This is a genomic window from Butyrivibrio sp. MC2021 (genome assembly GCF_000621605.1).
Lineage (GTDB): Bacteria > Bacillota > Clostridia > Lachnospirales > Lachnospiraceae > Butyrivibrio.
On sequence record NZ_JHXX01000001.1, the window covers coordinates 1,038,087 to 1,095,757 of the forward strand.

The window sequence follows — 57,671 nt, forward strand, 5'->3', positions numbered from 1 at the left end:
GCTTCCACATTGTCATAGAAGGTTCCTGCATCCGTATGCACCAGGAAAGAGATAACATCAAGCTGCATCTCCCTGATAAGACTGTGAGGCAGGTCGCAAAGACTGCTGGTGGTGATGAGCACAGGAACTTTTCTCCTGTAACCCTTGGAAGTATTAAGCACTTCGTGAGACAGATCCAGACCGGTTTTTCTCCTGATCTTATACTCAGGAAGAATATTCAGCATGGTCTCCTCAAGCTGTTTTCCGGAAACCGGCTTTAACAGATATCCGTCGAAGCCGCTTCTTGCATAAAGCTCTTTATTCTCTCCACCGGCGTTGGCGGTGAGCACAACTACCGGTGTATTATTGTTAACCTCTTCCTTCTGTTTACGAAGTCTGATAAGGCAGTCGATTCCATCCATGCCCGGCATGAGATGATCCATAAAGATCAGGTCGTAGCGGGTATTGGCAGTCATATAAAGAGCCAGATCTCCGCTGCTGGCCAGATCTATCTGAACCTCGGTGCTGGCGATGAGTTTTCTCTCAACCTCAAGGTTCATCTCATTGTCATCCACAATAAGAATCCTTGCATCCGGTGCAGTAAAGCTGCTCTCAAACTGCTTGGCTGCTGTTGTGCTTCCGAAGTTGGCGATGCTGAGATCCCCAATAGGTGTAGGATTGGTAACTCCCTGCCACAGGGACACTGTAAAGGTTGTACCCTGGGAATACACACTGTTTACACTGATGGTTCCTTCCATCAGATCCACCAGCTGCTTAACAATTGAAAGTCCAAGGCCTGTACCTTCAATGTGCCTGTTCTTTTCCTCATCCACTCTCTGGAAAGCATCAAAAAGATAGGGCAGGGACTCCTGTTTGATTCCCATTCCCGTATCAGTTACGGAAAAGATCAGATGTGCCTTGTCCTCGCTGATCAGTTCTTTTTCCACATGGAGAGTAATTGTACCCTCGCTGGTATATTTAACCGCATTGTTAAGAAGGTTGATAAGGATCTGTTTTATCCTGACCTCATCACCGTAAAGTTCCGAAGGTATAGTAGGATCGATGTCCACCTCAAATTTAAGGCCTTTTTGCTCTGCTCTCAGCCAGATCATGTTGACGATCTCGGAGGCCATGGAAGACATGCTGTAGTTCACCGGAACAATGTCCATTTTACCGGCTTCGATCTTACTGAGATCCAGAATATCATTGACCAGCGCCAGGAGCATTCTTCCTGCACCCTGAATATTTGCCGCATCCTTCCTGATCTCATCGGAGGCGTCATCCTGCCTTAGTATGATCTCATTCAGACCCAGGATGGAATTTATAGGTGTCCTGATCTCATGGCTCATACTTGAGAAAAACTGATTCTGACTTCTGTTAAGTTCCTCTGCCCTTTCAGCCTGCTTCTTTGCTCTTTCACTCTCAATGGAGAAGATCAGCTTCTGATATCTGAGCACGGCAAAAGTGGAAAGACCTACCAGCACAACGGAAACCATTGCGTCTATGCAGAACATTGCATTGGTATGGACGATAACAGTATCCGGATAATGGAACCAGATAGCGTATTCTCCTATGGTTATGGCCGTAAGGATTATCATCATAGCTATTCTTATGGAGCCCGACAATAACATACCGATAAACATATAGCTGAAGATAACCCAGAATACACCACCGCCTCTTGGGCCGCCGCCGTAGAAAAAGAGAATTGGGAGTACCACAAAGACAAGGGCTATGCATTGGGTGATAATGCCCTTAAAAAACCTTCGGGTATATACGCTGTATCCTGTGGCAATAGGCACTGCAGCGATCATGATGGCCAGTGTCACAATCTCAACAATATGTTCGCCCCCAAGGATATCAAATATCAAAGCTACGATCAGGGCAGTCTCTCCAAGAAATGCCAGCATGACCATAGTTCTCTCTTCATAACTAATGCTTGGGTCTCTTAATTTCTCGCGGAATAATTCGAAAGCTTTCCTCATGATGCGCTCCTTTCCACGTACCTGACGTATTTGGCGGGAAGGAGTCTCTTCATGACTCTTTCAAATTCCATAATATCAATGGGCTTGGCAATAAATCCGTCAAAGCCCTCCTTAAGGAACATCTCTCTTGCTCCACTGATGGCATTGGCAGTAAGAGCAACAATAGTAATATTGACGCCCTTATCAAGTCCCAGCTGTTTTAATCTCTTCATGGCCTCAACGCCGTCCATCTCCGGCATCATGTGATCCATGAAGATAATGTCATAGTTCTTAGCCCTGAATTTATCAATGGACTCCTGGCCGCTGGCCGCTGTTTCGGTTATCATGCCGTAGTCCCTGAACATTCCCTGGGCAACCACAAGATTCATAGGCTCATCATCCACGATAAGAGCCCTTACGCCGTCAAACATAGGGCGCTTTTGCCTGTCATCGAGCATGAGATCCCGCTCGGTGGTCATACCGTTAAGAACCTTGGTAACAGGAAGTCCATATATCGGCTTCGGAATAAGAACCAGATTGCTGTTCTTTCTGGCATGAAAGCTTTCAGTTACAGCGACGCTTACCACTGTTCCACTGGCAGCAAGATTGTCAAAAAACGCACTGTTTTTCAAGTATTCCACATCTCCCATGAAAATGTGGGATACTTCAATTCTTCCCATAAGGTTCTTGATCTCGTCTATGCTATAGGCAGAATACAGATTTACCTTGATGCCTGTAGCCAGATTTACGCCCATCTGACGATAAAAATCTCGAACTGCAGTAACCTTATATTTTTCAGGCAGCATATGGAAAATGACGTTCTTAACATTATCCGGATTGACACTGAGACAGTTAGCAGCATTATCCACTTCCTGAGGAACGCAGAGCCTTACTGTGGTTCCTCTTCCCACCTCGCTGTTAATGGTGACAAAACCATTCATGGCGTGGGCAAAACCATAAACAACGCTGAGACCAAGGCCTATTCCGCCACTGCTTCTGTTTCTCTCCTTATTGGCCTGATAAAGTCCCTGGGACACATAGGAAACTTCCTCTCGGCTCATACCCTTTCCGGTATCGGTAACCTCCACCGTAAGGTTCACACCGTATTCTCTTCTTATAGCGGATATCCTGATGTAGATACCGCCGCGGGCAGTGAATTTCACAGCATTATCAATAAGGTGCCTCAGCATCTTATGAAGCTTTTTGATATCTCCCTTCATGGAAACAGGGACCTTGGGATCAAGGTCCACCACGATCTCCAACTTTTCCTTGTCATCCCTTAGCCTGAAGTTTGAAATTACATCATTAACAAGAGAGGTGATCATATACTTGTCCCTCTCTATATATACATGGCCATTTTTAATCTCGGTATAATCCTGGATATCCTCGATCTGTCTGGAGAGACGAAGTCCCGCATCTCTGATGGCGGTCACATCCTCGGTCTCCTCCTCCTTAAGGATAAGGTTGGAAATACCGTTTACAACATTAACAGGGGTTCGAAGTTCATGGGAAATATTAACAAGAAAGTCATCCATATCCGCCAAAGAAGCCTGCATCAGCTTGTCATTGGTTTCAATGAATTCCATAAGCTTTTTCCTTTCAAGCATGATCCATCTGCAGACATAATGGACTGAAACCACAATTACTGCGTGAAGAACAACTTTGGAAATGTTCAGGACATCCAGTTCAATAGTGTGATAGTATAGGGCAAATACCAGCTGTACAAACAGAACCAGAAAATACTCGATCAGGGTAAAATTAAGGACAGCCACACTTCCCAGAAGGGAAAGCGCAACAGTAAGAAGCACATTGGCTATAGCTATATCAAAAAAGCAGGACTCATGAACACCGTGAAAGATAGCAGACGCAAAGCTGAGCAAAAGAATGACATTCTCTCTCATTTTCTCCTGTCCATACTGAGAAAGATGCATTACCCACAAAGTTATAACACCAAAAATAAGAAGAGGCGGAACCCAGAATTCCCATTTTTGGATTACACTTTCAATAGTAATGCCAACGATGCATATAGTGAGGATCAGAATGATCTTGGTATGCACACTCGTGCGGTTCTTCATATTTTTTTCACCCTAAAAAACGAGACAAATGCAAACAACTATGCATAATAAATTATACGTTTTTGAGTAAACAAAATCACGATTAGACCACTTTTTTCATGATTTTTATGATAATTTAATAGTCTGTCCGATCTCAGGCAGGATAATCTTTCCGGCATGGTCGGAAACCAGCTGCTCAGGTCTGAAGCTGTGAAGCGGAACCAGGATCTTGGGCTCTATCACATCCACTGTATGTCGCAGATAATAGGGCTCCGCATGGCCTCCAAGGCCGCATCTTTCAAAGTTAATGCCCAGGTTCTCAAGAAGGCTGTAGAATTTCGCATAGGAGGGGTCATAATCTCCCAGGGGCGCCCCGTCCATATGAAGATAAAGTGAGATCACACTCTCCAGCTCAAAGAGCTCATATATATGCTTGTAATCCTGCTGGAGCACGTACTTCTCAGGATTATCAAGAAGCATTTTTCTGATGGCCACAGGTCTTCCCTTAAGCAGAGGAGCCTTGAGCTCTCCACCCTCAGGAAGGTAAACCGCAAACTCATCCTCAGGGTAAAAAGCGGCCACATAGTCCGCCTGCTCAGGCTCAAGGACCATGGTTCTTCCGGCCCGGGCAAGAACCTCAATAAATCTGTGGATTCTTTCCACATTGCGGTTATAGTTGTTGATAACTATAAGCTGCTCTTCCTCTTTGGCATGATTCTTCATATCCTCCAAAAGAGTTAATTCAGTACGGTCTCTTACAGGGCCCTCGAGAGAAAGCATGTCCACATCCACAGAGCTTATGGTGACACCCTCACTTATCATGAGATCTGCGCCTTTACACTTTTCCGCAAAGGCAGCGCTTATCTCAGGGTGATAGCCGTGATATCTGTAGTCACCGGTGTAGCAGATCATTTTGCCATCAGCTTCGATAAGGAAGCCGCAGGCACCGATAACATCGTGATCCACCTGGACACAGGTCACCTTAATATCACCAAAGGTTACAGAGGCGTCGTAATCAATGGGAAGAACATTCTTATGCTCTCTTATCTCCAGTTCTCCCATCACTCCCAGCTCGTGATACAGCTTTGCAGAATCAGCACTCATATACACAGGAACATCCTGATGAAGGGCTCCGAGACCACCCATGTGGTCGATATGCATATGAGAAATGATTATGAATATCTTTTTATCAGTCTCGCCATAGGCCTTAAGGCCAAGCTTATATGCTATCTCAGGCTCATAAATGCCGTCAATGGCATTAAGAACACCAAGCTTAACATAGTCAAAGGCTTCCATGCCCTTCCTTAAGTTAACCTTGTTGTCGATCCTGTCTGCATAAGCAAAACCAAAGTCAAAATAGCAAATGGTGGTATCGGTTTCAACCGCCACTACTGTACCGCCGATTTCTCTAAGTCCACTGAGGAAAATCACATTAGACATACTCACACCTCTATACAATAGACAAAATGAGTAGGGAAGATGAGTCTCCCCTACTCATTTGAATGATATACATTTTGGATGATATACGAATTGCTCCGCTGCTTTGCAGCTCTCGCAATTCTTTATCATTAATACTGATCGTTAATAGCCTTTACGATTGTATCAAGCCATGTCTGAGCATCAGCCTTGTCATAAACGAGCTGCTCAACAGTTGAAGGAACTGTTGATCTGATGTCGTTAGAAGCATCGAATGTAGGTGAGAAGAAGAAGTCCTTAGCCTGCTCATAGCATGCTGCAGCGCAAACGTTCTCATCCATGTATGCCTTGTACTCAGCTGTCTCATAAGAAGACTGTCTTACAGGAAGGTAACCTGTGTTTACAGCCCACTTTGTCATAGCCTCTGTGCTAAGGATGTACTTGAGGTACTCCCAAGCTGCAAGCTGCTTGTTAGAATCCTGAGCGAACATAACGATGTTTGTTCCGGCCATGTTAGCTGCCTTCTTAACGTTTCCTGGAAGGGGAGCTACACCGAGATCCCATCCCTCAGCCTTGATGTAAGAAACACCGGCTGAAGAACCAACGTAAGAAGCGATGTTCTGGTTAGAAATTACGTTTGAGAAATATCCATCCTCACCAACAAGACGAGCATAGCCGTTGTTGTAAAGGTTTGAAAGGTATGTGCATGTCTCAAGACCCTTCTCATCGTTGAAAAGAGCACCTGTAGCGTCTACATAATCAGCGCCATCCTGGTGAAGAGAAGCCTCAACAACACCAGCAAGATCATCGTAACCGATGAAAGCGATGTTCTTAGCATCCATAACAGTCTTAGCAGCAGCCTCTACATCAGCCCATGTCTGAGGAACTTCGATACCGAGCTCTTCGAACATTGTCTTGTTGTAGAAAAGAACATAAGTTGACTTGTTGTAAGGAACAGCGTGGATAAATCCAAACTCTGAGCACTCATCACGATATGCAGGAATGATGTCCTCCCAGTTATCGAAATCAGTTGCTACGAAATCATCAAGCTTAACAGCCTTGTCGATGTAAGGTGTAAGCCAGTTGTTGTAAGCCTGAGCAAGATCAGGAAGAGCATCAGCAGCAGCTGAAGCCTGAAGCTTGGTCTGAAGGTCGCCGTAAGCGCCCTGGTTTACAAGAGTAACCTTGATGCCATACTCGTTAGAAGCGTTGAACTCATCTGTGATCTCTGTAAGAACAGACTCAAGATTTCCGTTCATTGCGTGCCAGAAAGTGATCTCTGTTGCTTCGATGTTCTTAGCCTCAGCAGCAGGAGCCTCTTCTGTTGCAGGTGTCTCAGCAGCAGGAGCCTCTGTAGCAGGTGTCTCTGTAGCAGGTGTCTCTGTTGCAGGAGCCTCTGTTGTGTCAGCTGCTGTCTCGCCGCAGCCAACCATCATAGAAGCGGCCATAGTCATAGCGAGTACGCTTGCACCAAATTTTTTCAGTTTCATAATACTATTCTCCTTCCTTTTCCGCGTTGCGGATGTAAAAAATATCTCAAAGGCACTATTGCCTCAAAGAACAAAGAAATACCCCGTGGGTCATCAGCCCTTAAGTCCGCTCCTTGTAACACCTTCGATGATGTACTTACGAAGGAACAGATAGATGATGATGATAGGCATAACCAGCATACAGGATGCGGCCATGATAAGCTCTGTGGAAGAGCCTGCCTCAGTCTGGAAACGAACAAGTCCGTTGGAAAGAACTCTCATCTCCTGTGAGTTGGTAACAAGTAATGGCCAGAGGAATGCGTTCCAACTGCTGATGATGTTAAGGATCGCAATTGAGAAAATGGCCTGTTTGTTCATAGGAACCATGATCTTGATCATGTATTTAAAATCTGAACACTTATCTACCTTGGCTGCCAGATAAAGTGACTCCGGAACCTGCATAAAGAAACGTGTCAGCAGGTAAATATAGAAGGCACTTGAGATCCATGGCACGATCATAGCCTTGTAGGAATCGATCCACTTCAGGTTGATGATGGTCTCGTAGTTGGTGATGATAAGCATCTCACCGGGAATCATCAGTGTTGCCAGGAAAAGAGAAAACACTGTCTTCTTTCCCGGGAAGTTAAGTCTTGAAAAAGCAAAGGCTGAAAGCACTGTTGTTACCAAAACGCCGCAGGTTGTGCAGGTTGTAACAATAAGAGTGTTTACGAAATACCTTGCAAAGGGAGCTGCTGCCCAGGCATCCTTGTAGTTCTGCCACTGGGGAACCTCAGGGAAAAGTGCCGGAGGAACTGCGATCAGCTCTGATGGTGTCTTAAGGGATGATGAGATCATCCAGATAAATGGCAATACAGTAAATACAGAACCAAGGATAAGAAGTCCATACTTAAGTATCGCAGCTATAACATTTACGATTTTTCTTTTTGTTGTCATGGCTTCTTTCCTCCTTATTTCTTCTTTTTCTCACCGGTTACACGAAGCTGGATCTGTGTAAGGGCCAGGATAATAAGGAACAGTACAACTGATCCTGCTGCTGCAACGCCGTACTTGTAGCTGTTGTAGAACTTATCGTAAATATAGTAAACGATAGTGATGGCGCTGTTGGCAGGGCCTGCTTTTCCCTGGAACAGTGAGAATACTTCGTTGTAAACCTTGAAGGCGCCGATCATTCCGATAACGCTGGAATAAACGATCATAGGGGCCAGCTGAGGAACAGTGATTCTTGTGAATACTCGAAGCCTTGGTGTTGAGTCGATTCTTGCTGCGCGGTAAATATCCTCAGGAATAGTCTGAAGACCCGCAAGGAAGATCAGGATGTTGAAAGCCATGCTCTTCCAGATAGCAAAGATAATAAGCGCAGGCATTGCGTACTGTGGAAGGTTAAGCCACTGTACAGGATCAATTCCGAAAAGGCCAAGGAAATAGTTGATAAGACCGTAGTTGGAATTGAACATCCATCTCCATACGATACCGATGGCGATAACGCTGGTAACGTAAGGAAGGAAGTAAATTGTCTGGAACAAAGCCTTAAAGCGCTTGCAGCTGTTGATAAGAACAGCGATTACCAGTGATAAGAATATTGAAGCGGGAACTACGCAGATAACGTAGATGCTTGTATTCTTAAGGGACTTGGCAAAATCAGGATCAGCGAAGAGATTCTTGTAGTTCTCGAATCCGATGGAGCTGTATCCGTGGTTGATGATGCTGTAGTCACCCAAAAAGCTCATAATGATGGCCCTTATCAGAGGATAAACGGTAAAGGCAAGCATAATGATTATTGACGGAAGGAGATAGAGATATCCTTTAAAACTCTTTTTATCCATTTCATACTCCCTTCATTCATCAGAATCTGCCGATGAGCTTTTCCTGACCATCAAATATCAGGATATGGCCTTCACGAACAGATACGCCAAATTTGTCGCCCTCTGCGACCTGAATATATGAATGAACAAGTACGCGAACAGGAGTAGACCCAAGCTTTGAGAAAATAAGAAGGTCACGACCTGTCATTCTGATGCTGTCTACGCTGAGAGAAACGCCGTTCTCATCAAGGTAGAAGGACTCAGGACGAATTCCTGCCTTGTAATGACCGTCAGCGAGCTTAACGCCCTTTCTGAGAACAAGACCGTTAGCTGAGATCTCGCCGTCCTTAACATCAACTTCAATACTATTAATTTCAGGGGTTCCAAGGAACCTGGATACGAAAACATTAGCAGGATTGAGGTACATTGTCTGAGGAACCTCGTACTGCTGTAGAACACCTTCCTTCATAACAGCGATACGATCGGAGATACTCATAGCCTCCTCCTGGTCGTGTGTTACGAAGATGGTTGTGATCTTAACTTCCTGCTGAATACGTCTGATCTCTTCTCTGGTTTCAACACGAAGCTTAGCGTCAAGATTTGATAAAGGCTCGTCAAGAAGAAGAACCTGTGGTTTTTTAACAAGTGCTCTTGCGATTGCCACACGCTGCTGCTGTCCGCCTGAAAGCTCGCCGGGCTTTCTCTTCATAAGCTGGTCAATCTTAACTACCTTGGCCATCTCGAGAGCCATTTCCCTGGCCTGAGCCTTGTTTACACGTCTGTTGATAAGAGGAAATGTGATATTATCCTCTACTGTCATATGAGGATAAAGAGCATAGTTCTGGAAAACAAGACCTATCTCACGATCCTCGGGAGAGATGTTAGTTACATCCTTATCTCCGAAATAAATGCGCCCCTCTGTAGGTGTAGTAAGACCTGAAAGCATAAAAAGTGTAGTGGACTTACCACAGCCTGATGGTCCTAAAAGACCTACCAGCTCCCCGTCCTTAATGGTGAGATTCATGTGATCTACAGCATTAAGAGTGCCATAAGTTTTTGTTAGATTTTCAATTCTGATATCCATTTTTTACCTACCCAATCTAATAAAAAAAATTACCGTTTCTAAACAGACAGCTTTTTATTATACTATAACAGAATGAAATATCAAATGTTTTTTTTAATAAAAATTTAATAAAAAAATAAGAGGTAGACCGCAAGGGTTCTACCTCTAAAAAAATTAATAGTTTCCGCTTATATCAAGCTGTTTCGCTTTTTAGACCTGTGTAAAGCTGATAATATCTCTGACCCTTGGCGATGAGTTCGTCGTGGGTTCCCTGCTCAACTATCCTTCCCTGCTCCAAAACGATAATGCAATCACTGTTTCGAACAGTTGAAAGTCTGTGGGCGATAACAAAGGTGGTTCTTCCCTTCATGAGCTTGTCCATACCGTCCTGAACAATCTTCTCTGTTCTGGTATCGATGGAGGATGTAGCCTCGTCCAGGATAAGAACCGGAGGATCTGCGATGGCCGCTCTTGCGATGGCAAGAAGCTGTCTCTGACCCTGGGAAAGATTGGCTCCGTCGCCGGTGAGCATTGTGTCATAGCCCTCCGGAAGTCTCTTGATAAAGCTGTGGGCGTTGGCCAGCTTGGCTGCTGCCTTAACCTCTTCATCTGTAGCTCCCAGCTTGCCGTATCTGATGTTCTCCTTTACCGTTCCGGTAAAGAGGTGTGTGTCCTGAAGAACTATGCCCAGGGAGCGGCGAAGATCCTTTTTCTTGATCTTGTTGATATTGATGTTGTCGTATCTGATCTTACCGTCCTGAATGTCATAGAAGCGGTTGATAAGGTTGGTGATGGTGGTCTTGCCGGCACCGGTGGAGCCTACGAAGGCGATCTTCTGACCGGGCTGTGCGTGGAGCACGATGTCGTGAAGAACCATCTTTTCATCTGTATAACCGAAATCTACGCCGTTGAAGGTAACATCACCCTCCATGGGCTGATAGGTTGTGGTATCAGTAGCCTTGTGGTAATGCTTCCATGCCCAGTGTCCTGTGTGGTGATCGGCTTCAACGATCTCACCGTTCTTCTCCTCGCAGTCAACCAGCATAACGTAGCCTTCATCGGTCTCAGGCTGCTCATCCAGGAGCTTGAAGATACGCTCTGCTCCCGCAAGGGCCATGATGATGGAGTTAAACTGCATGCTGACCTGGTTGATGGGCATTGAAAAGCTCTTGTTAAAGGTCAGGAAGCTGGCAAGAGCTCCTACCGTAAGTCCGAAGGTCACATTTCCTGAAAGGGCAATGGCTCCGCCAAAGATAGCGCAGATAACATAGCTGGTATTTCCGAGCTGAGCATTGATGGGCCCCAGGGCTCCGGAATATGCGTTAGCCTTGAAGGCACTCTTGTAAAGTTCCTCATTGAGCTCATCAAACTTCTTGATGGACTCAGCCTCGTGATTAAATACCTTTACTACCTTCTGTCCGGTCATCATCTCTTCAATGTAGCCGTTCAGGGCACCGATATTCTTCTGCTGTGCCACGAAGTTTTTACCTGAAGCCTTGGTGGCCTTGGCTGAACAGAACAGCATGATGGCAACCATCACAAGGGTAACAATGGTAAGGGGTATGCTCAGCACCAGCATTGAAGCCAGCACGCTGACGATAGTAATGGCGGAGTTCAGCATCTGAGGGATACTCTGGCTGATCATCTGCCTAAGGGTATCAATATCATTGGTGTAGATTGACATGATGTCGCCGTGGGCATGGGTGTCAAAATACTTGATGGGAAGGCCCTCCATGTGCTCAAAGAGCTCCTCACGAAGCCTCTTTAAGGTTCCCTGGTTGATAAAGATCATGGTGTAGGACTGGATAAATGCAGCAAGTACACCAATTCCGTAAAATACCGCAACCCTGGCCATGGCCCCAAGCAGCGGCCCGTAATCAGAGCTGTGGGTATCCAGCATGGGCTTGATATAGCCGTCGATGAGGGTCTTGGTAAAAAGAGTTCCCTGAACGCTGGAAAATACTGTTACAAATATACAGATAACAATGATAAACATCTGAATGGGATAGAATTTAAAGACATATCCCATTATTCTCTTAAAAAGTTTGCCGGGATTCTCCACCTTGGGACGGGGCATTCCACGTCCCGGTCTTCCGCCGGGGCCCGGTTTAACCTGTTTTTCTTCTGCCATGTTTTTCTCTCCTTTTATACCTTAAGAAACTTGATCAAAATCCGCATCGCCGGCTGCACCGGTCTGGGACTCGTAAACTTCTCTGTAAATCTCATTGGTCTTAAGAAGCTCTTCATGGCTTCCGAAGCCGTTGACACATCCGTCATCCATTACGATGATCCTGTCACAATTCTGAACAGAGCTGATACGCTGGGCAATGATCAGCTTGGTGGTACCGGGGATCTCCTCAGCAAAGGCTTTTCTGATCTTGGCATCGGTGGCGGTATCAACAGCGCTGGTGGAATCATCAAGGATCAGTATCTTGGGTTTCTTCAAAAGAGCTCTTGCGATACAAAGCCTCTGTCTCTGGCCTCCTGATACATTGGTTCCGCCCTGCTCTATCTCTGTGTTGTAGCCCTGGGGCATCTTCTCTATGAATTCATCGGCACAGGCCATACGGCAGGCTCTCCTGCAATCCTCCTCGGTGGCATTTTGGTCGCCCCAGCGAAGGTTATCCAGAACGGTTCCGGAGAAAAGAACATTTTTCTGAAGAACCACTGATACCTGGTCTCTTAAAACTTCCATGTCATAATCTCTTACGTCCACACCGCCGACCTTGATGCTTCCCTTGGTGACGTCGTAAAGTCTGCTGATAAGATTGACCAGAGAGGACTTGGCTGAACCGGTTCCACCGATGATTCCGATAGTCTCACCGGACTTTATGTTAAGGTTGATATCCTTGAGCACAGGCTCCTCGGAATTCTCATTATATGCAAAATCAACATGGTCAAAAATGATACTTCCGTCATTTACATTCTTAATGGCGTTATCCTTGTTGGTAATTGTGGTCTTCTCATCGATTACCTCTGCGATACGCTTGCCGCTGGCGGAGGCCATTGTCAGCATTACGAAGATCATGCCGAGCATCATGAGGTTCATGAGGATGGCCATACAGTAGGTAAGAAGACTCATGAGGTTACCGGTTGAAAGCTCCTCTGCCACGATCATGTGGGCACCGAACCAGCTCACAAGAAGAATGCAGGCATAAACAGTGGCTGACATAACAGGGCTGATGAGAACCAGGTTCTTCTCAGCTCTTACGAACATATTGTAGATGTTGAAGGCTGCCTTTTTGAACTTGTCATTCTCGAAATCCTCACGGACATAGGCCTTAACCACACGAATAGCGGATACGTTCTCCTGAACGCTCTCGTTGAGTTCGTCGTATTTCTCAAATACCTGCTTGAAGTACTTGGTGGCTCTGTTCATAAGAAGCAGTAAAAAGCCCCCCAGGAAAAGAACAGCCACAAGATAGATGCTGGCCAGTCTGGCATTGATGGTAAAAGCTGCAACCATGGCAATTATAAGGGATGCCGGTGCTCTCATGGCCATACGAAGAGTCATCATATAGGCATTCTGGATGTTGGTAACATCTGTTGTAAGTCTTGTTACAAGACCTGAAGTTGAGAACTTGTCGATGTTGGCAAAGGAAAAGGTCTGAATGTTGTCAAACATTGCCTTCCTTAAGTTCTTGGCAAAGCCTGTGGAAGCCTGTGAGCCGTAATAGGCTCCTCCAAGTCCGGCAAAAAGACCCAAAAGCGCGATAACAAGCATCATTCCACCTACAGTGAAAATAACGGTCATGCTGCCGCCGTTTGGATTGTTGAATCCAATACCTTCATCCACGATCTTTGCCATAAGGATGGGGATTATCATTTCGCAGATAACCTCCAGCACCATACAAAGAGGTGTCAGGAATGAAGGAAGCTTGTATTCCTTTACCTGTGATAAAAGTGTTTTAAGCATAGATTTTCTCCTGTTAATTGTTCTTTTTGAAAAAGATCACAGCTGCTGTTGCATGTTGTCGATGACCTTGTCCAAAAGCTTCCGAAGAGTCTGTATCTCCTCTTCTGTCATGCCCTCGGTCAGAGTTAGATCCGTGTATCTTTTTCTCTCCTTATTTCTCTCCACAAATTGCTCGCCCTTCGGAGTAAGAACGATATTCCTGTATTTTTTGTTGTCAGGATCAACTGTTACCGTAAGCATCTCCTTCTCCTCAAGTCTCTTAAGAAGGCCTATGGTAGTGGGATGCTTAATATGAAGTGCCTTGGATATGTCCTTCTGGGTGACCTTATTATTCCTGTTTTCCCATACATAGGTAATAAGGATCAGCTGTGAAAAGGTCATATCTTCAACCTTAAGCTGCCGGTTGATGATAGCGGCAAAGGTCTCGTGGATAAGCCTGAACTTAAAGCTTGTTGGCTCATTCTCCCTGTCTCTGAAGATTTTCCTTGGATCGTCTTCGCAGTTCATGTCTCACCTCCCCATGATACATGTAGCTAGGTACATATAATATGATAGGTAGCTTACTACATATTGTCAATTACAAAAAAATATTTTTTTAGATGGTTTTCACCCATTTTCATCTCTCTTCTTTCTGGTATGATCAGTTTATGTGAGCCAAATCACATAAACATTTTATCATGATTGCGTTTTGCCCAAAATTAAACCTTTCTAAATAAGGAGGTTTGTAGTATTCTAAATTCGCACAAATACTAAGTGGAGAGAAAAAATGATAATATTCTTTGATATAGACGGAACAATTTGGGACTGGAAAAACTTCATACCGGAAAGCGCCAAAAAAGGCATAAAAAAAACTCAGGAGAACGGCCATAAATGCTTTATAAATACCGGAAGATCCAGATCCTTTGTAACCCATGAGGAGCTTCTGGGAATAGGTTTCGACGGCATCGTATCCTCCTGCGGATGCATGATCGAGTATGACGGAAAGACGATTTTTAACAGACTTATCAGTAAAGAAGACAGTATCAGAACCGTGGAGACCCTGAACAAATACGAGTTTAAGCCGATTCTGGAAGGGCCCTCTCATCTCTACATGGAGAGGGAGGACTACATCGGAGACCTCTACGGTGAGAAGGTCATGAGAGAAATGGGCGACAGACTCCGTGGAATAAAGGAGTGCTGGGGCAACTGGGAAATAAATAAGCTCTCCGCCACCTGCAAGCCTGAAAAGAGCAAAGCATGTTTTGAAGAGTTGTCTGATCTTTATGATTATATGATACACACCGAGACCATATGTGAGATGGTTCCCAAGGGCTTTAACAAGGGCACCGGAATCCGCAAGGTCTGCGAGCTTCTCGGAGCTGATGTCAAGGACACCATCGCCTTCGGTGACAGCATCAATGACAAGGAGATGCTGGAGGAAGCCGGAACCGCTGTGGCCATGGGCCGCTGCAGCGATGAGATCGCAAAGATCGCGGACTTCGTCACCGCCAATCTTGAGGATGACGGTATTTGGAAGGGCCTTGAGAAGTTTAATTTGATTTAAGGCGCTCTGCCTTTGAGAAGCTGCAGCCGCAGAAATCCTGCCTGTAGAGGCCGAATTTGGCGGACAGCTCAATGGAGCGCTTGTAGCCTTCTTTTTTCTTAAAATCCGATGGCAGGAAGGATATCACATCCCTTCCTGCTTCTTTATTAATATCCGCAGCTGCCAGCTCTCCTACTTCGTTGAGAACTTCAGCGTTCTTTAAGGGGCTGATGGTAAGGGTGGTGGTAAAATAGTCAAATCCCTTATCTACAGCGATTCTTGCAGTCTCCTTAAGGCGCAGTTCAAAGCATTTCCTGCAGCGCTCGCCGCCTTCCCTGCAGTCCTCCAGTCCTTTTGCCGCCTCATAGAACTCCCTTGGGTCATATCGGCCTTCGATGATCTCTATCTTCCTGGCGCTTTCAGTGGAATGCATATCCTCAAAGCTTTTTTCCTCTATCTGCCTGTTATATTCGGAAATCAGCCTCTTCTCCTCTTCCACTCTCTTTTTATATTCATTTTCTTCGGTAATATTGGGATTAAAAAAGAACACAGTAATATCAAAGTACTCTCTAAGGTACTCAAGACAATAGGATGAGCAGGGAGCACAGCAGGCATGAAGAAGAAGCCTTGGGTATCTGCCTTCCTTTTGAAACTCATCTATTCTTTTTTCAAGCTCTTTCGAGTAATTGCGTTTATTCATGGTATTCCCTTCATAACAGATTGCTTTTGATAACTATATCATTAGCATATCATTATGAGAATACCATGAAAATTAAAAAAATCCTTCTCTTCGATTGTTACTTTTTAAGTTTAATCCCCTATGTTCCACAAAATGTCTACACAATATTTTATTGACTTTTGCACTTTAGCACTTTAAAATGATACCAACAGTTTTGTACTCGTGTATACAATAATAACGTATAGTGAGAGGAGAGTATTATGGGTGGATTTTTAACAATGGTTGAAAACATTAACAATGCAGTCAATGGCTTCGTCTGGGGACTTCCGATGCTGATTCTTCTGGTTGGCACAGGAATTCTTATGACACTTCTTACGAAATTCTTTCAGATATCCCACATTAAACATTGGATGAAAAATACCATCGGCGGAATTTTCACTAACTCACATATCACCGCTCACACAGGAAAAGAGGATATGCAGATCTCCCAGTTCCAGAGTCTGTGCACTGCTCTTGCAGCAACCATCGGAACCGGTAATATCGCAGGTGTTGCGGCAGCTATCGCAGCCGGCGGCCCAGGCGCCATCTTCTGGATGTGGGTTGTTGCTTTCTTCGGAATGATGACCAACTTCTCCGAGAATGTTCTCGGTATCTATTATAGAAGACGTAATGAGAGAGACGAATGGTGCGGAGGCGCCATGTACTACCTCAGGGACGGCCTTGGCAGCAAAAAGGGCTGCAGGCAGATTGGAGCTGCTTTAGCTGTTCTTTTCAGTGTTTTCTGTATCCTGGCTTCCTTCGGAATCGGAAATATGAGCCAGATCAATTCCATAGCAGTAAATATGGGGTCTGCTTTCGGAATTCCTTCATTTGTAACCGGTGTTTTCCTTATGGCTCTTGCAGGCCTTGTTATCGTAGGTGGTCTTAAGAGAATCGCTTCCGTAACAGAAAAGCTTGTTCCTTTCATGGCAGTTATCTACCTTATCGGTGCGATCATTGTTCTTGTTGTTAACGCCAATCAGATTGGCGCAGTATTCGGAGCCATCATCAAGGGTGCCTTCGGTATGAGAGCCGTTGGCGGCGGCATCGTTGGAAGCGGTGTTGCAATGGCTGTTCAGTGGGGAATGAAGCGAGGCGTCTTCTCCAACGAGGCAGGTCTTGGTTCTTCAGTTATGGTTCACTCCAGCTCCAACGTTCGTGAGCCCGTTGTTCAGGGTATGTGGGGCATCTTCGAAGTATTTGCCGACACCATCATTGTTTGTACCCTCACTGCTTTCGCAGTTTTATCCTCAGGTCTTGTAGACCTCAATACCGGCGCAGTTCTTTCAGATAAGGTTTCAACCGCCCTGGTTGCAGAGGCCTTCTCCACAGTATTCGGCGGCGCAGGTTCTGCATTTATCGCAATTGCTATTCTGTTCTTTGCTTTCTCAACAGTTCTTGGCTGGAGCCAGTACGGAAGCAAGGGCTTTGAGTATCTCTTCGGAAGAAAAGCTGTTAAGGGCTATCAGATCATATTCGTTGTGTTCATTGTGATCGGTGCTACCATGGACCTCTCACTGGCCTGGGATCTTTCAGATACCTTCAACGGAATGATGGCTATCCCGAACCTTATTGGTGTTATCACCCTCAGCGGCACAGTTATGAAGATCACCAAGAACTATGTAGACCGCAAGATCCATGGCAAGGATGTAAAGCCTATGCTCTCTGCTCTTGATGATATCCAGGAACTTCACGAAAAAGAGATCTGCTGAAAATAATTAAAAGACTTAGATTAAAGTCAAGCCTTTTACAAAAGGGCTTGACTTTATTTGTGTGTAATGTTAGCATATGCTAACATTTATAATTAAATGATACTTTTTATCAATACAAAAACATTATAAAATATAGATAACCACTACAAGGAGGAACTATCATGCTTAAAATTTTCGATATAAACATCATTTTGGGATTACTTATCCCCTTTTTCGGTACAGCCCTCGGCTCCGCCGGAGTTTTCTTTATGAAGAATCAGATGAGTAAAGGCATCCAGCGCGCTCTGACGGGATTTGCCAGCGGAGTCATGGTGGCAGCGTCTATCTGGAGCCTTCTTATTCCGGCCATGGATCAGACTGAGGACATGGGTAAGCTTGCCTTCCTTCCGGCGGGCATAGGCTTCCTTCTGGGAATTGCATTCCTTTTGCTTCTCGACTCCGTTATTCCCCATTTGCATCTGAATGCGGAGCAGGCGGAAGGTCCCAGAGCCAATTTTAAGAAGACCACAATGATGGTTCTGGCGGTTACCCTTCACAATATCCCCGAGGGAATGGCTGTGGGTGTTGTATTTGCAGGACTTCTTTCAGGTAATTCCACCATCACCGCAGGAGGCGCTCTGGCGCTGTCCCTGGGTATCGCCATCCAGAATTTCCCTGAGGGTGCCATCATTTCCATGCCCCTTAAAGCCGAGGGCAAAAATACCTTAAAGGCCTTTGGAAGCGGCGTTCTCTCCGGCGCGGTTGAGCCCCTGGGAGCCCTCCTTACTATCTTGGCCGCAGGCCTTGTGGTTCCTCTAATGCCCTATCTTCTCAGCTTTGCAGCCGGTGCCATGATGTACGTGGTTGTGGAGGAACTCATTCCGGAAATGTCAGAGGGAGAGCACTCAAATATCGGTGTTATCATGTTTTCCGTGGGATTTGTACTTATGATGGCCCTGGACGTAGCCCTTGGATGATGTTCACAAATTCTTCACACTACCTTTAGTGAGTATTTAGGTTCGGGCTCTAATATAACATCATCAGGTAACGCAAGTTACCTGCTACCCCACAACACATACTTTTTTCAATCATTACACAGGGCTATTCCAACCCCATATAGGAGTAGCCTCCTCCCAACAATTACCTCTCTTTTTTGAGGATGTTTAATAAACTACTTCACACAAAATCAGGCGCCACACCGTTCATCTATCGGTGTGGCGCCTGATTTTTATATCTCTTATTTCTTAATTACTCCTTCTCAGCCTTAGGTGTCTGAGGGAAAATGATCTTGTTTACGAAGAAGAATACTACCATGGATACTCCTCCGTTAAGCACTGTGGTTCCGATGTTGTAGATGAAGTCCGGAACAAACATACCTGCTACAGCAACCCAGATACAGTTAATTGAGTTAACGATGCAGGTGATAAGGCAGAATGCCAATACGTACCAGGCGATCTGCTTACCGGTATTGCCATGGCTTCTGAATACAAAGAGCTTCTGGATCGGGAAGTTGATGCACTCACCGATGATCATGGCTACCATATATGCCGCAAAATATGCCAGTCCGCCGTGGGCCTGATCATATCCCAGGATGTTCCACTGGAAGGTCTCCCCGAACAGTGTCACCGGAATTCCGGGCCATCCGAAGGATCTGTCTCCCAGCCCCTGGAACGCATATGGTAAAAACTGAAGCATCAGATACTTAAGGACTGTGACAAGGTTCGATACGATTACGAACAGTCCGCCCTCTCTTATCCACTGCGCTGCCTTGGGATGTTTTTCTGCAAAATCATTCCAAAATTTCATTATTTGTTGCCTCCCTTGATCTTAGCTTCATAAGCTTTATTCTTACTGCTGTTTCCGAAGAAACCGCCTATAATAGTGCCAAGGCCTCCAAAGAATCTGCCGTTGACAAGTTTAATTATTCCGTCAACCATAGCCATGCTCACCATTCCGCCGCTCATTTTTGCCATGGCTCTGAAAGGCATGTTGTAGATAAACAGGATGTTAAGATCCGGCTTTCCGCTCTCATCTGCCTTTTTCTTCTTGTTTGTGAGAACCTTGTAGATAAGCCTTGCAAGGCCGCTCTTTGCATAGTACATCTGGCAAAGGGCATCATTTTTGCCAAGGCTTCCGCTCCATTTTCCGTCAGGTATGGATCTTCCCAGAAGTCTTTCAAACTCATCATCACTTACAGTCTGAATCTTTCCGCTGTAGTAGCTCTTGAAGGACTCTTTTACATAAGGGATCTCTGTGGTGGTTCCTGCCTTCTGAAGGCTGTCCCTGAGCTTAATGTCTGCGCTGCTGGCGCCTACCATAATGCAGTAGTTGCCCTCCTCGATCTCCCACTTATTGGTCTTAACGTTGAAATAGCGGAAAGTCTTATCGTCAAAAGCGATCTCAACCTTTTTGCTCTCTCCTGCCTTAAGGAAGGTCTTGGCAAAGCCCTTGAGCTCCTTGACGGGTCTGAAGACTTTTCCGTCAGGAAGGCCCACATAGAGCTGTGAAACCTCTGCTCCGTCTCTGTCTCCTGTGTTCTTAAGGGTAAAGGATACTCCGTTTTCCGTAACAGCCAGATCACTGTATTCAAAGCTGGTATAGGAAAGTCCGAAGCCGAAGGGATAGATAACAGGCACGTCAGCGGTGTCGTAATATCTGTATCCCACATAGAGACTCTCTCTGTACTCTGAGGTTCTCTGCTGGCTTGGATAGTATCTGTAAGCCGGTGTGTCCTCATATCTTCTTGGAAGTGTCTCAGAAAGCTTACCTGAAGGATTAACACTTCCTGTGAGGATATCCAGAACAGCTCCTGCTCCTGCCTGGCCGTTGAGGTAGCAGTGAAGCATTGCCTTGAGGTAATGGTGCCAGGGCAACTCAATGGCAGAGCCCGCACTGATGATACCGATGATATTGGCATTAACCTGGCCCAGCTCCTGCATAAGGGTTATCTGATTCTGAGGAATCCTCATGTGGTTTCTGTCCATGCCCTCGGATTCGCTGTCCTCATTAAGTCCGAAGAAATAGAGAACATAGTCGGCTCTTGCTGCGATGTCCAGAGCCTCCTTCTTGGTGGCGGCATCCTCATCGCCGTTTCTTGAATAGCCTCTGGATGAACCGATAACCTGAATATCGTAGTTGCCGATGATCTCGGAAACAGTCTCTATCTTTGTGGGATTAACCATGGATGAGCCTGCGCCCTGATATCTTGGAACAAAAGCAAAATCACCGATTACGGCAACCTTTGCTCCGGGCTTAAGAGGAAGGATCTTGTCCTCATTCTTTAAAAGAACTGTGCTCTCAGCGGCAGCTCTTCTGGCCACGGCGTGATGAGCAGGAATATCGAACTCATCCTTTTTATCCTTGGCATTTGCAGAAAGAGTAAGGACAGCATCCAAAAGCTCATCTACTCTGGCATCCACCTCCTCCATACTGATCTTGCCGCTTTCTACCGAAGCTATCAGCTCTCTTGCTGAATCAAGACCGGGATTTGGCATCTCCAGGTTGGAGCCTGCGGCAACGCCCAGGGCATGGTCATTGGAAGCGCCCCAGTCAGTTATGACTATACCGTCAAAGCCCCATTCTTTTCTCAAAATATCAGTCAAAAGATGCTTATTCTCATTGGCATAGGTGCCGTTGACCTCGTTGTAGGCTGACATGATGGTCTTGGCCTTCCCCTCTTTTACAGCAATCTCAAAGCCTGTGAGATAGATCTCTCTTAAGGTTCTTTCATCAACCACCGAGTTCATGGCCATACGGCGAAGTTCCTGTGAATTGACCGCAAAGTGCTTAGGACATGCATAAACGCCCTTTGACTGAATACCCTTTACATAGGATGCTGCCATTTTTCCTGCAAGGTACGGATCTTCTGAAAAATACTCAAAATTTCTTCCGCAGAGTGGACTTCTCTTAATGTTAAGTCCGGGACCAAGAAGTACGTTAACGCCTTCTGCCATGGCCTCTTCGCCCAGAGTCTGACCCAGGGTCTCTCCAAGCTCAGTATCCCAGCTGTTTGCTATAGTTGCCGCTGTAGGGAAACATGTGGCAGGAAGGGATGCGTTAAGTCCCAGATGGTCTCCTGCGCCGGCCTGCTTTCTTATACCATGAGGGCCGTCAGAGCAAAAGATCGAAGGGATTCCAAGTCTCTCAAATCCCCAGGTCTGCCACTCTCCTTTTCCCTGTAAAAAAGCAGCCTTTTCTTCAATTGTCATCTTTTCAATGATATCCTGATGTTTCATTTTTATCCCCATTGTTCTATTAGAGTTCAGAAGGCACCCGGCTTAAAAAAGCCGGTGCCTTCCGATAATCATTAGTGATCAGTTGTTTTCTTCAAGCTTTTTGTTCTTATTAAAATTCTTGATAAAGATTGCCATAAGGCAGATCATCAGTGCGCAGAAGATCACGTCACAAACTATCATAAGAACCTTCCAGGAAGCCATTCCGCCGCTGAGATTCTCAGGAGCATATGCTCTTGAATTAACTACGGTGTAGAGGATGTTCTTGGTTGCGTCTCTCATAGCCTGCTGAGCGCCGTTGGTATCTCTGAACTGTACATTGTTGGTAGCTGTAGGATAGTTAACCAGCATACAGTCTGTACCGTTACGGATAGCCTGGTCAGATGACATGTAGCCATATACTCCGAAGTAGTCTGTAAGAACGAAGCCGTTGAAGCCCCACTCGTTGCGAAGAACAGTCTTAAGAAGTGATGCGCTTCCGCCTGCCCAACGGTTACCGATGTAGTTGAAGGAGCTCATTACTGCTGTAAGGTCAACATTCTTTACGCAAAGCTCGAAAGGTCTGAGGTAGATCTCACGGATAGCCTGCTCATTGGACCAGGTGCAGAGCATGTCGCATCTGTTACCTTCCTGATCGTTCATAGCGAAGTGCTTGATATAAGCATATACTCCGTTATCCCATGAACCCTGTGCCGCTTTCATAGCGATGAAGCCTGAAAGAAGGCTGTCCTCTGAATAGTACTCGAAGTTACGTCCTGCAAAAGCAGTTCTGTGGATGTTCATAGCAGGTGCATACCAACCTGATACGTCCATTTCATTTGCCATCTTTCCGATGTAATCACCGAAGGAATAAGCAAGATCCTTATTAAATGTTGCTGCAATTGTTACACCTACAGGGAATCCAAGGGATCCTACTCCTGTGAAGTTGTTGTTGATGGAAGCAGGGCCGTCACAGTCATTGGTACGAACCTTGCCGATGGAATCAACTGAGTTGGTCTGATATCCGCCAAGGGAGATAAGAGCGTTCATGTCATCAAGTGTCATGCTGTTAAGAAGCTCATCCCACTTAGGATCGTCCTTTGAAAGACCGCGGAGATCTTTAAGCTTAAGGTTTGTAGCTGCTCCTGTTGTAACTGCTGCTGCGTTAGGATCCTCATCAGCTGCTGTTGCTTCAGGTGTAAGGTAATTACTGATGTTATAGAAGGTTGACTTGGCATCTGCGCTCATCTCATAGCTTGTAGGAGCCTTGGTTGCCTCTGCATAATTTGCAAAGCCGTCTGCTCTTGAAAGATATGTGAGTCCGCCGTTGGCATAGTCAAATGTGTTTGTAGCTGTAACAAGATCTGAAGATCTCTTGTTTGATCCGTTGTAGGTGATTGTGCTTCCTACAGAATAGGTCTTGGAATCAATAATGTTGTGTGAATCCTTGTTGATGGAGATGATGTAATCTCCGCTCTCAAGTACATAAGCCTTTGCATTCTTGTCATCATAGGATGCCATCAGCTCTTCATCGAAGGAGATGGTGAAGGTCTGTGATGCGCCGGGCTCAAGGATATCTGTCTTTTCAAAGGCGATGAGGTTAGCTGAAGCCTTCTCAATTCCGCCGTTGGTATAAGGAGGATTGAAGTAAACCTGAACTACTTCCTTACCTGCCTTAGCCCCCATATTTGTAACTGTTACATCAAAGCTGATCTTGCCGTTTGATGATGTGATCTCGCCCATGGTCTGCTCAAAGTTTGTATAGGAAAGACCATGTCCGAAAGGATACTGAACGATGCTGTCATAGTCGATAAGTCCCTCAAGAGCTGCTGTCTCGTAGAACTTGTAACCTACATAGATGCCCTCAACATAGTTAATGAAGGAAACATCTGCTCTTGACTCTGCTCCTGTCATGAAGCTTGTTGAGATATATGCGAACTCATCCATGTTGGTGTAGTTGAAGTCACCGAAGTTGTTCCACCAAGGTGTCTTTTCCATATCATAAACATAAGTATCGATGAGCTTACCTGATGGGTTAACCGCACCTGTAAGGATCTCGCCGAGAGCCTCCATACCTACGTGTCCCATGCCTGCTGCCCAGAGAACTGACTTGATCTGAGGATGATCCTTGATGAAGCCCATCTCAAAAGCGTTGGCACCGTTGTAAACAAGAACAACCTTATCGAAGTTCTGGCAGACAAGAGAGATCATCTCTTCTTCTCTGTTGGTGAGCTGGAGATAGTGATCTCCTGCATCCCAGTCATTACCCTGGTTCAGAGTGTCATCATAAACACCTGCTGTGTAGGTTGTGCCATCCTGATAGGTTCCATTTACCATGCCTACCATGTCGTTAGGAAGATCTGCACCCTCACCGCCTGAACGGCTGATAACGATTAAAGCTGTATCTGAAAAACTCTTTGCATTGGAAATAAGTGAATCTGTGTAAAGTGAAACGTTTGGTTCAGGCAGGGTCCAATCCTGTGCCCACATACCAACCTCAGGTCTGTCTGCCTTGTAATCTGTGTAGAACTTGGTCAGCTCTGAGTTAGTCTCGATTCCCGCATGTTTAAGTGACTGAAGGATATCGATGGTTGCATATGCATTATTAAGTGCTCCTGATCCTGCTCCGCCAAGGATAGGATTGATGGAAGCCCAGCCGAATACGTTGAGCTTGGAGCCCGAAGCGATAGGAAGGGTGTTTGCCTGGTTCTCGATAAGAACGATTCCTTCCTCTGCGATCTGCTGTGCAAGCTTGGTTGAAGCATCGGAAGTCTCTTTTGCGATAGTTCCGCTTCCGCTTACAAGATCAAGCATGGTGCTCATTGGTCCTGTGCAGATCATGTTGACGCAGATAACAATACCTGTGAGCATAGCAACAAGTGCTGTGCCTCTGATAAGCTTCTTTAAGGGCTTCTTCACCTTCATTACAGCTATCATGATGATAACTGCAACAGCAATGATAATGCCTATAGCTATCAGAAAGGATTTGATGGATGTTATGACGTTCATAACATCACTCATGTTGATAGATAACATAATAGAACCTCCCTTTTTTAAGTGTCCGCAACCGGTCATGAAGCGGAACTATAATTTTACACACCCTTTGTGCGGCGCGTCATTACACACTAAGCTTAACACGCAAAAAAAATCGTGCCGTTTTTGTCACAAACGGTACGATTTTTGTCCTAATCGGTAAAATTATATTGGTGGTCACTTTTGATGGTGAATATTCTTTTCTATATACATATTGTCATCCATGTTCTTAAAGAAGCTGTCCACGGTATCCACATCCCTGTCGTAAATACTGTAGCCCATGGAAAGGGAGATGGTATACTGCCTGCCCTCGGTCTCGTTGAAGATATCCTGCTCGGCTCTGATATTATCCATGATCTTTTTCAGCTGCTGCTCATTGGTATCCTTCATAAGAACGATGAACTCATCCCCGGCAAACCTGATGGCAATGCCTTTATCGGGCTTACTGAAAAGAAGGATCCTGGCCACATCTATCAGGGCCTCATCTCCGATGGAATGGCCGTAGGTATCGTTTATCTGCTTGAAGTGATCCACATCTATCATGATTCCTCCAAGATTGCCGCCTGCTCTTGCCATGATCTCTATCTGATAGTCAAGATAAGCTCTGTTGTACAATCCCGTCAGGGTATCCACATAGGAAAACTCATTCTGGGAAGCCATGTAAATAGCTGTAAGTCCCACCGCCAGTGAAACCCAGATAAGGGATATGCCATAAAATATCGACTGCAGGAAGCATCCCACAATAATGGGCCCCAGCATCAGATACAAAGGGAAAAAGCGGACCTTTCCGTATTTCTTTTCATAATTCTTAAGGATCCATACGCTGTAAATAAGGTATCCCAGGTCAACCACATAAAACAGATATCCCGCGGGCATTCTGTGATATACATTTTCTGCATCAATCCAGAAAATGACGGGTATAAAGATATTTATCAAAGCCATTATGAAAAGACATATGGCCGGAATTGCGACCTTTGGATATATCTTTTTTATCCTTCTTCTGCTCTTATAGAGCTTCATATCCACATACAGACACCAGCTGAATACAAACAGGGGATTGGCCACAAAACAGAAGGTATTTGCCACAAGGCTAACGCCCCTGTATAGTTTGCCCGGAATGCCGTCAAGACAGAATGCAAAAAAATCGATGATGCAGGCAATGGCAGTAAGAATACCGTTGAAGGACATGATCTTAAACTCGTCTCCTCCGCCGCGGCGTCTGATCCTGCTGCTTGAAAGCATGGCAAGCACAATGACAAGCCCTATATAATCAGATGTCATAACTGCAATAACGTTCATCCGATTCCTCCCTGGGGTATCAGTATCTTCAGCTCAAACCAGTTGTCATTTAAAGCAAAATTAAGTGTTCCATGATATTTTTCGACAGTATATCTGATACTTTTTAGTCCAAAACCATGATTTCCCTTATCAGCCTTGGTGGTGACGGGGTATCCGTTTTTCATGGTGATGGTATTCTCACAATAATTGCTTATCTGTATCAGTACAAAGTTCTTTTTCTGAGAAATGGCCAGATGAATAAGGCGCTTCTCAGGGTCATCTATAAGGGATACGCTCTCGATGGCATTGTCCAGGGCGTTTCCGAAAATAGTACATATATCTGCCACATGCATGAAATCCAGAAGGTCTCCCTCTGCCACGCAGGTTATCTTGATATTGTTGGCCCTGCAGTTCATGGTCTTTCCGGCGATAAGGGTATCCAGAACGCTGTTTCCCGTCTCCAGCTCGGGGCTGTAGGATTCAAGCTCGGCTTCTAAGGTATTAAGCCATTCCTCCCTTTTTTCATCGCTCATCTCAGCACGAAGGCCTGCGATCTGATGCTTCAGGTCATGGTATTTCAGATTGATGAGTTCAAAGGTGGTCTGATAGTTTCGATACTTATCGTACTGGGCCTTTAGCATTGAGTTTATGTTTCTTAGCTCTTTTTCCGCCAAAAGCTCGCAGATACGGCTCTGGTACACATACAGGATCATGATTCCCGCAATATCCACCAGAGTTCTTATATAGAAGATATCCGCCACAACTCCCGCAGAAAAAGGTGTGTTTTTTACAATAAAGCTCAGATTACTGAAAGCAAATACCGCTGCAGCTATTAAAATAGCGGCCCTCAGCTCTTTTCCGTTGATTTCCAGCTGAAAAATACCTCTTATCATGCTGACTTCCATATAGTGTGCCCAGATAAAAACGATGGAATAAACCACCACCAGAAGTGCGGCCTGCAAAAGCAAAGATTTATTGTATCTGTAGAAAAAGCATGCCAGCTGCCACTCCAGGGAAGCTGCCAGCTCCGCCAGAAGAAATGCCCTGGCGCAGTAATATCCGATAACATTCTTGGAGGCGTCACAGGTAGCCAGCATATAGGCGAACATAAAGCCCACCGCCAGAACCATACAGGGAATCCACAGAATCACCGGAAGGCTTTTGGTCAGCACCAGAAACATGCTCTGAAGCACCAGGGCTAAAACAGAAAAAAGCACAAACTCATCGTTTTTTACCTTTCTCTTCAGCACCAGGCAATAGCCAAAGCATGCCAGCCATTCCGCCAAAGCGGTATATATTCTTGGTATGTCCTGATAAGCCAGTTCCATTGGAGATCTCCGTATCTCTAAATACTTGAAGCCATATAATCGGTTAAGGCGCTCATAAAGTCATTTTTTCTGGCCCTGCTGATAAGAAGCTGCTTGCCCGCTATAAGGCAGCATCCCTTTTCAACGCCGTCCACAAACTTCAGATTCACCAGGTAACCCTTGTTGCTTCTGAAAAAATTGTATCCGGAAAGAAGGTCTTCATAATCACCAAGCTTTCCTCTGATTATAAATTCTCCGTTAGTGGTATAAAAATTTAGGTTATGCCCCCCACTTTCTATATAAAAAATGCTGTCTACGTCAACTTTTTTGACACCGGAGGGCATGTCCACTGAAATAAAATTAGTGGTTTTCTTCTTTATCTTGCTGATGGCCCGGCCCAGCTTCTGGGAAAAAGCGAAGTAGCTCACGGGCTTTAGCACATAGTCCAGGGCATCCACCTGGTAGCCCCTTATGGCATAATTGGTCATGTTAGTAATGAACATGATGACAACGTCCTGATCCAGCTTTCTTATCTCCTCCGCCGCCGTCATGCCGTCCATAAGCTTCATCTCAATATCCATGAGAATGATGTCAAACTGCCCTTTATAGCCGTTGGTGATCTCATCTCCGTCGGAAAATCTGGATATTTTGAAGTAGTTACCGCTTTCTTCCTGATATTTATTTATGTATTCGGTGAGCTGAGAAGCGTAGGAATCCTCGTCCTCAACTATCGCAAGATTGATCATTCGCTCTCCTGTTGGCATAATTACATTTATCAATAGTCGTAATATCGCATTATTATAATTATTATACAACACTTTTTACAGCCTGATAAATAGGTTATAATGGAACATATGCAAGTTTATAAAACTATTACATTTACCATAAAAGAGGAGAAAAAAGATGAGCAAGATTGTTAATCCCGAGCAGTATGCAGAGTCCACCGGCGCCAAGGGTGAGCTTCGCTACAAGGAAAGAAGCAGATGGCTGTTTTTAGGTCTTCCCTGGACCTTCACCAAATATGAGATCCGTGACAACGTGCTGACTGTCATCAAAGGCTTTTTCACTGTAAAAGAGGATGACTGCTATATGTACAAGATCAGCGACGTGGAGATCACCAGCTCACTTATGCAGCGTATCTGCGGCATGTCCACCATCACACTCTTTACTTCAGATGTTACAGACCGCACCATCGTCATGAAGAACATCAAGCACGGCCGCGAGATCAAGGACTTTATCCTTCAGGCTTCAGAATCAGCCAAGATCCGCCGCAGAACTGTCAGCATGCAGAACATAGGCTTTGGCGCCAATGATATTCATGATATAGATGAAATGGACGACCTTGGTTAACAAGGCCGTCTTTTTTAATAATCCGATATTCAAAACAGTTCCTTGGGATTATCCACATGCTCTCCCAGCATCTTTTCCATCCAGACCATGTTGTACCATCGGCCGAACTTGCTTCCGCACTGATGGAACTCTCCCACCATGCTGTAGCCCAGCTTCTCATGGAACTTCACGCTGTCATAGGTAAGATGCTCATCCTCGGCCCCATTAGGATAGCCTATGCAGGCATTCACATTGAGGATGCCCATGGCAGAAAGGCACTTCTCAAGCTCAGCGTAAAGAAGTCTTCCAAGGCCGCCGCGCTTGCAGTCCTTATCCACATAGATGGTGGTCTCAACGCTCCACTGATAAGCAGCTCTTTCCTTAAAGGCCGATGCGTAGGAATAACCAAGAAGTCTGCCGGTGTTCTTATCCTGGGCAACAATGTAAGGGTATTTTTCTTTGGTCTTTCTGATGCGTCCTGCAAACTCTGCTACTGAAGGAACCTCATACTCAAAGGTGATGGCGGTTTCCTCCACATAATAGCTATAGATCTTCAGCAGGTTCTCTGCATCATCTTCTGTTGCTTCCCTGATGATAATGTTGGTGCTTAGATTCTCTTTTTCCATAAGCTTTCTCCTCTTTTTTCCTTAAAGAGAAAGTTTACTCTCAATTCTGTCAAAGTCAACCACTCTCCTGGTTCCATCCTTAAGAATTATTGTGACAGGGCCGTAACCTCCGCATTTCTGAGGATCTGTGTAGATGATCTCCTTTACAGGGAATATCTCATCCTCGGAGAAGTCCTCATGGCTCTCCTTTGTAATAGTCTGGGAAAAAAGAAAATATGGCTCGTAGCCGTACTGCTTTTCCCTGGTGGTCTCTGCGTAGAGAACTACGGACCCGGGGCTGTCGGGGTTGGTGCCCTCACTGTTTATCAGCCCTATTTCGCTCCAGCCATCCATGATGGTATAGGCCAACTGCTTCTCTTTGCCGGTATGGTCACGGCCCTTAAGGATAACTGCCTTGAAGCCATCCTTTTCCTTGCGGATGATCTCTGTGCCATTGTCGGGGAATCCAAAGGTTCCAAGAGTAAGTCTTAAGGGTCTTCTGTACATCCTTATCTTATCTGCCCTGAAGATTCCATAGGGTACAGCAAAATCCGCCAGATTCATTACGGTGCGCCAGTGGTCCTCGGTCTCCATCTCATAGTCAAAGACCTGTCTTCTGTAGAGGACGTCATCCTTTTCCCCGTGCCACAGGGTGACATTAGCCTTGTGATATTTTTTCTCCGGAAGGAATTCCAGCACATACTGCTGGGACTCCACATCTTCTGCGGGTTTGCACTCCCAGGGGAACTTGGTGCTGTAAACCAGCTTGGAATAGTTCCACATGCCGTGCTCATCCTTTTTGTCCTTCATGATCTTGCCGGTTCTAAGCTCGGTGATGCCGTTGGCCTCATGATTTGCAAAGCAAAGTCCCGGGCCATCAAGGGTTGTGACCTTGGTCTCTTTTTCCTTAAGGTTCTCCCAGGTGCCAAGATTCTCTTTTGCAGTCCAGAAGGGATGATCCTCCGGCAAATGCAGGCATAAAAGGGCCTTGGCCAGCCACATGGGAGACTCGGCGCAGGAATAGCCCTGAAGGAGCGGGGCAAAAGGCCCGTAGAAGCCAAGGGTAGGCACTCCCTCCCACAAAAAATCGTCTCTTGTAAGGAACTGAAGAAGGGACCCTGAGCAGATCCTTCTGGCAAGGCCCGGATCCACAGTGGAATTCTTCATAAGAAGATTGCCGTCAAAGGCGCTGGTGGCGGCGTTTCTGTAGATTCCGCTTCTGCCCCACATATTTGTAAAGCCATCCCTGTCAAAAAAGTCAGGGTAGGTCTTCATAAGTTCATTGGAGTTTTCTTCAAATTTCTGGGCTATATAGGGCTCTTTTTCATAGCCGTACCAATTGTTCCAGATGGCGGTGTACATGTTGAAGGCCCAGCAGGAATAGTAGTCGAAGCACTGCCCGTCCCTGTACCAGCCATCCCCCACATAATATGCCAGGATGTTCTGGGCGTGGTCCCTCATGATGTCCTCGTCGATGGAATAACCGTTCATGTGAAGGAATGCCAGATCCAGCATGTTAAAAAGACGCCAGTTCTGAGGCACGGTATTCGCATGGGCAAAGTCGGATAAAAAGGCTGCGATGCGGTCCTTCTCCTCCTTGGTATAGGTATCCCATATCTCCTCTTTGGAAAGCCAGAGACAGATGACCAGGGCTGCGGTCTCCACAGTCTGCTGATAGCAGGCGTTGGGATTATCCGATGTGTCCAGCTTTCTCATATCCGAGAAGTTAAGAACATAGTTCTTCTCCCCGGGAGTTACCGCATAGAGGACCTGCTTTTTGTAATAATCTCTTATGTTTATGCCGTTCAGGACAAGCTCCGGCTCAATATGTATAAGGGGCGCAGAGATAAAAAAGCTTCTGGCCAGGCCCTCGAAGTACTCCGCCTTGATGCGCCACATGGGGGCGTCCTTGGAAGGGTATGTTATTTCGGTCTCATATCTTGGCATAACCACCGGAGCTTCGATACTGTCTATATTGTCAAATATCCCGGAAAGAAGATACTCAGCGGCAGCTATCCAGGATTTTCTTGTAAGACCTGTGTAGGGACTTAGTTCATAATCTAAATGTTCAGGAACAAACTTCATATTCTAATCCTCTTTAATTTTTTACCAGATAAAAAGTTCCTTATCCGTAAGCTTCCAGATGGCCTCGATGAAATAGTAATCGCCGTAAATTATCGGGAATTCATGGGCCTTATCGTGGTAGGAAGCAGAGCACCTTGTAAGGAGCTCATCGTGCTCCGGGTCGTAGTCGCAGTCCTTTTCATCAAGGGCTGAGAGCATTTTTTCTGCTGCCTCCAGATAGAGAGCGCTCTTTGTTTTATCAGTTTTTTCCAGCTCCTTTGAAAGGGTTATAAGTCCGCAGGAAGCAATGGCTGCTGCCGTGGAGTCTATGTAGCGGGGCTCTCCCGGCTGGTCAAAGTCCACAGGAATAAGGCCGTCCTCGGGGATCCTGTCACAGAACCTGTCAGCAACCTTCATGGCTGTCTCCAGGTAGTTCCTGTCGCCGGTATGAATGAAGCTCAGGGTAAAGCCATACAGCGCCCAGGTCTGGCCCCTGGTCCAGGAGGAACCCTCGCCGTAGCCCTGTCCGCCGTATTCTCTGTCGAACTCTCCCGTCACAGGATCAAAGCCTACGATATGCCTTACAGAGCCATCTTCTCTGATGAAATAGTCCTGGGCTGTATCGGCATGGGCTATGGCAATCTCCTTAAATCTGGGATCTCCCAGTTCCTTCGATGCCCAGTATAAAAGAGGGAGGTTCATCATACAGTCGATGATGGCCCAGCCGGTGGTGTCTCTGTCATCTCCCCAGTCGTTCCAGGCTCTTATAAAATTGCCGTTTAAGTTAAAACGTCCCGCGAGGCTTGCTGCTGCCAGAAGACCTCTGTTCTTGGCTTCTTCCCCGGCAAAGAGCCTGTAATTAGCAACTGCTGTGGGAAGCCAGCGAAAACCGGCATCATGGTCCATTCCGTTATAGTTAAGAAAAGCAGCATCCATCTGCTCTTCAAGCTTAACCGCACACTCCTTGAAAAGTTCATTGCCGGTGGCGTTGTAGAGCTGCCACATCATGCCGCCGTAGAAACCATTGGTCCACCAGCAGATGTCCTTTTTGTCAGACCTGTCATCAAATACATGGTCCTTTGCCGTATAGGGGATTTTCCCCTTATTCCTTGCGGCAACCTTCTCCTCTTTCCTAATTATCTTGTCTGCAATTTCAGTCCAATTTCTCCCCATCTTTATACCTCTATTCAAAAATCATTGTAAAATGTGAATCCGGTTTTATTTGTATAAATATCCTGTAAACCTCATGTTTCCAGGCAAGCTTTAAACGCTTATCAGTAATAGGATATTCCTGAACAAGAACATCCTGTGCGCCATTAACAGTGCACGTTCCTAGCTTCCCTATGCTGATTCTTATTGATCCGTCCGGGTTCCGGCTTATCTCAGGCTTTTCATAGACCATCAAGCTCATCACGCCGGCAATGGTTCCGTTGTACTCATCTGCTACAGTTATGTTCCTGCCTTTGTTAAGACTGATGGTGCGGACATAGCTCTTTACCTGCTTGCTGTCATAGGCACCGGCGATACCCATCTTCAGGCTGCTGATACCCTCATTTGCGTTTTGGCAAAGAAGGCAGGTCACCTGGGATGCAGCGTAGTTTTCGCCGTCCTTCTCCATAATGATATTTTTATTGGCATAGTCTGCTGCTGAATCTTTGCCCAGGACAGCAATGGCAGCATCTAATTGATCTTTTTTAACATCTATAAATGTGGGCAGGTTGTGGAACTGGGATTGCATGGTCCAGAGCTCGTAGCGCCTGTCAGAGAAGGTCCTGGCGGTGTAGGTGCCTACCCCAAGGTCGATGATAAGGGGCTTGCCCTTCTTATAAATTGTAAAGGAACCCACATCATTGTGGTTGTGGCTGTCGGCGTTATCTCCCGCCTTGGCAGCAAGGGTGTAGGTTTTATCCCTGGCCACCATAAGTCCCACACTGGCAAAATAGCTGTCCTCCGGTATAAATCCCTTTGGCTTCCAGGCTAAAATATCCTTCATGGCAAAGGCCTGCTGCACATGGTAAAAGAGATTGATCTCATCAGTGATAAGCCTGTCCTTAACCGGAGCATCCATTACATCCTGTGCTGCAAACTCAGAAAGAACGTCGCTTCCAACGGCCTTTCCGAACAGGAACTCTCTGGCTGTCCTTCTTCCCGGCTTGGCGCTGCAGTCTGCGAAATTGATATAGTAATCCTTCGCAACATGCATTTTAACTATATATTCAGCAATATTCTTTATAAGTTTTTCCCTGAAGACCTGATCAAATCCGCCTTTTCCCTGCTCTGAATACACTCCGTTCATAAGCTCCAGACTGTCAAAGAGACACAGGGCCGCATGGGAATAATACTGGGCCCCTTCATCGCAGCCTCCGTCCTCACCGTATTCATCCAGGAAATAGTCCAGGGATGCAGCGGCTTTTCGGAAGAACTCCAGCCTCTCACTCTCTGTGAAAAAGTCTTTTTCTCTGGTGAAGGCACATATAAGAACATTCTGGGTACACCAGGGCGTCCAGTTGCACATAGGCTCCCTGCCGTTTCCCATCCACCAGAAATGCTGCGTAAGGTAAGGCGTAAAGATTCTCTCCTTAAGCCTCTCGTTTACATAGGTGCTGATATAGGGACTTATCTTTTGGAAGACCGGTCTTAAGAGATACTCGCAAAAAGCCACTTCAGCCCCGCTCTCCCCATCAAAAAGATCGATGATGGGCCTTGTGACATCAGGCATGTTCTCCTGTTTGCCGTCTCTCACATAGCTGGTATGGGGCGGAAGGCACCAGGTGGTCTCCTCCAGGATCAGATACAGTCCCTCCAGGATAGCATCTGTAAATCTCCCCTTATTCTCAACACATTCAGCCATAACAAGGCTGTTAAGTTTTCGCCTTCTGGGAAAATACTTATCCTCAAACCGGACTCTGTTCCCGGATTTGGAAAACTCCATAAAATCCGTGATAAGAAGCTGAGTCCAGGGCTTTTTAAGAGCCCTCTCCCCTTCTGCTATCAGCTGCTTTTTAAGCTCACCGGGAAGAGCCTCCCACATTTTTCTGTTGGAAATATCGGGATATCTGTTATAGGTTCCTACCTGCTTTATTTTTTCTGCGTAGTCCTCAACAATTGTTCTGTGCGACATGATCTCTTCCTCTTGAAAAAAATCAGAAAAAAGTGAATGCATCTGCATGCGCTGTTGGCACACAGATGCATAATTGACGTTCTTTACCTTGTGGAAAGGAAAACATTCTCTCTTGCTGCGGCTTCATCCTCGGGATAGGTCTTCAGATAGGTCTCCATAAGAGATGCTGCCAGGCCAAACTCGCCCATATACTCATAGGCTGTTATCTCATTCATCATAAGTGCCTGTTCCACATCCTTATCCCCTATGCTGAGCCCAGACTGGAAGGAGGATACTGCTCCCTCATAGTCTCCCTGCTTGATCTGACACATTCCAAGCTGGTTGAAAACCTTGGCAGAGTTGGGATTTTCACTTATATATGTCTTGTATACGCTGATGGCGTAATTGTAATCACCCTGTTTTTCTCCGGTCTGTCCAAGAAGCAGCACCACAGGCTCTTTTTCCTGGTCCCGCTCATTCCTTGCAGCCTCAAGAAAGCTCTGGGCTTCTGCGTTATTGCCAAGATAGAAGGAAATCTGTCCCTTCTCGTAGTTGGACATGAAATCCTTGCCGTTGTCCATGGCAGTCTGAAGAAGGGCTGTGGCCTCTTCTCCGTAGCCGTGATCATCAAGAGCTCTGAATATCATAATGATCATGGAATAGTCCTTGGGATTAAGGGCAATGGCCCTGGAAAAATCCGCATAGGCATCATCATGATTGCCGGAGGCCAGAAGTGCCACACCTCTCAAATAGTGGGCGCTGCTGTCCTTGCTCCTAAGCCCCAGTATGGCATCATAAACCTCTTTGGCCTTGTTGTATTCTCCCATGCCAAAGAAAGCATCAGCAAGATAATAGTTGGTGTCAAAGTCCATGTCATCAACTATTCCTTCATCCGCAGCCAGAGATGCCAGCAGCTCTGTGGAGGCCTCTTCGTACTCTCCCAGCTTCAGAAGGGCTATTCCCCGCCCTCTGTGAAGGAGACAGGCATCCTCGCCCTTTTCCTCGGCGTTATTAAAGCTCTCGAGAGCGTTTAGATATTCATGGCTCTCGATATAGGCAAATCCGGAATCGATATTGTGTCTTCCCACGAGACTCCCACATCCCGTAAGCAGAACAGAAATCAGCAAAAAGCTGGCTAAAGTTCTATACTTCATGTTGATTCCCCCAACTATAACTCCCTATATCATTTCAGGTATGCGACTACCTCAACCTCGCAAAGCACGTTCCTTGGAAGCTGTTTAACTGCAACGCAGCTTCTTGCAGGCTTGCCTGTGAAGTACTTCTCGTATACAGCGTTGAATGGAGCAAAGTCGCTCATCTCAGCAAGGAAACAGGTGGTCTTAACCACATGCTCATAGTCTGTGCCTGCAGCACGAAGGATCTCGCCGATATTTCTGCATACTCTGTCTGCCTGATCTGAGATCGTTGTGGTATCTATCTCACCGTCCTCAGGATTGATGGGAATCTGTCCTGAAGCAAAAAGAAAATCTCCTGCGATGATTGCCTGTGAATATGGTCCGATTGCTGCCGGTGCCTTGTCTGTTGAAATGTACTGCATATGTAGACCTCCTTATAAATATATTATTCGTCAAGTGCTCTGATCGCCGAACACTGCTGTAACATAGTAACCACGAGCGTTCTCTTCAACCTTAGTAACTACGCCTTCCCTCTCAAGCATACGCTCACGGAAGGGGAAGTTACCTGACATTGCCAGGGATGGGTCGATGGTATAGTAGTAGTTACTGGGAAGTACACCCTCGGTAACTGTGACCTTATCTCCCTCATGGAGAAGTCCCGGCCTCTCCATCTTAAAAATCATTTCTCTAGACATTTTACCACCCCTTCATTCAAATCTATATACTTGACTTTTGAATTTACTTATTTTTTCTTCCAAAGCCTATATACATCATTGCTAAAGATGAGTTCATAAGCTGTATCATCCAGGACCGCCTCTTCAATATGCTTTTCATTATTCCAATTATCCAAAAGCACATAATCGGCAAGACCTAAATCCTCAGCCACATCTCCTGATGTATATGAATTTACATTTGTAAAATAGTACAATACTCTCGGTCTGAAAAAGTGAACAACTTCATCATCCCCGATATTCTCATCAATGTATTCAAAGATCTCGTAAGTAGGCTGATTATCGATATCATTGAATCCATAGCCCTTAAACCTGACATTGTAGATCAGGAAGAAGGTCTGGGCTGCCATCAGCACTATAAGTCCAAACACCAATGTCTGGATGACATATGCATCCTTTAGCCCCGGAACCTTTTCAAGTACAAAGCTTAATCCGTGGAAGCTGAACATTATAAGTATAGGATAAAAAGTGAAAGCAAATCCGCTTCTGTAATAGTTATAGATCAAAAGCATAAAGATCATTCCGCAGCTGTAAATTTCGGCGTAGGTGTCTTTTCTAAAGGCAACTATCATGCCAAGGATAGCGGTTATCAAAAAGCTCACAACCACTACAGCAAGGATCACGCTTATTATAGGCCTGCAATCATCTCCGAAAAATCCTTTGAAAATCCCAAAGTACTTAACAATGCCATATCTGATCCGCTCAACAGTCGGTGTGAAATAGCCATTATAAGTTCCACCGGCTGCGGGAAGTACTGCTTCCAATATCTTTGTCAAAAGGATGTACACAAAATATGGAACAAGTCTTATATACCAGGTTCTGCCGCCCTTATGCTCTATTCTGAACAGAAATTTCCTGCCGGCTTTTTCAAAAAATGCGGTAAGAGCCAGCAGCAGATCGTAACATATAAGGGCTAAAACCGTTCCTTCTGCCATCGTTTTTGTCGCAACGGACAGGAACAGGAATAGTCCCAGAAGCCCGGCCAAAAGCAGCTGCTTTTTCTTTGATTCCTCACTGTTATACAAATCCACAATATTCAGGGTTTCTATTACCATGAACATGCAGACAATATCCGCTTCTATGGTATTAACATTAAATGTGATTATTACACTGAAAAGAGTAAAAAATGTGAGGATAACAGCACTGCTTTTTGTCATCCTGCGCTTGTATATGTAAAACTCTGTCGCCACAGTTCCAGCGACAAACAGACATTCAAGCAGCTTTAAGGGTGTATAGGGAAAATACCCCAGGAACCTGTAAACAGGCGCAAGAACTATCGCCCAAAGCCACGGATATACATCTGCTCCGATACCGTCGCAGGAATTATCGATAATGAACTGATTTTTCACATACCAGTCAGAGACGGTTCCGGTGGCCAAAGCCCTGGCCTGAGCAAAAAACTGGCTGAAGTCGCCTCCCCAGCTTTTTCCGCTATAAATAAGAAGTGCGCAGATGCCAAAGCCTAAGCAGCCAAGAATAAGGGCAATAAGGCGGTCACTTATCTTATCAATATATTTTCCGCTTTTAGCAGTACCCCCATTTTTATTGAAGATAATGAACGCTGCCATAAGCACTATCAAGGGCAAATACAATCTGGTTCTGTAAAGATCCATATAAATGTTCATAGCAGGTCCTCCTGTTTCTTATTCACCGATGCCGTGCAATGTTGGTTTTACGTGTAATCTCTGTATAAGCTCGTCTGTGACTTCCTTGGACGCTTCGTTTCTGTAATATATATCGATTCCGGCGGTTCTTACCAGGGTAAAGTCTGACAGATCAAAGTTTGGCTCAACCTCGAAGTGTCTGTCGTTTCTGTTATAAGCAACTACCACGTCCACATCCTCAAGATTTCTTTCTTCCGCTTTGGGAGAATTTAAGAAGGGTCTTACGGTGTAAACTTTCTGATCATCATTGCTCCAGTATAAAACGTCCTCTTTTCCCTTGGAGTGCATGTAAGTCTCCACAGTCCAGTCTGCTTCGGGATTGCAGATTCCAAGGCAGCTCATGACTGTATAGCCCTTGTCGCTCATCTCCTCGATCTGCTCCAGAGCATTGGTTACGCCCTGTCCTCTGAATCTGTAATAGTCGCCCTCAACCACAAGGCCCCTTCCATTTACCAGAAGCATCATGGCAAGGACAAATATGTACAGCTTTCTTCTTTTGCCTGTAAGGAAATCATACTTAAGTGCAAAGGCCACGAAGAACAGTGAATAGCCGATGATGATTGGAAGAAGATATCTCTCGGCGATTCCCTCCTTGCTGTAAAGGACGATCTGGGGAAGCATAAATATCACCGCAATGGCCATATCCGGAAGCTTGGTCTTAAGCTTGTCAAAATATGTAAGAAGGATTCCCACCAGGATGATTCCGAACTTCCAATACCATCTAAGGTCATTCTCAATGGAATAAATAGTTCCCTGAACGTAGATGGATAAAGGCGTTGCGGAAGTAAAGCTAACGGGATCATAGCTGCTTGTTCCGAGTCTTAACATAATGCCTATCAAAATAATCGCGCAGCTCACAAGACAGAGAATCGCGAAAACAGCTCTTCCCTTAAGGCCTCCGCAGAGTTTCTTAAGATAATCGGAAACTGACTTGCATCCTGCATATACAAACAGTGAAGGATCCTCTTTGTAAGCATAATACAGACAATAGAATGCCATAAAGGGCATAACCAGGAAGAAAGATTCATGGTAATATCCCATGGCTACAGAGAAAATAAAGGCTGCGATTCCATAGCCCTTTTTCCCGGGCTTCTCCAGCCAGTTGAGAAGGCATAAGAAAGCAATTCCAAAACACAAAGTGCCCTGCATCTGCTCCGGGCCCAGTTTCCACCAGGTTGCTCCCTGATAGCCCACAAGGCTTGTAAGAGCAAAGGCCCAGCTGATGCTCTTGGAATCTGTGATCTTTTTGCCGCAGAAATATAAAAGGATCATTGAAACAGCAGTTTCAACGGCCTTGGAAATTGACAGTTTAACAGGATCGGGACCGCAAAGCAAAAGAAGAAGAACCTTGGAAGGGTAATAAAGTGAATTATTCCTTGTGGTACGGTCATTCACAAAGACGATCTTGATCATCTCCCACCAGGATACATTCTTATACTTCATAAGATATGTGTATTCCAGGAATTCATGGTCATCAACAAAATGCCATCCGCTTGTAAGTGTTCCCAGAATGTAGGTTGTCCCCAGTACTATAAAAAAGGATATAACAGTGACCAGGGCAATTTCCCCAAAGAGTCCCTTCTTTTTTCCCATTAGCTCTCTCCTTAATCCTTAACTATCGCGTGTTTCAAAAGGTAATCATACCAAAGCTGATAGGATGAAGCCTTCAGATGCACATCATCGAAGGAAAGGCTTCCCTCCATGTTGCCGTTTCCGTCGTCCACCGCTTCATTCATATCAATGTAAAAAATTGTCTGGTTATCGGCAAGCTGTGATAAAGCCTCATTTCTTCTGTCGATATTGACGTTGTTAAAGTTCTTGTCAACGCTGCTCTTTCTCTCGGTAACATGCATGATGCACTGAATATAGATAATGGCATCGGGCTGAAGCTCTCTTATTCTGTCTATCACCGCCTGATAAGCCTCAGTGAAGTACTCATCTGTGCCGGTTCCGATCTCGTTAAGGCCCAGCATGATGTATATCTTGCCAAACTGCTCTCTGGAAAGAGCCTCCTCCACACCGATTTCACCTTCGGGAGTTTTGATGAATTGCTTCTTAAGTACGGTAAATATACTGAGGGAAACCTTGGCATAGAAGGTAGCATGCTCATCAAGCTCCTGACAATACTCAGAGAGACCCACAGTACGTGAATCACCGATAAAGAGGGCATCATCAAAGTACTCAGGCTCAACCTCGGTCAGCTCGTAAACCTTCTCCTCCTCTTCGGGAACATCATTGGCTGAAATATCGTTGGCTGAGATATCCACAGGATCCTCCTGGGGCTCTTCTATCAGAACCGGTTCCTCACCATCTGCTTCAGCAGGTGCACTGATCTCTGAATCTATCCCATTCCAATTATCACTGGCCCCTGCGATCTCAGAGGAAAGCTCATACATCTCAGGCTCATAGTTCCAGGGAAATACTCCTTCCGTGGCACCTTTCAAAGCCAGCACGAAATAAGGCGCCGTCGCAGGATCGTAGGATTCCCTGTAATCCGCATAAACCGTGTCGGAAAAGAGGATTGCCATAACCGTTATGAAGATTGTACATACCACTACCCCAAGAAGCATCGGGCAGGTCTTTAAAAACTTCATATAATCTACACTTTCTACAAAACAATACTTAAAATCTGAAATACATAAATGGATTGCCGGCTGCATTAGAAAGGCTGTAAACACAGGCCCAGAACAGCACGAACACCAATATTGTCACAATAAAATTCCTTCTGTGGTTCTCAAAAAACTCATACACCTTGGGAAACAGCAGCACAATGCCGATGACTATCAGATATCCGTAAATACCGATGTTCTTGGCAAAGTCCCCGGGATTGACCGCAATTCCCGCACCGAAGAAAGGAAACAGTCTCTTGAAATAATCACAGAGCATCACTGAATCCGATATGGCAAATATCACCCAGGTAAGAGGGATAAGCACCAGCACATTTATCTTGCCTATAATAAATCTAAGCACTCCGGGAAGCTTTGAAACAATATATTTCTCGCAGATGATGATAAAAAAGATCAAGACTCCCCAAAGAATGAAATTCAGTGTAACACCGTGCCAGAAGCCGGTTATAAGCCAAACCACCAGAAGATTGAATATGGTCCTCAGGGTTCCCTTTCTGCTTCCTCCCAGAGGAATGTATACATAATCTCTGAACCAGGAGCCCAGGGATGCGTGCCATCTTCTGTAAAACTCAGCGACGCTCCTTGATGCATAGGGATGGTCAAAGTTCATGATAAAAGGAAAGCCGATCATTACTCCTATTCCTGCTGCCATCAGTGAATATCCCCAGAAGTCCAGGTACAGCTCCAGTGAATAGGCCACTGCTCCAAGCCATGCCAGAGGTGTGGAAATACTCTCATAGCCTATGGTTCCGATATCCTTCCAGAGCATAGCCAGATGATCCGCCAGAAGGACCTTCATTCCAAGTCCCACTGTAAAGAACTTAAGACCGTCCTCGATTCTTTCAAAAATCTCGAGAATGGTCCTGTTTTCTCTGTGTCTTTCAAAATCAGAAAAACGCATTATAGGGCCCGACACCACCTGTGGAAACAGAGTAAAGTAAGTGGCGGTCTGAAGAAATCCGGGCTTTTCTTTTACTTTTCCGAGGTAAACATCTGCCTGAAATGAAATCATCTTGAAGACATAAAAGCTGATTCCTATGGGCATAAGAGAACTGTCAACAAACTGTGACAGAGCCTTGAACTCCACCAGCATCACCGCATCAAGAAAAACGATGAATGCAAGGAGCATCTTTTTTTTGGTGCCTGAATGCATGGCTCTGGCAAATAAGAAGTTGACAAAAACGGCTCCAAGAAGAACCGGAAACATCCTGAGATCCCCGATAGCATAGAATGTCAGGCTCCCTGCAAGGAGCGTGAACATTCTGAATTCTATGGGTGTCAGATAATACGCTATAAGAAAAACAGGCAAAAACCTGAATATAAAGGTTAAATCCGAAAAATTTATCATTTCTTATGAAAAATCCTATTTACTACTTAGTTGCCGGAATTGTTGATCTCCGCAAGTTTGGCCTCAGCAGCGGCAGCGCTCTGGGTTCCCGGGAAATCAGTAACTACCCTGTCATATATCTCCTTGGCCTTGTCCTTGTCACCGTTGGCATTATAGGAATTACCAAGATAATACAGAGTGTTGACGTTTGTATTGTCATACTGATAAGCCTTGGAGAGATTGGCTATTGCAGTCTCATAATCCTCGAGCTTATAAGCATCATAACCATTGTTGTAATATGAAGTCGCAAGCTGTGGTCCTACCAGGGCCATAAGGCTGTTATACAGCTCCATGAACTCATCTGATACATTCTCATCTATGGCATAGAGGTCAAGGTGCTCAAGAGCCTGAGCTATTCCCTCCACGTCGGAAGCATCGTTAAAATATACCGCTGTGGCCTTCATAAGGCTGTTCATGGCAGCTGATGTGCTGTCAACGCCCTCGTAGCCTGTAACCTGAGACTGCAGTTCCTCAACCTGTTTCTTGAGATTGCCTATCTGCTGCTCGTAATCCACAATCTGTGCGGATTTGGAATCGGATTCCTCGCTGATCTGGGCAATCTTGGCCTGATTGTTGCTGTTTATGCTCTGGATCCTCTGAGGCAGTATCAAAAAGCATGCTGCTGCAACACCCAGCACGATTCCAAGAACAATTCCCCAGATGGAGCTGGATCTGGCAATGGCAGATTTCTTCACCGGCTGGATGATCATCTCGTTGCCGCTGTTATATCTGATGGAGCCATCGTTATCAGAAGCCACATCCGACACCAGCTTGCCGCTCTCACCGGGAAGGAGCATACTGTCTGCTTCCTTGAGGTATCTTCTGGCCATAAGATTGCCGGTATCCAGTTCAAGAGCCTTCTGGGATTCTATCTTGGCTCTGTCCCATTTACCGTTCTTAAGGCAAAGAAGTGCCAGCAAAAGATGGGCCTTAACCAGCCTCTTGTTGAGCTGAAGCACCTTCTTAAGCTGTATCTCCGCAAGGTCATAACTGTCCTGACGACAGTAGTTAAGTGCAATATTAAATTTCTTGATGGTCTGATTGATATTATCAAGAAGTGAGGGTGAATTTCTCACATCATCAATATAAATATCTGCAAGATTGTCCTCAGGCTGAAGGTTCTTACTGATAACCCACTCAGCCAGGGCTGCAACTATTTCCCCCGTATCATAATAAATCAGGCCAAGAAGATTCCTGGCATTTATATTGTTTTTATCAAGTTTAAGACTCTGACGCAGTGATTCCACTGCTCCTGTCATATCTCTTACGCCTGCCTTCTCAAGGCCTTCATTGTAGAATCTGTTGGAAAGACTCTTGATCTTCTTGTAGGTGCCTACCTTCGCTCCACAGCTTGGGCAGGTGTTGTCCTTGGTAAGCTCGGCTCCGCAATAATAACACTTCATTAATTATTTGCCTCTCTTCGCCGTGTCTGCTTCCTGACTTGCTTCCTTAAGAAGTTTAACGATAACGTCGGACATATCATCCAGATCCTGCTTGTAAATGATGTCCTCAGCATCCTCTATTTCAAGACTTGGTTTGAATTTTTTAAGTTCATCTTCAAAGTTGATCATAATTTCCTCTTAAATAATTGCCTTTATCTGGCCCGCCAGATAAAGAGATCCTGCCGCAAATACCATATCTCCGGATTTCCTTATGGTTATGATATCCGTAACAGCATCACGGACATTACTGTAATATTTGATGGGAAGTCCAATGATTCCCTGTCTGTCCTTGCTATCCTCAAAGGCCGCCTTAAGGTCACCCATGGAAACGGTCCTCTCGGTACTCAAAACAGCAACATAAACAGAATCAAAGATTCCTGAGGACAGCAGCCTGTCAATGATATCTCCGTACTGCTTGTCTCCTACAATGCCGAACAGAAGAAGCTTCCTTCCCTGGCACTCAAACTCTCTGATACTGTCGATAAACGCATCTATTCCGTCTATATTGTGAGCTCCGTCCACAAAGATTCCCGGACGTATCTCTTCCATCCTGCAGTCCCACTTGGCACTAATAAGGCCGTCAGTGATGTCCAGCTCGGATATTTCTGCCCCCTGGTCCCTTAAGATCTCGCAGGCAGTTACCGCTAAAGCGGCATTTTCAGTTTGATATTTGGCTAAAGTAGATAATTTTAAGCCACAATATTTATCATAAAGGGAATTATATGAAAAAGCAATGTATTTATTCCCCTGATCATCCTTATTAATATGTACATCGGTGATATTTCTTCGTTCCACCGCAATTGCCCTTGTATCAAGGCTTAGGGCTCTTTCTTTGATGACATCGGTAGCTTCTTTTACCTTGTCAAAAAACACCACCGGCACGCCCTTTTTGATTATTCCCGCCTTCTCGCCCGCTATGGCAGCCAGGGTATTTCCGAGATACTGCATATGATCAAATCCGATCTCTGTAATGACCGAGATCAGCGGCTTTTTAACACTGTTGGTGGCATCAAGTCTTCCACCCAGACCGGTTTCCAGTATGAGATAGTCCACCGGATAAACATCATAGAGCAAAATAGCCATAAAAAATAACAGTTCAAAGTAAGTGGGGAAAAACTCACCGTCCTTGTACTCGAAGATCCTTCGGAGAGTCTCCATAAATACAACCAGGAACACTCCGTCCGATATGGGCTTGTTATCTATGCAGAATCTCTCGTTGATCTTCACGAGATGAGGTGACGTGAAGGTGCCCACGGTATAGCCTGCCCGCATCAGTATCCATGAGATATAGCTGCAGACAGAGCCCTTGCCGTTGGTACCTGCCACGTGGATTATCTTCATATTCTCTTCAGGATTTCCCAGATATTCCAGAAAAGCTTCCGTCTCCTGGGCGGAATGCTTTTCTGTGAACCTGGGGATCATGTTGAGAAAATCCTCAATCTCTGCAATTGTTATCTTTTCAGCATTGTCGGACCTTTCAATAAGCTGCCTGGCCCTTGTTAATAACTCGTTATCCATAACTAAACATATGGCAACCGATTATTTTGTCAGCTGCGCAAGTCTTTCTGTAATCTGATCGTAAGTCTGCTGATACTTCTGCTGCTTTTCCTTTTCCTCTGCGATCTTCTCTGCGGGAGCCTTGGAAAGGAATCTCTCATTGCTGAGCATGCTCTGGGATCTCTTAAGCTCACCCTCAAGCTTCTTCTGCTCCTTGGTAAGTCTCTCGATCTCTGCTGAGATATCAACAAGATCTGAGAAAGGAATATAGCAGGTTGCATCCGCAAGAACTACAGAAACCGCATCCTCTGCGATTCCGCTCTTATCCTTCTGGCAAACTGACTCTGAAGCATATGCCAGTGACTCAAAGAAGAGCTTGCCCTTGGTAAAGATATCAAGAACCTCGTCCTTGTCACTTACTACGTAAACAAGAGCCTTTCTTGAAGGAGCAACGTTCATCTGAGTACGAACGTTTCTGATGCCTCTTACGGCTTCCTTGATAGTCTCGATGGACTTCTCATCAGCCTCAAAGTTCCACTCATCCTTGTAAACAGGCCACTCAGAGATCATGATGGACTCTTCCTCATCCTGCATTGTGCAGAAGATCTCCTCTGTGATGAATGGCATATAAGGATGAAGGAGCTTCAGTGCATTGAGAAGTACTGTCTGCAGTGTCCAAAGGGCTGCCTCATGGGATACCTTGTCATCTGAGTTGTAAAGACGAGGCTTAACCATCTCAATGTACCAGTCGCAGAACTCATCCCAGATAAAGTCGTAAACCTTCTGAACAGCGATACCAAGCTCGTACTTGTCCATGTTCTCGGTTACTTCTTTGATGGTGTTGTTAAGCTTGCTGATGATCCACTTGTCAACGGGCTCAAGACCTGCAGGCATAGCCTGGTGGATAGCTGAAGGAGCATCCTCGGCCATGTTCATCATGATAAATCTTGAAGCGTTCCATACCTTGTTTGCAAAGTTACGGCTGTTCTCAACTCTTTCATTATAGAAACGCATATCATTTCCGGGTGCGTTACCGGTGATAAGAGTAAGACGAAGTGCATCAGCGCCGTAGTTCTCGATGATATCAAGAGGATCGATACCGTTGCCCAGTGACTTACTCATCTTTCTTCCCTGGGAATCTCTTACAAGGCCATGGAAAAGAACAGTGTGGAAAGGATAGGTTCCCATGTTCTCATAGCTTGAGAAGATCATTCTGATTACCCAGAAGAAAATGATATCGTAACCTGTTACCAGGACATCTGTAGGGAAGAAGTACTTAAGCTCCTTGGTGTCATGGGGCCATCCCAGGGTCTCAAAAGGCCAGAGGGCAGATGAGAACCATGTATCCAGTGTATCGGGATCCTGTGTAAAGTGGGTCTCGCCGCACTTAGGACATACTGTGGGAGCCTCTTTTGATACAACTACCTCTCCGCACTTGTCGCAGTAGTAAGCAGGGATTCTGTGTCCCCACCAGAGCTGTCTTGAAATACACCAGTCACGGATATTGTCTGTCCAGTTGAAATATGTCTTCTCCATTCTCGGAGGAATAAGCTTGATCTCGCCTTCCTTAACTGCCTTAACAGCGGGCTTGATGAGCTCGTCCATCTTTACGAACCACTGTGCCTTGATCATAGGCTCAACGGTTGTATGGCAACGATCGTGGGTTCCTACGTTGTGGCTGTAGTCCTCGATCTCAACAAGAAGTCCCATCTCATCCAGCTCTTTTACGATGGCATCTCTTGCGGCATATCTGTCCATGCCCTCGAACTTGCCGCCGTTGGCGTTGATGGTGGCATCGTCATTGAGGATGTTGATCTCCTCAAGGTTGTGGCGCTTACCTACCTCAAAGTCGTTAGGGTCATGGCCGGGAGTGATCTTAACTACGCCGGTACCGAATTCCATATCTACATAAGAATCCTCAACAATAGGAAGCTCTCTGTTAACAATAGGAAGAAGGACCTTTTTGCCCTTGAAGCTCTTATATCTGTCATCATCGGGGTTAACAGCAACAGCTGTATCGCCAAGCATTGTCTCGGGACGTGTTGTTGCGAACTCGATGAACTCTGTTTTTGAAACTGTTCCGTCTGCATCGATCACAGGATACTTGATGTGCCAAAGATGTCCTGCCTGCTCCTCGTACTCAACCTCAGCATCGGAAATGGAAGTCTTACATACAGGGCACCAGTTTACGATACGGCTTCCCTTGTAGATGTAGCCTTTCTCGTGCATCTTGCAGAAAACCTCTGTAACTGCCTCGTTGCAGCCATCATCCATGGTGAAACGCTCTCTGTCCCAGTCACAGGATGAACCCATCTTCTTAAGCTGTGAAATGATGGTTCCGCCGTATTCCTTTTTCCACTCCCAGGCTCTCTCCAGGAACTTCTCACGGCCCAGGTCTCTCTTGTCGATGCCCTCTGCCTTAAGGGTGTCGATGATCTTAACCTCTGTTGCGATGGAAGCATGGTCTGTGCCGGGCTGCCAAAGGGCATTGTAGCCCTGCATTCTCTTGTATCTGATGAGAATGTCCTGCATAGTGTTGTCAAGCGCATGTCCCATGTGGAGCTTACCGGTGATATTCGGCGGTGGAATAACAATGGTAAATGGTTTCTTTGTCTCGTCTACTTCTGCATGGAAGTACTTCTTTTCCTCCCACTTGGAGTAAAGACGGCCTTCAATACCCTTGGGATCATAGGTCTTTGCCAGTTCTTTCTTCATAATCTGTCTCCTTTTTCTTGAAATATGCGCCAGAGGAATCTGTGGAAATAAAAAAGTCCTCAACACTCTGTAAAGAATGTTAAGGACGTCATAAACGTGGTACCACCTTAATTCATAGGAAACAGAAAGTCTCCTACCTCAAGCCGCATCAATTAATGCTCCATCCTTTAACGGGGATGACACGGGAACGTTTGTTGGGTAAAACCCATTTCTGGACGTCCGGTTCAAAAGCTACCTTCCATATCCTCAGTGTCAGTACCCTCTCAGCGAAGACTTATGTCTCCGGGCACATTCTCTTTAAACACCTTAAAATATGTACTCCTCTTTCTCATAACCTTTATTTTATAAATATTAAAAATATATTATTGTACAAAAGCCTTCTTGTCAACTGTAGGTAGCTTCCTTTAGAGAAGACCTGGAAATAGCGGCCTTGTGAAGAAGGACGATCTCGCCTTTCTTGTGGTCTTTTACCTCGTACAGAGCATTATCCGCAGCGTACATGTAGTCCCAGAGCTTGTTGGTGGCAAGAGGAACCGAGTTGCGGATTCCCTGGGATATGGACAGATATCCGTCCGCCTCCGAAAGGCTGCTCTCTATCTTCATGGAGGACACTGCAGAGCGAAGACCCAGGGCATAATTCATGACCTGCTCGTCCGTGAGATTCTCATAAATTATCACAAACTCATCCCCGCCGTATCTGTAGCCGTGGACATTGGGGTTTTCCTGACATATTTTTGATATCTCAGTGGATATCTTCTTAAGGCAGTCGTCCCCTGCGGGATGTCCGTAGGTGTCATTGTAGTGCTTGAAATTATCCACATCCATGATCTCCACCGCAAGAGGAGTCCTGTTGCTGTAGGCGTTGTCAAAGGCCACATCCGCATATCTGTTAAGAGCATATCTGTTGCCCAGGCCGGAAAGTGGATCCGTCTCTGCGCGCTTCTGTAAAAGAGTGTTCTCCTTTTCCATCTCGGAGAGCTTCTTTCTCACCTGTGTATAGAACTTGTAGTTACTGATAATTTCCTTCTTCTGAAGCATGGCATATCTGTGGAAATCCTCCAGAGCCTTGATCCTCTCCTCGTTATCCCCAAGGCGTTTAAAGAGTTCCACCCTCAGCGCAGCTTCCTTTAACTTAAGGTTACCGATGTTGAGATCGTTGAGGGATCTCTCAGCGTTCTTTACCATGGCAACCACTTCATCCAGTCTTCCGATTTCCATAAAGAAACGGCAGATCCTGAAAATATCCTCCATATTATCAAGAGGATACTTGTTCCTCTGAATAAGTGCGGAAAGCTTGTTGGAATATGCGTTGTACTCCTCTGTTTTGCCCAGATAGTAGTTGGCTCTCATGCGGATATCAAGGATCGGGATATCCATGAAATATTCCCTGCTGGCTCTGGGATCCGCCTCCAGCTTGTCAATTCCCGCAAGGCATCTGGCCACTGATTCCTTTTTGTTCAAAAGAATGTAGCAATCCGCCTCAAAGCAACAGCAGAAAAGCACATTTCTGTAGTAGAGACTGTCCTTTTTATTCTTGCGGATATCCCTGTAAGCCATACGAATATGAGACAGGGCTTCCTTGACGTCTCCGTTGTCAAAATAGATCTGGCCGATGTTATACCTGATGATTCCCGGAACATTGCTGTCTGTCATGTTCTCACAGTACTTAAGCCCTGCGTAAAAAAGGTCCAGCGCCATTTCCTTGTTTCCGTGATTCATGGCATCTATGCCAAGAAGGTTGTAGCATCTTGCCAGGTGCTCTGCATCACCGCACATTTGAAGATATTCAATTCCCTTAAGAAGGTTGGAATTAAACTTGCGATAATCGGTACTTACCTGATAGTAAGCATCCGCAAGATAATAGTAGGCATAGCCCAGAAGATTCGGATCATCCACGGACTTAGCCTTCCTAAGCAGACGGTTACAGATGTTAATAAAACTGCCGGACATTGAAGACCTGGCAGTCATAAGTTCCTGATTTAGTGTCTGTACTTCTAAATCATAATTCTCTATTCTCATTTTTCCCTCGCCCCTCATCTTTTTCCAATCAAGTAAATATTAAAAAAAGAAACATAATCAATTTTACAATAAGCATGTACCTATCGCAATAAACAAAAAAAGATATGACACAGGTGTCAGGGGTAAATATGGTTTACATATAGCATTTGACCAATTCGGTCAGATAACAATTTTTTAACGGTTCTTGGTTCTATTTCCTAACAACTTGCCAGGCCGCTATTTTAGGGGGTTCTGATTTTTGCCCGATCTACTAATCCCCAATTTCCACAGAGTTATCCACATGACGCCCCTGTCGCTTTCATCTAACATTTTTGTGATTTTTCTGCTTTTTCCTCGAGTTGTATCAATATTAGATACAATATTATACAATTACTGGTTGACATATACATATATTTTCATTTTATATGTCAACCTAATTAACGGTTTTTCATGATATTTACCGGGATTTTTATCTTTTTTCACCTATCAAACCTGCTCCAGAAGCCGGATACAGCATTTTTGACCGTATTGGTCGAAACCGTTTTATACCCCTTCCACTCCCTGGGGAAAAGGGACCTGTAACTGCCCTGCATAAAGCGGTCATCCAAAAGTGCCACCACGCCCTTGTCCTCTTCTGTCCTGATAACTCTGCCTGCAGCCTGAAGGACCTTGTTCATTCCCGGGAACTTATAAGCATAGTCGTAGCCGTCATCCCCCTGTTCGTCAAAGTAGCTGCGGATTATCTCCCTCTCATTACCCACCATGGGGATGCCGCAGCCCACAATGATAACGCCTATGAGGCTGTCGTACTTAAGATCTATTCCCTCGCTGAAGATACCTCCCATAACGCAGAAGCCCAGGACATTCTTATCCTCCACCACCTCCAGATCCATGTGGATGATCTGTGAGAGATCCAGCCTGTTTCCCGCAGAAAAGCGCTCCAAAAAAGCCTCCCTGGAGGCTTCGCTCATATAGTCCTGCTGAACAAGAAGCTCCGTGGTCTCCTCATCAAAGAATTCATTTTCAAATATCTCTCCCACTTCCTCCATGAACTGATGAGAGGGGAAAAAGATCAGATAATTGCCGCTCTTAGCCTTTATGACGCTGTCTATATAGGAAGCGATCCTGTAGTACTGCTCCGGACCTCTTCTGGAATACTTGCTGGTCACATCCGTTCCTATAAAGAGTCCCAGCCTTGAGGGATCAAATATGGACCTGGCATAGATCTCAAAGTCCTCCTCCTTGCCCCCAAGAAGCTTTTTATAATACTGGATAGGTAAAAGAGTGGCGGAAAAAAGTATGGTACTCCTTCCTCTTTCCATACATTCGGAAAGATTGCCGGAAGGATCCACGCAGCGAAGCCTCAAGAGGAAGCTTCCGTCCTCCGCAAACTCAGTGTAGATAACATATTTCCCGTCCATTTTGTCGTATATTACAAGGAATCTGTGGATATCAAAATAGAACAGAAGAAGCTCATCCCTGCAGGGCCCCTCGGAGTGATCCTCCAGATACTCCGAAATGATGCCTGAAAGCCTGTTTAAGGCATTGGCGAACTTCTCTATGGAAGGAACCACACTGCAGCCGTCGCAGTCTCTTTTCAGCTCCAAAAGAAGCTTATTGCACTTATCCAGGTGCCCCGCGATGCTGGGATGATATTCCTTTATGGTGTTTTTTAGCTCTAAAAAGCTCTCTTTTCTAAGAACAGCGCTGTACATCTCACGGCCACGCTCTAAGAGGTTATGGGCCTCATCCACCAGGAATATATAGTCCTTGGAGGTGGTATCCGCAAAGAACCTTCTAAGGTAAACAAAGGGATCAAAGACATAGTTGTAGTCGCAGATAACGGCATCTGCCCAAAGGCTCATGTCCAGGGACATCTCAAAGGGGCAGACCTGATACTTCTGCGCATATTCGGTTATCTTTTCCCTGTCGAAGCTGTCCTCATGGGTCAGAAGGTCAAAAATAGCGTCGTTGATCCTGTCATAGTGGCCCTTGGCATAGGGGCAGGCCTCGGGGTTACAGTTTCTCTCCTCTTCCCCAAGAAAGCATATCTTGTCCTTGGCTGTGATGGTGACACCCTTAAGCTTGAGGCCCTGGTTGCTTCTAAGGATATCGAAGGCCTCCTCCGCCACGGTCCTGGTGATGGTCTTGGCGGTGAGATAAAAGATCTTGCTTGTCTTACCCTCTCCCATGGCCTTTACGGAAGGAAACACGGTGGAAATGGTCTTGCCGGTGCCGGTAGGGGCCTCAAGAAAGAGCTTTTTACCATGGACAATGGTCCTGTAGACTCCCGCTGCCAGGTCCTTCTGGCCCTCTCTGTAGGGAAAAGGAAACTGCACCGCCTTGATTGAAGCAGTTCTTATACTCTCCCACTCCCACTCAAAATCCGCCCATTTGCGGTATTTGGACAAAAGCTCAAGAAACCAGGACATGATCTCGTCATAAGAGAAATTCCTGTCAAAATAGCGCTTTTCCTCGGTGTCTATATTGCAATAGGTGATCCTAATGGTTATCTCGGGATAGCGCCTGTCCTTGAGGTACATGGCGCCGTAGCACATGGCCTGGGCCAGGTGCAGAGGATCCGCCTCCTTCATCCTGTGAAGTTCCCTGTAGGTGCCCTTTATCTCATCTATCACGGGAATATAGCGCTCTCCCGGGATAAAGGACTCCTGGGATGCCTCCAGCTCCGAAATGGGGCTGTCAAAATTCTTATCCAGGATACCGTCGGCTCTTCCCTCCACCACCAGGTCGTAGTTTCCGGCCTCAAGGTTGTACTTAAGGGGCACCTCCGCGTGATAATCCGGTCCCATGCTCTTTTGTATCATCTTGTGTATCCTGGTGCCCTCCAGCATGGCATCCGGGGATGTCTGATGTATTCTGTTGTCTATATTGCCGCTCCTTAGTATGAATTCCACCAGGCCGCGGACTGAAATCTTAATCTCCATATGAAAAAACTCCCTATGGCACATTATATGCCATAGGGAGCCTCTATACCACTTCTAATATTCAATTGTTCCTGCTGTTATGCTACTGCCAGAGTGCTGAGCATCTGCTCGAAGCTCTGATCATAACCACTGTACTCAACTGTAAGCTTCTGAGTAAGGTCAAGACCGAATACTCCTAAAATTGACTTAGCATCAACCACATATCTGTTATAGTATATATCAACGTCGAAGTTGCACTTGGTTGCTGCACTTACGAATTCCTCAACCTGAGCAGGATTGAGCATAATATTTTTCTTAATTACGTGTCCTACCATCTTTTTCTACTTCCTTTCAAATACTGACCAAACGCCAACTTAATCGTTATAGTTATTTAGGTCGGCGATTTTAAAAAACTATACATTTTTGTCCCGGATTTGTAAATAGGATTTTGTGAACAAATCGTGAAATGTTTACGAATTTTTTATAGAAAGTTTATACTTTATTATGCTAATGCATAGAACTAAATATCGATTTTTACGCTAAAATATCTAATAGTTTTCAGTAAAACCCTTGCAATAATAAAACTCACGTTTTAAGATGTAATGAGTAAAAAAATCGGTAAATTGGAGTTATACAGATGGAAAACCTTAAAATCCCCAAGAAATATGAATCCTCCCTGGATCTTCATGACACCCAGGTAGGCATCAAAACAGTCAAGGACTTCTTTCAGGGCATGCTGGCTACAAGACTCAACCTTCAGAGAGTAACAGCCCCCCTCTTCGTAACACCGGAGTCAGGTCTCAACGACAACCTTAACGGTGTTGAGCGTCCCGTTTCTTTTGATATTAAGAACGAGAACGAGCGTCCTGCAGAGATTGTTCACTCTCTTGCCAAGTGGAAGAGATATGCACTTAAGAAATACGGCTTTAACGTTGGCGAGGGTCTCTATACAGATATGAATGCTGTTCGCAGAGACGAGATTCCCGACAATATCCACTCTATTTTTGTTGACCAGTGGGACTGGGAGAAGGTCATCAACAAGGAAGACCGCAACATTGATTTCCTCAAGGATACCGTAAGAGACGTATACAAGGTTCTTCGCAAGACTGAGAAATTCATGTCTATCCAGTACGATTACATCGAAGAGATCCTTCCCGACGATATTTTCTTCATCACCACCCAGGAGCTGGAGGATATGTTCCCGGACAACACTCCCAAAGAGCGTGAATACTATATTTCCAAGGCAAAGGGTGCTGTATGTATAATGCAGATCGGCGATGAGCTTGCTTCAGGCGACAAGCACGACGGCCGCGCCCCTGACTATGATGACTGGCAGCTCAACGCTGACATCATCGTTTACTATCCTGTTCTGGACATTGCCCTGGAGCTCTCCAGCATGGGTATCCGTGTTGATGAGAAATCCCTTAAGAGCCAGCTTGAGAAGGCAGGCTGCACCGAGCGCGCAGAGCTTCCTTTCCAGAAGGCTATTCTTAATAAGGAGCTTCCTTACACCATCGGAGGCGGCATCGGACAGTCCAGAATCTGTATGTTCTTCCTTAGAAAGGCACATATCGGTGAGGTTCAGTGCTCTATCTGGCCCGAGGATATGGTGGCAGAATGTGACAAGAACGGAATTCATCTTCTCTGATATTTACCGGATGAAACAATATATATTGGGAAGCCTGGAATACTACGGCTTCCCTTTTTTTATGTGATTATCATTACGGAGGCTTAATGAAAAAAGAATTACACGAAGTAGTACAGGAAACAAGAAAAGCCAGAGCCATTCTGGTGGGACTTAATGTAAACAGAAGCGACCTGGAATTCGAAAGATCCATGAACGAGCTGAAGGAACTGACCAAAGCTCTTGATCTGGAGGTGGCTTCCACTGTGACCCAGTCCCTGTCCTCTCCCGATAACAGCACCTATATCGGCAGCGGCAAGGTGGAGGAGATCAGGAACTCTCTTGATATCTTCGATGCGGATATCATCATCTTCAACGACTCCCTGTCCCCCATGCAGCTAAGAAACCTTGAAAAGACCCTGGACACCGAGGTCATGGACAGAACAGGCCTGATCCTGCAGATATTTGCAGCCAGAGCCAAGACCAGAGAGGCAAGGCTCCAGGTTGAGTACGCTCAGCTTCAGTATATGCTTCCAAGGCTTGCCCATATGAGAACCTCTCTTTCAAGGCAGGGCGGCGGCAGCGGCAGACTCTCCAACAAGGGATCCGGTGAGAAACAGCTTGAGCTGGACAGAAGACGCATTGAGCACCGCATGGCTGAGCTTAGAAGAGAGCTTGAAAATGTTGAAAAAGAGCGTGATACCCAAAGAAGCAGAAGGCTTAACTCCGGCATTCCCAGAGTGTCTCTTGTGGGCTACACCAACGCAGGAAAGTCAACAATCCTCAACAACATGCTCCTGGCCTACGGAAGCGAAGGACAGGATACAGAGGAAAAACTTGTTCTTGAAAAGGACATGCTTTTTGCAACCCTTGACACCTCTGTCCGCAGGATAAATGCTCCCGGCCACAGCCCCTTTTTGCTGGCTGATACGGTAGGTTTTATCAGCGAACTGCCCCACTCCCTTGTAAAGGCCTTCAGGTCCACCCTGGAGGAGGCAAAATACGCCGATATCCTGCTTCAGGTCATCGATTTCTCAGACCCTGAATACCGCTATCATATGGATGTCACCAAGGAGACCCTGGCGGAAATAGGCGCCGGAGATATTCCGGTCATCTATGTATTCAACAAATCCGATATCGTCCAGAAGGAACAGGAGGAGGGCTCCCAGCTGGTAATGGAGGTTCCAAGATCCATGGACGACAGGACCTATATCTGCGCCAAGGATACCGACAGCCTTGAGGAACTTATATCCGTTATTGAGAGAAAGCTCTCCGAGGGACTTACAGATCATGAACTTCTGCTGCCCTACTCAGAAGGCGGGATCCTGAATATCCTCACTCAGGCCGGCAAGGTATCCTCCAGTGAGTACCTTCCCGAGGGCATAAAAATAATCGCCAGGCTCACACCCGGCGATTACAGTAAATATTCCAAATATGCTGTTTAATAGATAATCATCCCAACTGAACAGTTTTGCGTATGCTCTTTTCGTTGGCTTCTACCTTAACCCTGTTAAGTGCATTGTGTACTGCAGGGATCAGGAGAACAACCACGGTAAGGATTGCCTCTGCGCCGATATAAGCGCCGTTGTACAGGGTTGAATAAACCAGAGGATTCATTCCTTCGGGAGCATAGGCTGCAAAGAATATCACACCTGAAAGCACGGAGAATACAAATCTGCCGAATATTCCCACAAGGTATCCTGTGATCATTCCGTTCTTCTTCTCGAAGAAGAAGCCTGCCAGGCCCAGAGCGGTGAAGGCAAGGACGTAATCACATAAAAGCTGTGGAATACTGACAATATAAGGGTCAACGATCATCTGAAGAAGTCCATAGGCAAAGGCTGCAGCAATGCTGACTCTCGGTCCGTAGAGATAACCGATGAAGGTTACAAAGAACATACTAAAGAGGGTAACGGAGCCTCCCATGGGGAGTCTGAACAATTTTACATTGGACATTACAAAGGCAAGGGCCAGGCACAGAGCAGAAACAGCGATCTGCTTGATGCTCATCCTGGTCTTTCCGTCCTTATTTACGAAGTAGCTGACTACCACAGCAGCAGCCACCATAAGTGCGATCAGAACTGCATATCCCCCTCTGGTAAGGTTGTAAGTAACCTCTCCGTCCTCAATTATTTTTTCCAGAAACAAATACATAAAAAAACCTCCCTTGATATTATCCGCTTCAGGGGAGGTCTATCTCAAAAAAACAATCATAAGGCGAAACTGCGCCTGCTATGATATAATCTCTCTATGATAAAACCGTTTGCTTCCCTACGCCGGCATTGTCCGGGTCAGGTGATAAGGGTTAGACGTGAATCTCACGTACACTCTCAGCATTGCTCCCCTAGCGGTTATTAAATTCATATTTATTAAACACTTGATGACAGCTGATGTCAATACAATATGCAAAAAAACTGTAGTATCTGCGAGGAAAACTGTGAAAGCTTATATTGAAGCCCTGAGAAAAATCTATTACAGAAACATGTCCGTAAGGATAAGCGCCGGCTCCTATGTGAAATATGCCGCCGTTTCCGCCCTCTGGGCCTTTATTCTGACCTATGCCTTCAACAGGGCCCACTTTGTGGATATGCCCACCTATAAGGCCATCGCCGCGGATCAGTTCTATGTATTTGATTCGCCCTTTATGCTGTTTCTTTTGTACTGCGTATTCACTCCCATTGTGGAGGAGATAGTCTTTCGGTTCATCATCTATAATTCGCTTCTTATGTGGCTAAAAGATGCACTTATGGCCATAATCATATCCTCCGCCCTTTTCGGAGTTTATCACATGAATCCTGTCCAGGGTTTCTATGCTTTTTTCATGGGACTTCTGATCTGCTTTTTATATTATAAAAGTGACAATATTTTTGTCCCAATAATAGCGCATGCCAGCGCTAATCTGGTAGCACTGGCATACACTATTTTTTCTTATAACATCTTTTAGCAATTATGTTACACAAAAAGTGGAATATCCTTTCCAAACTTGAAGGAATATATGAATATCTCTTTGACCTTCCTGCCTGTGGCGGCCTCCAGAGCCCTCTTATAATACTGCAGCTGAATACTGTAGCGCTCCACCAGCTCCTCTTCGGTGTCCACTCTGTCGGTCTTGTAGTCCATGAGAACAATGTCATCTCCCTCAAAGAACCAGGCATCGATGATTCCCTGGATCAGCACGGTCTCTTCGGAGGTGAACCTTTCGTCCAGTTCCGATGCCGGGATTCCCATCATAAAGGGCTTCTCCCGCATAAGATTGCCGCTGCTGTAAGCCTTCGCCATCCGCTGTCCAAGTCCCGAAGAAAGAAATGTGATAACATCCCCTCCCCAGATGCTGTCAGGGTATTCCTTAGGGATAACACCCTTTTCGGAAAGTCTCTTCATCCAGCC

General features: G+C 45.6%; 44 protein-coding genes and 1 riboswitch (2 of these 45 cut by a window edge). Of the genes, 7 read left to right on the forward strand and 37 right to left on the reverse strand.

Translation table 11 applies throughout. The features are described from left to right. From T359_RS19285 to T359_RS0104365, 10 genes are all read right to left on the reverse strand, one after another. Positions 1-1,961: the 5' portion of a DegV family protein gene (locus T359_RS19285; RefSeq protein ID WP_081795361.1), read on the reverse strand. Its footprint begins 1,429 nt before the window's first position; the window shows 1,961 of its 3,390 coding nt (coding positions 1-1,961); it begins with the start codon at positions 1,959-1,961; its stop codon lies off the left edge, out of view. Next, positions 1,958-4,015, reverse strand: a complete 2,058-nt coding sequence (locus T359_RS0104325) for a hybrid sensor histidine kinase/response regulator (RefSeq protein ID WP_026516407.1) — start codon at positions 4,013-4,015, stop codon at positions 1,958-1,960. Before T359_RS0104325 ends, T359_RS19285 begins: the two co-directional genes overlap by 4 nt. A gap of 105 nt (positions 4,016-4,120) precedes the next feature. Beyond that, positions 4,121-5,434, reverse strand: coding sequence for an MBL fold metallo-hydrolase (locus T359_RS0104330; RefSeq protein WP_026516408.1), 1,314 nt, complete (start codon positions 5,432-5,434; stop codon positions 4,121-4,123). A 128-nt stretch (positions 5,435-5,562) separates the two neighbouring features. After that, on the reverse strand, positions 5,563-6,900 hold the full coding sequence (locus T359_RS0104335; protein WP_026516409.1) for an ABC transporter substrate-binding protein: 1,338 nt from the start codon (positions 6,898-6,900) through the stop codon (positions 5,563-5,565). A gap of 93 nt (positions 6,901-6,993) precedes the next feature. Then, entirely contained in the window at positions 6,994-7,833 is an 840-nt protein-coding gene (locus tag T359_RS0104340) for a carbohydrate ABC transporter permease (RefSeq protein ID WP_035783541.1), read from the reverse strand. Between the two features lie 14 nt (positions 7,834-7,847). After that, positions 7,848-8,723 carry a carbohydrate ABC transporter permease gene (locus T359_RS0104345; protein WP_026516411.1) on the reverse strand — a complete coding sequence of 292 codons (876 nt, stop codon included), beginning with the start codon at positions 8,721-8,723 and terminating at the stop codon, positions 7,848-7,850. 19 nt (positions 8,724-8,742) lie between these two features. Further along, positions 8,743-9,786 (reverse strand): ABC transporter ATP-binding protein, encoded by a 1,044-nt coding sequence (locus tag T359_RS0104350; protein WP_026516412.1) that lies wholly within the window; start codon positions 9,784-9,786, stop codon positions 8,743-8,745. Positions 9,787-9,958: 172 nt separating this feature from the next. After that, positions 9,959-11,896, reverse strand: a complete 1,938-nt coding sequence (locus T359_RS0104355; RefSeq protein WP_026516413.1) for an ABC transporter ATP-binding protein — start codon at positions 11,894-11,896, stop codon at positions 9,959-9,961. 21 nt (positions 11,897-11,917) lie between these two features. Continuing rightward, positions 11,918-13,681 carry an ABC transporter ATP-binding protein gene (locus tag T359_RS0104360; protein WP_026516414.1) on the reverse strand — a complete coding sequence of 588 codons (1,764 nt, stop codon included), beginning with the start codon at positions 13,679-13,681 and terminating at the stop codon, positions 11,918-11,920. A gap of 36 nt (positions 13,682-13,717) precedes the next feature. After that, on the reverse strand, positions 13,718-14,188 hold the full coding sequence (locus T359_RS0104365; protein ID WP_026516415.1) for a MarR family winged helix-turn-helix transcriptional regulator: 471 nt from the start codon (positions 14,186-14,188) through the stop codon (positions 13,718-13,720). Positions 14,189-14,447: 259 nt separating this feature from the next. On the opposite strand from T359_RS0104365, the gene T359_RS0104370 reads away from it, so the two are divergent. Continuing rightward, positions 14,448-15,224: a Cof-type HAD-IIB family hydrolase gene (locus tag T359_RS0104370; RefSeq protein WP_026516416.1), complete on the forward strand. Its 777-nt coding sequence runs from the start codon at positions 14,448-14,450 to the stop codon at positions 15,222-15,224. Here the strand turns inward: T359_RS0104370 and T359_RS0104375 are convergent. Then, a complete protein-coding gene (locus T359_RS0104375) occupies positions 15,211-15,903 on the reverse strand; it encodes an epoxyqueuosine reductase QueH (protein WP_026516417.1) in 693 nt (230 codons plus the stop codon). The two genes, T359_RS0104370 and T359_RS0104375, sit on opposite strands and share 14 nt — an antisense overlap. A gap of 239 nt (positions 15,904-16,142) precedes the next feature. Between T359_RS0104375 and T359_RS0104380 the strand changes: the two genes are divergently transcribed. Together T359_RS0104380 and T359_RS0104385 are read left to right on the forward strand one after the other, a co-directional pair. Next, positions 16,143-17,633: an alanine/glycine:cation symporter family protein gene (locus tag T359_RS0104380; RefSeq protein WP_026516418.1), complete on the forward strand. Its 1,491-nt coding sequence runs from the start codon at positions 16,143-16,145 to the stop codon at positions 17,631-17,633. 161 nt (positions 17,634-17,794) lie between these two features. Continuing rightward, the gene (locus tag T359_RS0104385) at positions 17,795-18,589 is read left to right on the forward strand and encodes a ZIP family metal transporter (RefSeq protein WP_026516419.1); all 795 of its coding nucleotides are present in this window, start codon (positions 17,795-17,797) and stop codon (positions 18,587-18,589) included. Between the two features lie 271 nt (positions 18,590-18,860). On the opposite strand, the gene T359_RS0104390 is transcribed toward T359_RS0104385, so the two are convergent. The 6 genes from T359_RS0104390 to T359_RS0104415 all read right to left on the reverse strand — a co-directional run bounded on the left by T359_RS0104390 (position 18,861) and on the right by T359_RS0104415 (position 28,187). Then, positions 18,861-19,418 (reverse strand): GtrA family protein, encoded by a 558-nt coding sequence (locus T359_RS0104390; RefSeq protein ID WP_026516420.1) that lies wholly within the window; start codon positions 19,416-19,418, stop codon positions 18,861-18,863. Continuing rightward, on the reverse strand, positions 19,418-21,847 hold the full coding sequence (locus tag T359_RS0104395; RefSeq protein ID WP_026516421.1) for a glycoside hydrolase family 3 C-terminal domain-containing protein: 2,430 nt from the start codon (positions 21,845-21,847) through the stop codon (positions 19,418-19,420). The genes T359_RS0104390 and T359_RS0104395 overlap by 1 nt, the downstream gene beginning before the upstream one ends. Positions 21,848-21,925: 78 nt before the next feature. Then, the gene (locus T359_RS0104400; protein WP_026516422.1) at positions 21,926-24,859 is read right to left on the reverse strand and encodes a glycoside hydrolase family 3 protein; all 2,934 of its coding nucleotides are present in this window, start codon (positions 24,857-24,859) and stop codon (positions 21,926-21,928) included. Between the two features lie 174 nt (positions 24,860-25,033). Then, complete coding sequence (locus T359_RS0104405; RefSeq protein WP_026516423.1) at positions 25,034-26,155, reverse strand: GGDEF domain-containing protein; 1,122 nt, start codon at positions 26,153-26,155, stop codon at positions 25,034-25,036. After that, positions 26,152-27,462, reverse strand: coding sequence for an ATP-binding protein (locus tag T359_RS0104410; protein WP_026516424.1), 1,311 nt, complete (start codon positions 27,460-27,462; stop codon positions 26,152-26,154). Before T359_RS0104410 ends, T359_RS0104405 begins: the two co-directional genes overlap by 4 nt. A 17-nt stretch (positions 27,463-27,479) precedes the next feature. After that, positions 27,480-28,187: a LytR/AlgR family response regulator transcription factor gene (locus tag T359_RS0104415; RefSeq protein ID WP_026516425.1), complete on the reverse strand. Its 708-nt coding sequence runs from the start codon at positions 28,185-28,187 to the stop codon at positions 27,480-27,482. A 157-nt stretch (positions 28,188-28,344) separates the two neighbouring features. Between T359_RS0104415 and T359_RS19290 the strand changes: the two genes are divergently transcribed. Beyond that, positions 28,345-28,791, forward strand: a complete 447-nt coding sequence (locus T359_RS19290; RefSeq protein WP_051544918.1) for a PH domain-containing protein — start codon at positions 28,345-28,347, stop codon at positions 28,789-28,791. Between the two features lie 29 nt (positions 28,792-28,820). Here the strand turns inward: T359_RS19290 and T359_RS0104425 are convergent, their stop codons facing one another. From T359_RS0104425 to T359_RS0104510, 18 genes are all read right to left on the reverse strand, one after another. Next, positions 28,821-29,396: a GNAT family N-acetyltransferase gene (locus T359_RS0104425; RefSeq protein ID WP_035783543.1), complete on the reverse strand. Its 576-nt coding sequence runs from the start codon at positions 29,394-29,396 to the stop codon at positions 28,821-28,823. Between the two features lie 21 nt (positions 29,397-29,417). Then, complete coding sequence (locus T359_RS0104430; protein WP_026516427.1) at positions 29,418-31,460, reverse strand: DUF2264 domain-containing protein; 2,043 nt, start codon at positions 31,458-31,460, stop codon at positions 29,418-29,420. A 21-nt stretch (positions 31,461-31,481) separates the two neighbouring features. Continuing rightward, a complete protein-coding gene (locus tag T359_RS0104435) occupies positions 31,482-32,612 on the reverse strand; it encodes a glycoside hydrolase family 88 protein (RefSeq protein WP_026516428.1) in 1,131 nt (376 codons plus the stop codon). A gap of 10 nt (positions 32,613-32,622) precedes the next feature. Continuing rightward, positions 32,623-34,560: a heparinase II/III domain-containing protein gene (locus T359_RS19295; protein WP_051544919.1), complete on the reverse strand. Its 1,938-nt coding sequence runs from the start codon at positions 34,558-34,560 to the stop codon at positions 32,623-32,625. A gap of 83 nt (positions 34,561-34,643) precedes the next feature. Then, positions 34,644-35,693, reverse strand: coding sequence for a tetratricopeptide repeat protein (locus T359_RS0104445; RefSeq protein ID WP_026516429.1), 1,050 nt, complete (start codon positions 35,691-35,693; stop codon positions 34,644-34,646). A 29-nt stretch (positions 35,694-35,722) separates the two neighbouring features. Next, the gene (locus T359_RS0104450) at positions 35,723-36,097 is read right to left on the reverse strand and encodes a RidA family protein (RefSeq protein WP_026516430.1); all 375 of its coding nucleotides are present in this window, start codon (positions 36,095-36,097) and stop codon (positions 35,723-35,725) included. Positions 36,098-36,127: 30 nt separating this feature from the next. Next, positions 36,128-36,370 carry a hypothetical protein gene (locus T359_RS0104455; protein ID WP_026516431.1) on the reverse strand — a complete coding sequence of 81 codons (243 nt, stop codon included), beginning with the start codon at positions 36,368-36,370 and terminating at the stop codon, positions 36,128-36,130. A 47-nt stretch (positions 36,371-36,417) separates the two neighbouring features. Next, complete coding sequence (locus T359_RS0104460) at positions 36,418-38,031, reverse strand: hypothetical protein (RefSeq protein ID WP_026516432.1); 1,614 nt, start codon at positions 38,029-38,031, stop codon at positions 36,418-36,420. 18 nt (positions 38,032-38,049) lie between these two features. Continuing rightward, positions 38,050-39,663: a glycosyltransferase family 39 protein gene (locus T359_RS0104465; protein WP_026516433.1), complete on the reverse strand. Its 1,614-nt coding sequence runs from the start codon at positions 39,661-39,663 to the stop codon at positions 38,050-38,052. Between the two features lie 11 nt (positions 39,664-39,674). After that, on the reverse strand, positions 39,675-40,664 hold the full coding sequence (locus T359_RS19300; RefSeq protein ID WP_051544921.1) for a GDSL-type esterase/lipase family protein: 990 nt from the start codon (positions 40,662-40,664) through the stop codon (positions 39,675-39,677). Between the two features lie 28 nt (positions 40,665-40,692). Continuing rightward, entirely contained in the window at positions 40,693-42,045 is a 1,353-nt protein-coding gene (locus tag T359_RS0104475) for an MBOAT family O-acyltransferase (protein WP_051544923.1), read from the reverse strand. Between the two features lie 26 nt (positions 42,046-42,071). Then, complete coding sequence (locus T359_RS0104480; protein WP_026516435.1) at positions 42,072-43,487, reverse strand: tetratricopeptide repeat protein; 1,416 nt, start codon at positions 43,485-43,487, stop codon at positions 42,072-42,074. A gap of 3 nt (positions 43,488-43,490) precedes the next feature. Beyond that, positions 43,491-43,655: a hypothetical protein gene (locus T359_RS22735; RefSeq protein ID WP_035783546.1), complete on the reverse strand. Its 165-nt coding sequence runs from the start codon at positions 43,653-43,655 to the stop codon at positions 43,491-43,493. A gap of 9 nt (positions 43,656-43,664) precedes the next feature. After that, positions 43,665-45,044, reverse strand: coding sequence for a bifunctional folylpolyglutamate synthase/dihydrofolate synthase (locus T359_RS0104490; RefSeq protein WP_081795367.1), 1,380 nt, complete (start codon positions 45,042-45,044; stop codon positions 43,665-43,667). A gap of 21 nt (positions 45,045-45,065) precedes the next feature. Continuing rightward, the gene (locus tag T359_RS0104495; RefSeq protein WP_026516437.1) at positions 45,066-47,738 is read right to left on the reverse strand and encodes a valine--tRNA ligase; all 2,673 of its coding nucleotides are present in this window, start codon (positions 47,736-47,738) and stop codon (positions 45,066-45,068) included. A gap of 384 nt (positions 47,739-48,122) precedes the next feature. Then, positions 48,123-49,757, reverse strand: coding sequence for a GGDEF domain-containing protein (locus tag T359_RS0104500; protein ID WP_197027051.1), 1,635 nt, complete (start codon positions 49,755-49,757; stop codon positions 48,123-48,125). Between the two features lie 458 nt (positions 49,758-50,215). Further along, entirely contained in the window at positions 50,216-52,681 is a 2,466-nt protein-coding gene (locus tag T359_RS0104505) for an ATP-dependent DNA helicase (RefSeq protein ID WP_026516439.1), read from the reverse strand. 77 nt (positions 52,682-52,758) lie between these two features. Next, on the reverse strand, positions 52,759-52,995 hold the full coding sequence (locus T359_RS0104510) for an HPr family phosphocarrier protein (RefSeq protein ID WP_026516440.1): 237 nt from the start codon (positions 52,993-52,995) through the stop codon (positions 52,759-52,761). A gap of 302 nt (positions 52,996-53,297) precedes the next feature. On the opposite strand from T359_RS0104510, the gene asnA reads away from it, so the two are divergent. Both asnA and hflX read left to right on the forward strand, forming a co-directional pair. After that, positions 53,298-54,308 (forward strand): aspartate--ammonia ligase, encoded by a 1,011-nt coding sequence (gene asnA, locus T359_RS0104515; protein WP_026516441.1) that lies wholly within the window; start codon positions 53,298-53,300, stop codon positions 54,306-54,308. 86 nt (positions 54,309-54,394) lie between these two features. Further along, a complete protein-coding gene (gene hflX / locus T359_RS0104520) occupies positions 54,395-55,729 on the forward strand; it encodes a GTPase HflX (RefSeq protein ID WP_035783548.1) in 1,335 nt (444 codons plus the stop codon). Positions 55,730-55,736: 7 nt separating this feature from the next. Here the strand turns inward: hflX and thiT are convergent, their stop codons facing one another. Continuing rightward, complete coding sequence (gene thiT, locus T359_RS0104525) at positions 55,737-56,438, reverse strand: energy-coupled thiamine transporter ThiT (protein ID WP_026516443.1); 702 nt, start codon at positions 56,436-56,438, stop codon at positions 55,737-55,739. 97 nt (positions 56,439-56,535) lie between these two features. Next, positions 56,536-56,640, reverse strand: a riboswitch (TPP riboswitch). A gap of 81 nt (positions 56,641-56,721) precedes the next feature. Here thiT and T359_RS21300 point away from each other — a divergent pair. After that, complete coding sequence (locus T359_RS21300; protein WP_051544925.1) at positions 56,722-57,228, forward strand: CPBP family intramembrane glutamic endopeptidase; 507 nt, start codon at positions 56,722-56,724, stop codon at positions 57,226-57,228. 8 nt (positions 57,229-57,236) lie between these two features. Here T359_RS21300 and addA read toward each other — a convergent pair whose 3' ends face one another. Then, positions 57,237-57,671 carry the end of a helicase-exonuclease AddAB subunit AddA gene (gene addA, locus T359_RS0104535; RefSeq protein WP_026516444.1) on the reverse strand. 3,396 nt of this gene lie beyond the right edge of the window, so 435 of the gene's 3,831 nt are visible here — the last part of the coding sequence; its start codon lies beyond the right edge, outside the window; it ends in the stop codon at positions 57,237-57,239.

Excerpts from the sequence above, each read along its gene's own strand:
- T359_RS0104325 (WP_026516407.1), bottom strand. The coding sequence starts at position 4,015 with ATGAAGAACCGCACGAGTGTGCATACCAAGATCATTCTGATCCTCACT.
- T359_RS0104330 (WP_026516408.1), bottom strand. The coding sequence starts at position 5,434 with ATGTCTAATGTGATTTTCCTCAGTGGACTTAGAGAAATCGGCGGTACA.
- T359_RS0104335 (WP_026516409.1), bottom strand. The coding sequence starts at position 6,900 with ATGAAACTGAAAAAATTTGGTGCAAGCGTACTCGCTATGACTATGGCC.
- T359_RS0104340 (WP_035783541.1), bottom strand. The coding sequence starts at position 7,833 with ATGACAACAAAAAGAAAAATCGTAAATGTTATAGCTGCGATACTTAAG.
- T359_RS0104345 (WP_026516411.1), bottom strand. The coding sequence starts at position 8,723 with ATGGATAAAAAGAGTTTTAAAGGATATCTCTATCTCCTTCCGTCAATA.
- T359_RS0104350 (WP_026516412.1), bottom strand. The coding sequence starts at position 9,786 with ATGGATATCAGAATTGAAAATCTAACAAAAACTTATGGCACTCTTAAT.
- T359_RS0104355 (WP_026516413.1), bottom strand. The coding sequence starts at position 11,896 with ATGGCAGAAGAAAAACAGGTTAAACCGGGCCCCGGCGGAAGACCGGGA.
- T359_RS0104360 (WP_026516414.1), bottom strand. The coding sequence starts at position 13,681 with ATGCTTAAAACACTTTTATCACAGGTAAAGGAATACAAGCTTCCTTCA.
- T359_RS0104365 (WP_026516415.1), bottom strand. The coding sequence starts at position 14,188 with ATGAACTGCGAAGACGATCCAAGGAAAATCTTCAGAGACAGGGAGAAT.
- T359_RS0104370 (WP_026516416.1), top strand. The coding sequence starts at position 14,448 with ATGATAATATTCTTTGATATAGACGGAACAATTTGGGACTGGAAAAAC.
- T359_RS0104375 (WP_026516417.1), bottom strand. The coding sequence starts at position 15,903 with ATGAATAAACGCAATTACTCGAAAGAGCTTGAAAAAAGAATAGATGAG.
- T359_RS0104380 (WP_026516418.1), top strand. The coding sequence starts at position 16,143 with ATGGGTGGATTTTTAACAATGGTTGAAAACATTAACAATGCAGTCAAT.
- T359_RS0104385 (WP_026516419.1), top strand. The coding sequence starts at position 17,795 with ATGCTTAAAATTTTCGATATAAACATCATTTTGGGATTACTTATCCCC.
- T359_RS0104390 (WP_026516420.1), bottom strand. The coding sequence starts at position 19,418 with ATGAAATTTTGGAATGATTTTGCAGAAAAACATCCCAAGGCAGCGCAG.
- T359_RS0104395 (WP_026516421.1), bottom strand. The coding sequence starts at position 21,847 with ATGAAACATCAGGATATCATTGAAAAGATGACAATTGAAGAAAAGGCT.
- T359_RS0104400 (WP_026516422.1), bottom strand. The coding sequence starts at position 24,859 with ATGTTATCTATCAACATGAGTGATGTTATGAACGTCATAACATCCATC.
- T359_RS0104405 (WP_026516423.1), bottom strand. The coding sequence starts at position 26,155 with ATGAACGTTATTGCAGTTATGACATCTGATTATATAGGGCTTGTCATT.
- T359_RS0104410 (WP_026516424.1), bottom strand. The coding sequence starts at position 27,462 with ATGGAACTGGCTTATCAGGACATACCAAGAATATATACCGCTTTGGCG.
- T359_RS0104415 (WP_026516425.1), bottom strand. The coding sequence starts at position 28,187 with ATGATCAATCTTGCGATAGTTGAGGACGAGGATTCCTACGCTTCTCAG.
- T359_RS19290 (WP_051544918.1), top strand. The coding sequence starts at position 28,345 with ATGAGCAAGATTGTTAATCCCGAGCAGTATGCAGAGTCCACCGGCGCC.
- T359_RS0104425 (WP_035783543.1), bottom strand. The coding sequence starts at position 29,396 with ATGGAAAAAGAGAATCTAAGCACCAACATTATCATCAGGGAAGCAACA.
- T359_RS0104430 (WP_026516427.1), bottom strand. The coding sequence starts at position 31,460 with ATGAAGTTTGTTCCTGAACATTTAGATTATGAACTAAGTCCCTACACA.
- T359_RS0104435 (WP_026516428.1), bottom strand. The coding sequence starts at position 32,612 with ATGGGGAGAAATTGGACTGAAATTGCAGACAAGATAATTAGGAAAGAG.
- T359_RS19295 (WP_051544919.1), bottom strand. The coding sequence starts at position 34,560 with ATGTCGCACAGAACAATTGTTGAGGACTACGCAGAAAAAATAAAGCAG.
- T359_RS0104445 (WP_026516429.1), bottom strand. The coding sequence starts at position 35,693 with ATGAAGTATAGAACTTTAGCCAGCTTTTTGCTGATTTCTGTTCTGCTT.
- T359_RS0104450 (WP_026516430.1), bottom strand. The coding sequence starts at position 36,097 with ATGCAGTACATTTCAACAGACAAGGCACCGGCAGCAATCGGACCATAT.
- T359_RS0104455 (WP_026516431.1), bottom strand. The coding sequence starts at position 36,370 with ATGTCTAGAGAAATGATTTTTAAGATGGAGAGGCCGGGACTTCTCCAT.
- T359_RS0104460 (WP_026516432.1), bottom strand. The coding sequence starts at position 38,031 with ATGAACATTTATATGGATCTTTACAGAACCAGATTGTATTTGCCCTTG.
- T359_RS0104465 (WP_026516433.1), bottom strand. The coding sequence starts at position 39,663 with ATGGGAAAAAAGAAGGGACTCTTTGGGGAAATTGCCCTGGTCACTGTT.
- T359_RS19300 (WP_051544921.1), bottom strand. The coding sequence starts at position 40,664 with ATGAAGTTTTTAAAGACCTGCCCGATGCTTCTTGGGGTAGTGGTATGT.
- T359_RS0104475 (WP_051544923.1), bottom strand. The coding sequence starts at position 42,045 with ATGATAAATTTTTCGGATTTAACCTTTATATTCAGGTTTTTGCCTGTT.
- T359_RS0104480 (WP_026516435.1), bottom strand. The coding sequence starts at position 43,487 with ATGAAGTGTTATTATTGCGGAGCCGAGCTTACCAAGGACAACACCTGC.
- T359_RS22735 (WP_035783546.1), bottom strand. The coding sequence starts at position 43,655 with ATGATCAACTTTGAAGATGAACTTAAAAAATTCAAACCAAGTCTTGAA.
- T359_RS0104490 (WP_081795367.1), bottom strand. The coding sequence starts at position 45,044 with ATGGATAACGAGTTATTAACAAGGGCCAGGCAGCTTATTGAAAGGTCC.
- T359_RS0104495 (WP_026516437.1), bottom strand. The coding sequence starts at position 47,738 with ATGAAGAAAGAACTGGCAAAGACCTATGATCCCAAGGGTATTGAAGGC.
- T359_RS0104500 (WP_197027051.1), bottom strand. The coding sequence starts at position 49,757 with ATGAGAATAGAGAATTATGATTTAGAAGTACAGACACTAAATCAGGAA.
- T359_RS0104505 (WP_026516439.1), bottom strand. The coding sequence starts at position 52,681 with ATGGAGATTAAGATTTCAGTCCGCGGCCTGGTGGAATTCATACTAAGG.
- T359_RS0104510 (WP_026516440.1), bottom strand. The coding sequence starts at position 52,995 with ATGGTAGGACACGTAATTAAGAAAAATATTATGCTCAATCCTGCTCAG.
- asnA (WP_026516441.1), top strand. The coding sequence starts at position 53,298 with ATGGAAAACCTTAAAATCCCCAAGAAATATGAATCCTCCCTGGATCTT.
- hflX (WP_035783548.1), top strand. The coding sequence starts at position 54,395 with ATGAAAAAAGAATTACACGAAGTAGTACAGGAAACAAGAAAAGCCAGA.
- thiT (WP_026516443.1), bottom strand. The coding sequence starts at position 56,438 with ATGTATTTGTTTCTGGAAAAAATAATTGAGGACGGAGAGGTTACTTAC.